This window comes from Terriglobales bacterium, from assembly GCA_035457425.1.
Lineage (GTDB): Bacteria > Acidobacteriota > Terriglobia > Terriglobales > Acidobacteriaceae > JACPNR01.
Genome location: DATIBR010000180.1, coordinates 1 through 56770 on the forward strand (window position 1 = coordinate 1; position 56770 = coordinate 56770).

General features: G+C 64.8%; 54 protein-coding genes (1 of these 54 cut by a window edge). 19 read left to right on the forward strand and 35 right to left on the reverse strand.

The genetic code is table 11. The features are described from left to right. A partial coding sequence (locus VLA96_13740; GenBank protein HSE50264.1) for a prolyl oligopeptidase family serine peptidase occupies positions 1 to 1473 on the reverse strand: 1473 nt, incomplete at its 3' end. Between the two features lie 92 nt (positions 1474 to 1565). Then, positions 1566 to 2288, reverse strand: a complete 723-nt coding sequence (gene nth, locus VLA96_13745; GenBank protein HSE50265.1) for an endonuclease III — start codon at positions 2286 to 2288, stop codon at positions 1566 to 1568. Between the two features lie 64 nt (positions 2289 to 2352). Between nth and hemQ the strand changes: the two genes are divergently transcribed. From hemQ to VLA96_13765, 4 genes are read left to right on the forward strand one after another with little or no spacing between them, the layout of a single operon-like run. Further along, a complete protein-coding gene (hemQ, locus tag VLA96_13750; protein ID HSE50266.1) occupies positions 2353 to 3201 on the forward strand; it encodes a hydrogen peroxide-dependent heme synthase in 849 nt (282 codons plus the stop codon). 53 nt (positions 3202 to 3254) lie between these two features. Then, complete coding sequence (locus VLA96_13755; GenBank protein HSE50267.1) at positions 3255 to 3482, forward strand: hypothetical protein; 228 nt, start codon at positions 3255 to 3257, stop codon at positions 3480 to 3482. A 2-nt stretch (positions 3483 to 3484) separates the two neighbouring features. Further along, on the forward strand, positions 3485 to 3754 hold the full coding sequence (locus VLA96_13760; GenBank protein HSE50268.1) for a hypothetical protein: 270 nt from the start codon (positions 3485 to 3487) through the stop codon (positions 3752 to 3754). Positions 3755 to 3789: 35 nt separating this feature from the next. Continuing rightward, entirely contained in the window at positions 3790 to 4407 is a 618-nt protein-coding gene (locus tag VLA96_13765) for a DedA family protein (GenBank protein ID HSE50269.1), read from the forward strand. On the opposite strand, the gene VLA96_13770 is transcribed toward VLA96_13765, so the two are convergent. After that, the gene (locus tag VLA96_13770; GenBank protein HSE50270.1) at positions 4408 to 5247 is read right to left on the reverse strand and encodes an SDR family oxidoreductase; all 840 of its coding nucleotides are present in this window, start codon (positions 5245 to 5247) and stop codon (positions 4408 to 4410) included. It abuts the gene before it with no gap. A gap of 125 nt (positions 5248 to 5372) precedes the next feature. Here VLA96_13770 and VLA96_13775 point away from each other — a divergent pair, with 125 nt between their 5' ends. Next, positions 5373 to 6719 carry an inositol-3-phosphate synthase gene (locus VLA96_13775; protein HSE50271.1) on the forward strand — a complete coding sequence of 449 codons (1347 nt, stop codon included), beginning with the start codon at positions 5373 to 5375 and terminating at the stop codon, positions 6717 to 6719. A gap of 37 nt (positions 6720 to 6756) precedes the next feature. Then, on the forward strand, positions 6757 to 7116 hold the full coding sequence (locus tag VLA96_13780) for a hypothetical protein (GenBank protein HSE50272.1): 360 nt from the start codon (positions 6757 to 6759) through the stop codon (positions 7114 to 7116). 1 nt (position 7117) lies between these two features. Here VLA96_13780 and VLA96_13785 read toward each other — a convergent pair whose 3' ends face one another. Continuing rightward, the gene (locus tag VLA96_13785; GenBank protein ID HSE50273.1) at positions 7118 to 8404 is read right to left on the reverse strand and encodes an aminotransferase class V-fold PLP-dependent enzyme; all 1287 of its coding nucleotides are present in this window, start codon (positions 8402 to 8404) and stop codon (positions 7118 to 7120) included. Positions 8405 to 8627: 223 nt separating this feature from the next. Between VLA96_13785 and VLA96_13790 the strand changes: the two genes are divergently transcribed. Next, a complete protein-coding gene (locus tag VLA96_13790; protein HSE50274.1) occupies positions 8628 to 9737 on the forward strand; it encodes a M48 family metallopeptidase in 1110 nt (369 codons plus the stop codon). Between the two features lie 48 nt (positions 9738 to 9785). On the opposite strand, the gene VLA96_13795 is transcribed toward VLA96_13790, so the two are convergent. Together VLA96_13795 and VLA96_13800 are read right to left on the reverse strand one after the other, a co-directional pair. After that, positions 9786 to 10007: a hypothetical protein gene (locus VLA96_13795; GenBank protein ID HSE50275.1), complete on the reverse strand. Its 222-nt coding sequence runs from the start codon at positions 10005 to 10007 to the stop codon at positions 9786 to 9788. Positions 10008 to 10081: 74 nt separating this feature from the next. Beyond that, positions 10082 to 11572, reverse strand: a complete 1491-nt coding sequence (locus VLA96_13800; GenBank protein ID HSE50276.1) for a GAF domain-containing protein — start codon at positions 11570 to 11572, stop codon at positions 10082 to 10084. 145 nt (positions 11573 to 11717) lie between these two features. Between VLA96_13800 and VLA96_13805 the strand changes: the two genes are divergently transcribed. Beyond that, positions 11718 to 12161 carry a CBS domain-containing protein gene (locus VLA96_13805; GenBank protein HSE50277.1) on the forward strand — a complete coding sequence of 148 codons (444 nt, stop codon included), beginning with the start codon at positions 11718 to 11720 and terminating at the stop codon, positions 12159 to 12161. A 29-nt stretch (positions 12162 to 12190) separates the two neighbouring features. Here VLA96_13805 and VLA96_13810 read toward each other — a convergent pair whose 3' ends face one another. From VLA96_13810 to VLA96_13820, 3 genes are all read right to left on the reverse strand, one after another. Continuing rightward, positions 12191 to 12430, reverse strand: coding sequence for a hypothetical protein (locus VLA96_13810; GenBank protein HSE50278.1), 240 nt, complete (start codon positions 12428 to 12430; stop codon positions 12191 to 12193). Positions 12431 to 12590: 160 nt separating this feature from the next. After that, positions 12591 to 12860 (reverse strand): zf-HC2 domain-containing protein, encoded by a 270-nt coding sequence (locus tag VLA96_13815; protein HSE50279.1) that lies wholly within the window; start codon positions 12858 to 12860, stop codon positions 12591 to 12593. After that, on the reverse strand, positions 12857 to 13489 hold the full coding sequence (locus tag VLA96_13820) for a sigma-70 family RNA polymerase sigma factor (GenBank protein HSE50280.1): 633 nt from the start codon (positions 13487 to 13489) through the stop codon (positions 12857 to 12859). The genes VLA96_13815 and VLA96_13820 overlap by 4 nt, the downstream gene beginning before the upstream one ends. Positions 13490 to 13576: 87 nt before the next feature. Here VLA96_13820 and VLA96_13825 point away from each other — a divergent pair, with 87 nt between their 5' ends. From VLA96_13825 to VLA96_13835, 3 genes are all read left to right on the forward strand, one after another. Beyond that, on the forward strand, positions 13577 to 13915 hold the full coding sequence (locus VLA96_13825; GenBank protein ID HSE50281.1) for a cupredoxin domain-containing protein: 339 nt from the start codon (positions 13577 to 13579) through the stop codon (positions 13913 to 13915). 76 nt (positions 13916 to 13991) lie between these two features. Beyond that, on the forward strand, positions 13992 to 15032 hold the full coding sequence (locus VLA96_13830; protein HSE50282.1) for a hypothetical protein: 1041 nt from the start codon (positions 13992 to 13994) through the stop codon (positions 15030 to 15032). Between the two features lie 5 nt (positions 15033 to 15037). Then, positions 15038 to 17317 (forward strand): transglycosylase SLT domain-containing protein, encoded by a 2280-nt coding sequence (locus VLA96_13835; GenBank protein HSE50283.1) that lies wholly within the window; start codon positions 15038 to 15040, stop codon positions 17315 to 17317. Positions 17318 to 17331: 14 nt separating this feature from the next. On the opposite strand, the gene VLA96_13840 is transcribed toward VLA96_13835, so the two are convergent. The 3 genes from VLA96_13840 to ileS all read right to left on the reverse strand — a co-directional run bounded on the left by VLA96_13840 (position 17332) and on the right by ileS (position 21220). After that, positions 17332 to 17679, reverse strand: a complete 348-nt coding sequence (locus tag VLA96_13840; GenBank protein HSE50284.1) for a hydrogenase maturation nickel metallochaperone HypA — start codon at positions 17677 to 17679, stop codon at positions 17332 to 17334. Between the two features lie 128 nt (positions 17680 to 17807). Then, positions 17808 to 18299 (reverse strand): signal peptidase II, encoded by a 492-nt coding sequence (gene lspA, locus VLA96_13845; GenBank protein HSE50285.1) that lies wholly within the window; start codon positions 18297 to 18299, stop codon positions 17808 to 17810. A gap of 20 nt (positions 18300 to 18319) precedes the next feature. Continuing rightward, positions 18320 to 21220: an isoleucine--tRNA ligase gene (gene ileS / locus VLA96_13850; GenBank protein ID HSE50286.1), complete on the reverse strand. Its 2901-nt coding sequence runs from the start codon at positions 21218 to 21220 to the stop codon at positions 18320 to 18322. A 280-nt stretch (positions 21221 to 21500) separates the two neighbouring features. Between ileS and VLA96_13855 the strand changes: the two genes are divergently transcribed. Beyond that, complete coding sequence (locus VLA96_13855) at positions 21501 to 22505, forward strand: energy transducer TonB (protein HSE50287.1); 1005 nt, start codon at positions 21501 to 21503, stop codon at positions 22503 to 22505. 70 nt (positions 22506 to 22575) lie between these two features. Here VLA96_13855 and VLA96_13860 read toward each other — a convergent pair whose 3' ends face one another. The 4 genes from VLA96_13860 to VLA96_13875 are packed head-to-tail and all read right to left on the reverse strand — an operon-like array spanning position 22576 to position 27393. Next, on the reverse strand, positions 22576 to 23781 hold the full coding sequence (locus tag VLA96_13860) for an ATP-binding cassette domain-containing protein (protein HSE50288.1): 1206 nt from the start codon (positions 23779 to 23781) through the stop codon (positions 22576 to 22578). Next, a complete protein-coding gene (locus tag VLA96_13865) occupies positions 23782 to 24879 on the reverse strand; it encodes an ABC transporter permease (GenBank protein ID HSE50289.1) in 1098 nt (365 codons plus the stop codon). Further along, the gene (locus VLA96_13870) at positions 24876 to 26138 is read right to left on the reverse strand and encodes an ABC transporter permease (GenBank protein HSE50290.1); all 1263 of its coding nucleotides are present in this window, start codon (positions 26136 to 26138) and stop codon (positions 24876 to 24878) included. Before VLA96_13870 ends, VLA96_13865 begins: the two co-directional genes overlap by 4 nt. A 4-nt stretch (positions 26139 to 26142) precedes the next feature. Then, complete coding sequence (locus VLA96_13875; protein HSE50291.1) at positions 26143 to 27393, reverse strand: Fe-S-containing protein; 1251 nt, start codon at positions 27391 to 27393, stop codon at positions 26143 to 26145. A 157-nt stretch (positions 27394 to 27550) separates the two neighbouring features. Between VLA96_13875 and VLA96_13880 the strand changes: the two genes are divergently transcribed. Further along, positions 27551 to 28504: a GNAT family N-acetyltransferase gene (locus VLA96_13880; GenBank protein ID HSE50292.1), complete on the forward strand. Its 954-nt coding sequence runs from the start codon at positions 27551 to 27553 to the stop codon at positions 28502 to 28504. Here VLA96_13880 and VLA96_13885 read toward each other — a convergent pair. From VLA96_13885 to VLA96_13955, 15 genes are all read right to left on the reverse strand, one after another. Continuing rightward, positions 28501 to 29187 carry a hypothetical protein gene (locus tag VLA96_13885; protein HSE50293.1) on the reverse strand — a complete coding sequence of 229 codons (687 nt, stop codon included), beginning with the start codon at positions 29185 to 29187 and terminating at the stop codon, positions 28501 to 28503. The two genes, VLA96_13880 and VLA96_13885, sit on opposite strands and share 4 nt — an antisense overlap. Before the next feature lie 28 nt (positions 29188 to 29215). Beyond that, on the reverse strand, positions 29216 to 29752 hold the full coding sequence (locus VLA96_13890; GenBank protein HSE50294.1) for a hypothetical protein: 537 nt from the start codon (positions 29750 to 29752) through the stop codon (positions 29216 to 29218). Further along, the gene (locus tag VLA96_13895) at positions 29749 to 30219 is read right to left on the reverse strand and encodes a hypothetical protein (protein HSE50295.1); all 471 of its coding nucleotides are present in this window, start codon (positions 30217 to 30219) and stop codon (positions 29749 to 29751) included. Before VLA96_13895 ends, VLA96_13890 begins: the two co-directional genes overlap by 4 nt. 2 nt (positions 30220 to 30221) lie before the next feature. Further along, positions 30222 to 31532, reverse strand: coding sequence for a tetratricopeptide repeat protein (locus tag VLA96_13900; GenBank protein HSE50296.1), 1311 nt, complete (start codon positions 31530 to 31532; stop codon positions 30222 to 30224). Continuing rightward, positions 31519 to 34458 (reverse strand): excinuclease ABC subunit UvrA, encoded by a 2940-nt coding sequence (gene uvrA, locus VLA96_13905; protein HSE50297.1) that lies wholly within the window; start codon positions 34456 to 34458, stop codon positions 31519 to 31521. The genes VLA96_13900 and uvrA overlap by 14 nt, the downstream gene beginning before the upstream one ends. 81 nt (positions 34459 to 34539) lie before the next feature. Further along, on the reverse strand, positions 34540 to 34755 hold the full coding sequence (locus tag VLA96_13910; GenBank protein HSE50298.1) for a hypothetical protein: 216 nt from the start codon (positions 34753 to 34755) through the stop codon (positions 34540 to 34542). Continuing rightward, positions 34752 to 35078, reverse strand: a complete 327-nt coding sequence (locus VLA96_13915; GenBank protein HSE50299.1) for a cytochrome C oxidase subunit IV family protein — start codon at positions 35076 to 35078, stop codon at positions 34752 to 34754. Before VLA96_13915 ends, VLA96_13910 begins: the two co-directional genes overlap by 4 nt. Positions 35079 to 35089: 11 nt before the next feature. Then, positions 35090 to 35878, reverse strand: a complete 789-nt coding sequence (locus VLA96_13920; GenBank protein HSE50300.1) for a hypothetical protein — start codon at positions 35876 to 35878, stop codon at positions 35090 to 35092. Positions 35879 to 35894: 16 nt separating this feature from the next. Next, positions 35895 to 36614, reverse strand: coding sequence for a cytochrome c oxidase subunit 3 (locus tag VLA96_13925; protein ID HSE50301.1), 720 nt, complete (start codon positions 36612 to 36614; stop codon positions 35895 to 35897). 12 nt (positions 36615 to 36626) lie between these two features. After that, positions 36627 to 38402 (reverse strand): cbb3-type cytochrome c oxidase subunit I, encoded by a 1776-nt coding sequence (locus tag VLA96_13930; protein HSE50302.1) that lies wholly within the window; start codon positions 38400 to 38402, stop codon positions 36627 to 36629. A gap of 34 nt (positions 38403 to 38436) precedes the next feature. Beyond that, the gene (gene coxB, locus VLA96_13935; protein HSE50303.1) at positions 38437 to 39246 is read right to left on the reverse strand and encodes a cytochrome c oxidase subunit II; all 810 of its coding nucleotides are present in this window, start codon (positions 39244 to 39246) and stop codon (positions 38437 to 38439) included. 162 nt (positions 39247 to 39408) lie between these two features. After that, positions 39409 to 39975 (reverse strand): pyridoxal 5'-phosphate synthase glutaminase subunit PdxT, encoded by a 567-nt coding sequence (gene pdxT, locus VLA96_13940; protein ID HSE50304.1) that lies wholly within the window; start codon positions 39973 to 39975, stop codon positions 39409 to 39411. Then, complete coding sequence (locus VLA96_13945) at positions 39975 to 40256, reverse strand: hypothetical protein (protein ID HSE50305.1); 282 nt, start codon at positions 40254 to 40256, stop codon at positions 39975 to 39977. Before VLA96_13945 ends, pdxT begins: the two co-directional genes overlap by 1 nt. Positions 40257 to 40264: 8 nt before the next feature. Then, entirely contained in the window at positions 40265 to 41185 is a 921-nt protein-coding gene (pdxS, locus tag VLA96_13950; protein ID HSE50306.1) for a pyridoxal 5'-phosphate synthase lyase subunit PdxS, read from the reverse strand. Positions 41186 to 41284: 99 nt separating this feature from the next. Then, the gene (locus VLA96_13955; GenBank protein ID HSE50307.1) at positions 41285 to 41770 is read right to left on the reverse strand and encodes a PaaI family thioesterase; all 486 of its coding nucleotides are present in this window, start codon (positions 41768 to 41770) and stop codon (positions 41285 to 41287) included. Positions 41771 to 41855: 85 nt separating this feature from the next. Between VLA96_13955 and VLA96_13960 the strand changes: the two genes are divergently transcribed. The 3 genes from VLA96_13960 to VLA96_13970 all read left to right on the forward strand — a co-directional run bounded on the left by VLA96_13960 (position 41856) and on the right by VLA96_13970 (position 47535). Further along, positions 41856 to 45329: a hypothetical protein gene (locus VLA96_13960; protein HSE50308.1), complete on the forward strand. Its 3474-nt coding sequence runs from the start codon at positions 41856 to 41858 to the stop codon at positions 45327 to 45329. A gap of 129 nt (positions 45330 to 45458) precedes the next feature. After that, positions 45459 to 46856: a sigma-54 dependent transcriptional regulator gene (locus VLA96_13965; GenBank protein HSE50309.1), complete on the forward strand. Its 1398-nt coding sequence runs from the start codon at positions 45459 to 45461 to the stop codon at positions 46854 to 46856. Between the two features lie 196 nt (positions 46857 to 47052). Continuing rightward, positions 47053 to 47535 (forward strand): collagen-like protein, encoded by a 483-nt coding sequence (locus VLA96_13970; protein ID HSE50310.1) that lies wholly within the window; start codon positions 47053 to 47055, stop codon positions 47533 to 47535. A 70-nt stretch (positions 47536 to 47605) separates the two neighbouring features. On the opposite strand, the gene VLA96_13975 is transcribed toward VLA96_13970, so the two are convergent. From VLA96_13975 to VLA96_13985, 3 genes are read right to left on the reverse strand one after another with little or no spacing between them, the layout of a single operon-like run. Next, positions 47606 to 49759, reverse strand: coding sequence for an HlyD family efflux transporter periplasmic adaptor subunit (locus VLA96_13975; protein ID HSE50311.1), 2154 nt, complete (start codon positions 49757 to 49759; stop codon positions 47606 to 47608). Positions 49760 to 49774: 15 nt separating this feature from the next. Beyond that, on the reverse strand, positions 49775 to 50656 hold the full coding sequence (locus VLA96_13980; protein ID HSE50312.1) for an efflux RND transporter periplasmic adaptor subunit: 882 nt from the start codon (positions 50654 to 50656) through the stop codon (positions 49775 to 49777). A gap of 38 nt (positions 50657 to 50694) precedes the next feature. Then, complete coding sequence (locus VLA96_13985; GenBank protein ID HSE50313.1) at positions 50695 to 53091, reverse strand: efflux RND transporter periplasmic adaptor subunit; 2397 nt, start codon at positions 53089 to 53091, stop codon at positions 50695 to 50697. A gap of 173 nt (positions 53092 to 53264) precedes the next feature. Between VLA96_13985 and VLA96_13990 the strand changes: the two genes are divergently transcribed. After that, positions 53265 to 53603 (forward strand): STAS domain-containing protein, encoded by a 339-nt coding sequence (locus tag VLA96_13990; protein ID HSE50314.1) that lies wholly within the window; start codon positions 53265 to 53267, stop codon positions 53601 to 53603. Between the two features lie 34 nt (positions 53604 to 53637). After that, entirely contained in the window at positions 53638 to 54354 is a 717-nt protein-coding gene (locus tag VLA96_13995; protein ID HSE50315.1) for an HAD family hydrolase, read from the forward strand. A gap of 39 nt (positions 54355 to 54393) precedes the next feature. On the opposite strand, the gene VLA96_14000 is transcribed toward VLA96_13995, so the two are convergent. Beyond that, positions 54394 to 55479: a hypothetical protein gene (locus VLA96_14000; protein ID HSE50316.1), complete on the reverse strand. Its 1086-nt coding sequence runs from the start codon at positions 55477 to 55479 to the stop codon at positions 54394 to 54396. A 106-nt stretch (positions 55480 to 55585) separates the two neighbouring features. Between VLA96_14000 and VLA96_14005 the strand changes: the two genes are divergently transcribed. Beyond that, positions 55586 to 56770 carry the 5' portion of a UbiD family decarboxylase gene (locus tag VLA96_14005; protein HSE50317.1) on the forward strand. It continues 408 nt past the right edge of the window, so only the first 1185 of its 1593 coding nucleotides appear in the window; its start codon is at positions 55586 to 55588; its stop codon lies beyond the right edge, outside the window.

The window sequence follows — 56770 nt, forward strand, 5'->3', positions numbered from 1 at the left end:
GCCCATGATGACGATCTTCTTCGGGTCGACGAGGCCAGTCTGAAGAACCCATTCGGCGGCGGCGACGTTGTCCGCGAGGTCGCCGCCGCCCATGTCGAAGCGGTTGGCGTCCTGGAACTCTTTGCCGTAGCCGGTGGAGCCGCGGTAGTTGGGCGCGATGACGAGATAGCCCTGGTTCACCAGGTACTGGATGCTGCGGTTGAAGGAGTTCATGGTCTGCGCGGTCGGGCCGCCGTGGACGTAGACGATGGCGGCGGTCTTGTCGCCGGCCTTCAGGTTGTAAGGCACGTAGACGAAGGCGGAGAGCTGCCACTTGCCGTCTTTCGATGGGTAATGCACGAGGTAGGGTTCGACCATGTCGTCGCCGCGGATGCCGGCGACGAAGCTGTTGGTGAGCTGCGTGGAGCGGCCGCTGGCCACGTCGGAGATCCAGAGGTCGACGGGGGCGGCCGCGCCGTTGTGCCGGTAGAGGAGGTGCGAGCCGTCGCGGGTGAACGGCGACTCCGCGCCACCGAGCGAGTTCACACCCTTCGGGAGCGGTAAAGCGGAAGCCTTCTTCGTCGCCAGGTCGTAGGTGAAGATCTCCTGGTTGCCGTCGATGTTCGCGGTCCAGGTGGCGAGCTTGCCGTCGGGCGAGAAGCTGGCGGAGGAGATCTCCCATTTGTCTTGCGTCAGCCACTCGAGCTTCCTGGTCGCGACCTCGAGCAGGCCGACGTTGTCGTAGCCGTTGCCGGCGTCGGAGGTGAGCAGGACCCACTTGCCGTCGGGCGACCAATCGCTGGCGACGTGCTTACGCTCGTTCTGGTGGGGCGTGAGCAGCGTGCGCTCGCCGGTCGCGACATCGAGCAGGAAGACGTTCGAGTCCTTGCCGGTGACGTGCGACTGCGAGAAGACGATGTGCTTGCTATCCCGCGACCACAGGACGCCGAAGTTGCTGAGCTCCTTCGGCGTGTTGCTGGTGAGGTGCTTCGCCTGACGAGTGGCCATGTCGAACAGGTCGATCTCGTAGTTGGGCGTTTCCTTAGGCTTCACGATGTAGGCGAGCCACTTGCCGTCGGGCGACCACGCCGGCTCTTCTTCCGAGACGAGGCGCGAGCTGGTCAGGTTGGTCACGTCGCCGTTCTCGGTGGAGACAAGGAAGATGTCCCACTGCTCGTCGCCGTCGTAGTCGGACATGAAGGCGATGTGCTTGCCGTCGGGCGAAAACACCGGCGAGGTCTGGCGCTGGTTGCTGACGGTGAGCTGCGTGGGCCAGCCGCCGGTCGCAGGGACGAGCCAGAGGTTGTTGCGGCCGCTGATGTTGGTGACGAAGGCGACCAGCTTGCCGTCGGGCGACCAGGCCGAGCCGCCGATGTTGCGCGTGAGGTAGAGCTTCTCCAGGTCGAAAGACTGGACGCGGTCTTTCCTCTGGCTGGTGATCTGTTTCGGGTCGGTAACGACGCCGGCCTGTTGGGCGAAAAGGACTGTGGACATTAGAAAGACGATAGCAAACAGCAAGAGTGCGCGCATGAGTACCTCAGGTGGATGGCGCGAGTGTACACCGCGGCGGCGAGGCACCGGCGCTTCTAGGGCTTGGCCCAGGGGTGAGTGTCGACAGTCGACCAGGTCTTGTCGGCGGCGTGGCAGATGTTCTCGAGCGGGCACTCGGCGCACTTGGGCTTGCGCGCGATGCAGAGCGCGCGGCCGTGATGGATGACCTGGTGGGAGAAGTCGATCCACCTGGACTGCGGGATGACCTGCATCAGGTCCTGCTCGATGTTCTTGGGGTCGTCCTTGTCCGAAAGCTCCAGTCGGCGCGAGATGCGGTGGACGTGGGTGTCCACGACGACGCCAACGGCCTTCTTAAACCAAGTGCCAAGAACGACGTTGGCGGTCTTGCGCGCGGCGCCGGGGACGGTGAGCAGCTCTTCCATCGTTTCGGGGACCTTGCCGCCGAAGTCTTCGACGATCTTCTTCGCCGCGCCGACGATGGACTTGGACTTGTTGCGGAAGAACCCGGTGGACCGGATGTCAGGCTCGAGCTCCTCGGGCTTGAGTGCGGCGAAGTGCTGCGGCGTCGGGTACTTCTTAAAGATGACAGGGGTGACCATGTTGACGCGGACATCGGTGCATTGCGCGGAGAGGATGGTGGCGACCAGCAGTTCCCAGGCGTTGCGGTGGGTAAGGGCACAGGTCACGCCGGGATACGTCTGGTCGAGCCGCTGCAGGATGTCGGCGACGCGCTTCGGATCGGGCGGGGTGAACTTCCCGCGCTTCTTGGCCTGTTTTTTCTTCTTCCGGGCGAGCATGGCGCCCGGTCAGAGTAACTTCCCGCGCGCTCCGATTACAATGGACGCTTCGCAAGGGGAGTGAATGGCTACCAAAACAGGAGTACGGCCGGCGGAGCTACCGGCAGCGCCGCTCACAATGGAGGGCGCGAGCGTCCTGCACCAGATGTTCCGGGTGCGCTGGGCGGAGTGGAAGCGGTTGCCGAAGGGCGAGCGTGAGGCCGCAACGAAGGAAGCCGCGGCGTGGCTGGCGCCGCTCGAGAAGGAAGGGAAGTCGGCGCTGTTCGCCATGCTGGGGCACAAGGGCGATGTGATGTTCACGCACTTCCGCGACTCGTTCGAGGGGCTGAAGGCGACCGAGCTCCAGATGGCGAACCTGAAGCTGTGGGACCTGCTGGAGCCGGCGAGCTCGTACCTGTCGGTCGTGGAGCTGGGGCTGTATGACTCGTCGCTGAAGCTCTACCGCCAGCTTGCCGAGCGCGGGGTGGAGCCGCACACGCCGGAGTGGAACAAAGAGGTCGAGGAGACGATCGCGCGGCAGAGCGAGGCGATGAAGTCGCGCTTGTGGCCGAAGATCCCCGCGAACCGTTACGTCTGCTTTTATCCCATGAACCGGTTGCGCGGCGAGGACAAGAACTTCTACACGCTGCCCATTGAGGAGCGGCAGAAGCAGATGGAAGCGCACGGGATGGTCGGGCGGCGCTACGCCGGCAAGGTGCAGCAGATCATCACCGGCTCGATCGGGTTCGATGACTGGGAGTGGGGGGTGGACCTGTTTGGCGACGACCCGCTGCAATTCAAGAAATTGATCTACGAGATGCGCTTCGACGAGGTCTCGGCGATTTACGCGCTGTTCGGGCAGTTCTTCGTGGGAGTGCGCGTGCCGGCGGAGAAGCTGGGCGAGCTGCTGGCCGGGACACTGCCGGACAAGTAGTTTGACGGCAGGGGCCCGCGCGTCTATCTTCATCGTGCTTTTCAGGGAGTGACATGTCCGTTAAATCCATCCTGCTGGGCCAGGTCTGGCGCAACGACCAGACGGGCCAGGACTACCTGGTGACCAAGATCTACAGCGAGGTCTTCACGCAGTACGCGATGCTGCGGACGGCGAACGCCGCAGCGGCCGCGACCGACACGGTGCGCGTCAAGATCCAGAAGACGGCAGACGGCGCCACGCTCCCCGGGTACACCTTCACGCAGGAATCGCAGGAGTTTTGATCATGCCCGAACCATTCAGCTGTCCGCATTGCGGGGGACACGACTACGTGATCACGCTGACGGGGTGCAACATCACGGGCGCCACCGTGCAGGAAGCGTTCGAGTGGAACGAGGAAGAGAAGGACTACGACTCGTCCGGCTCCATCATCGTAGAGAGCGAAGGGGTCGAGAACGAGGGCGGCGAGGCGATCTGCGCGAACTGCGAGAAGGACGTATCGGACGCCGTCTCCGCCTACGAAGACAAGATCGTGGGCGGCGCGGCACAGGCCTGAGCTGCATCCTACCTAAGCCTTACTGAACGACCCTCATGATCGAGAAGATCCTCGCGGCGATATTCGTCTTCATCAAGTGGGTGATCGAGGCGACCGGCTATTGGGGCATCGTCGTCCTGATGGGCATCGAGTCGGCGTGCATCCCGCTGCCGAGCGAACTGATCATGCCGTTCGCGGGCTATCTGGTGTACGAGGGGAAGTTCAACCTGTTCTGGGTGGCGACGGCGGGCGCGGTCGGGTGCAATGTGGGGTCGGTGATCGCGTACGAGGTGGGGTACTACGGCGGGCGGCCGCTGGTGGAGAAGTACGGGAAGTACATCCTGCTCTCACGCACGGAGCTCGACTGGGCCGACCGGTTCTTCGCGCGCTGGGGCCACGCCGCGGTCTTCGTCGGGCGGCTGCTGCCGGTCATCCGGACGTTCATCGCGCTGCCGGCGGGCATCGCGCGGATGCCGCGGTTGCGCTTCCACGTCTACACCTTCCTAGGGTCATGGCCGTGGTGTTTCGCGCTGGCGTACGTCGGAATGAAGCTGGGCGAGAATTGGCGTGCGATCGGGAAATACTTCCACCAGTTCGACATCGTGATCGGCGCGATGATCGCCGCGGGCGTGATCTGGTTCGTGTGGTCGCGGTGGAAGCACCGTGTGAAGTAGTCACACGTCGATGCGCGTGTGCTTCGCGACCATCTTCTCCCAACGCTTCCAGGGCAGGAGCTTCTTCATCCAGTAGGCGGCGCGGGCGTCGCGACCGATGAGATAACGCAGCTTCGGGTCCGGGTCCTGCGCGATGCGGACGATGAGGTCGGCGACCTGGCGCGCGTCGGCCTTGGAGACGTTCTTCTGGACGAAGTCGCGGAAGCGCAGGCTGCGCTCGAAATTCGGTGACTCCGGCATGGTGGCGCGCTTCGCCATCACGACGTTCTTCTCCCAGATGTCGGTCTCGAAGGCGCCCGGCTCGACCAGGACGACGCGGATGCCGAGCGACTGCGTCTCGATGCGGACGGACTCGCTCCAGCCTTCGAGCGCGTGCTTGGTGGCGCAGTAAGTGGAGATGAGTGGCTGGCCGACGAGGCCGGCCATGGACGAGACCATGATGACGTGACCGGAGCGCTGGCTGCGCATTTGAGGCAGGACGGCCTTGGTCATGGCGACGTGGCCGAAGAAATTGGTGTCGAAGTTGTGGCGAATCTCTTCGAGCGTCATGTCCTCGGCGAAGCCGGAGACCGAGAAGCCGGCGTTGTTGACGAGCACATCGAGGCGGCCGTAGTCGGCGATGAGCTGCTCGACGAAGCCGGCGAGCGAGTCGTATTCGGTGATGTCGAGCCGGCGGAGGTCTAACTGGACGCCTGCTTCCTTCGCGGCGGCGTCGAGCGCAGTACGCTTTTCCAGGTTGCGCATGGTCGCGACCACGCGGAAACCGGCGCGCGCGAGCGCGACCGCGGTCAGCTTGCCGAAGCCGCTGGAACATCCGGTGATGAGTGCAACCTTCTCCATTCAGTGCTCCTGTGCGCCCTCCAGCCCGCGATTCATGCGGTCCATGGCGTTTGCGGTTTACAAGCGTGGCGCGGTACGAGAAGATAACAGGTTTCCGGAATCATTCCGATCCTGACAGGACATTCATGGCACTCTTCCGCAAAGAAAAGACTGGTAACGGCGGCGCGATCGCGCCCGCCAAGGGCAAGCTGGGGGTGATGATCCCCGGCATGGGCGCGGTGGCGACAACGTTCGTGGCGGGCGTGGAGGCGGTGCGCAAGGGCTACGCGCAGCCCATCGGGTCGCTCACCCAGATGGGCACCATCCGGTTGGGGAAACGCACCGACGGCCGTTCGCCACTCATCAAGAAGTTCGTGCCGCTCTGCCCGCTCGACAACCTGGTGTTCACCGGTTGGGACATCTTCTCCGACGACATGTACACCGCGGCCAAGAAGGCCGGCGTGCTCGAGACCGAACTGCTCGACAAGGTGAAGCCGTTCCTTTCGACCATCAAGCCGCGGAAAGCGGTCTTCGACCAGCGCTACGTGAAGAAGCTGGACGGCACGCACGTCAAGAAGGGGAAGAACAAGCGCGACCTAGCGGAGCAGTTGCGCGCCGACATCCGTGAGTTCCGGAAGAAGAGCGGAGCCGACCGGTTGATCATGATCTGGTGCGGCTCGACCGAGATCTTCCTGAAGCCGGGGGAAGTGCACTCGTCGCTGGCGAAGTTCGAGAAGGCAATGGAGAAGAACGACGACGCCATTGCGCCCTCGATGCTCTACGCCTACGCGGCGCTCAGCGAGGGCGTGCCGTTCGCCAATGGGGCGCCGAACCTGACGGTCGACATCCCGGCGATGCATGAGCTGGCGCGGGAAAACTCGGCGCCTATCTGCGGCAAAGACTTCAAGACCGGGCAGACGATGATGAAGACGGTACTGGCGCCGGCGTTCAAGGCGCGCATGCTCGGGCTTGCGGGCTGGTACTCGACCAACATCCTCGGCAACCGCGACGGCGAGGTGCTCGACGATCCCGAGTCGTTCAAGACGAAGGAAGAATCGAAGCTGGGCGTGCTAGAGCACATCCTGCAGCCGGAGATGTACCCGGAGCTCTACGGCAACATCTTCCACAAGGTCCGGATCAACTACTATCCGCCGCGGGGCGACAACAAGGAAGGCTGGGACAACATCGACATCTTCGGGTGGCTGGGCTACCCGATGCAGATCAAGCTCGACTTCCTGTGCCGCGATTCGATCCTGGCGGCGCCCATCGTGCTCGACCTGGTGCTGTTCCTCGACCTGGCGCAGCGGACGGCCGGGCTCAGGGGCATCGGCATCCAGGAGTGGCTGAGTTTTTACTTCAAGTCGCCGATGACGGCGCCTGGGCTGTATCCCGAGCACGACCTATTCATCCAGCTGATGAAGCTGAAGAACACGCTGCGACACCTGCGCGGCGAGGAGCTCATCACCCACCTCGGGCTGGAATACTACGACTAGGCTGCGCGCTTGGCGGGCGTCCGCATCCTAGGTAGCCATGCGCCGCGTGCTGGCCACCGTGCTCGTCGCCGCCTGCCTGATGATCCCGACCTACGCCGGAAGTGTCGGCATGTTCGCCGGCCGCGTGGTGGATGCGGCGGCCGAGAACCCTCCGGGCAAGTGGATCTACGTGAAGGGACGCGGCACGACGCTGCGTCGCGTGGAGATCTCGCAGGCGCGCTACGAGTACTCCGACGCCGTGCCGCAGGCGGTGCGCGCGCCTAAGCCGGCCGATGACCTGAGAGAGGGCGCCGTGATCCAGGTGGCGGCCGAGCAGGACAGCTCGGGCGAGTGGATTGCGAAGACCATCCTGTTCCTGCGACTGTCGAAGCAGAAGCTCGTGCAGTCGGCGCGCTGACCTACAGGCCTTTCAGCTTCTTGTACTCGTCGAAGGCGGCGAGGAAGCGGTCAATCTCCGCCTTCAAGAGGTAATAGGGCGTGGAGAGGCGAAGCTTGGAAGGCTCGCCGCCGCGGATGCGTATCCGACGATTCTTCCAGAGCCAGTTCTCGAGGTCCATGCGCTGGATGGGCGGCACATTCACGGTCGCAATGGCGCACCGCAGAGCGGGGTCGGGCGAGGTCCAGGATTCGGCGCCGCGCCGGACCATCTCCGCGAGGATGTAATCCGCCATCTTGCGGTGGCGGCGCTCGATGCGCTCGATGCCAAGATTCTTCGCGTACTGGAGCGCGGCGCGCAGTCCCCAGAGTGAGGGGACGTTCGAGGAGCCGATGCGCTGGAAGCGCTCGGCCTTGAGTGTGGGATCGTCCCAGCCTTCCGTGGCGATGGTGTTCCAGAGGCGGTCCTGGACCTCATCGCGGACGTAAAGAAATCCGGAACCTTTGGGAGCCTGCAGCCACTTATGGGGGCTGGCGGCGTACATGTCGCAGCCGAGATCGCGGATGCTGAGCTTCATCATGCCGGGGACGTGGGCGCCGTCGAGGGCGGAGAGGATGCCCTTGGCGCGAGCCAGGGCGCACATCTCCTTGACCGGCAGGACGACGCCGGTAACGGTCGTGATGTGGCTGACGAACAGGACACGGGTACGCGGGGTGAGCGCGTCATTGAGGCGGTTGAGGATGTCGGCGGCGGACTTGGGCGGCTTGGGCAGATCGAACTTCTTCACCACGACGCCGTAGCGCTTGGCGCGCAGGTTCCAGGGATGCTGGCCGGAGGGATGCTCCTGGTCGGTCATCAGGACCTCATCGCCGGGCTTCATGTCTATGCCGTTGGCGATGTAGCTGTTGGCTTCGGTGGAGTTGCGCACGAGCGCGAGCTCGTCGCGGTGGCAGCCGACGAATTCGGCGAGCGGGTCGCGGAACTCGTTCCATGGCCCGTACCCCCAGATGGGGTAATCCTCGGGGTCGGCCTGGTCCATCTTCTCGGTAGCCTCATAGCCATCGAAGATCGCCTTCAGCACCGGGCGCGGCGAAGAGCCGACCGTGCCGTTGTTGAGGTAGACCTCGTCAGGCGGGATGAGGAACTGCTGGCGGACCTGGGCCCAGTAGGCTTCTTCGTCCTGCTGGTAAAGCGGCTCTGGCGGCAGAGGTGGCGGAGGCGTGGTGAGTGCCTCGAGCAGGGCGGGGGAAAGCACGGTGGCGGCAGCGCCGCCGGTAGCGGCACGAAGGAAGGAACGGCGGTCGAGCACGGCGCACCTCCGGGAAGCCAGAGGCCGAAACTATATGGGCCGCGGGCGAGTGGAGCAAGCCTGGCGGGGGTTGAAAATGTCAGAGCTGCTGGATAACGGCGGAACTGGTTTTGTGCGTCCAATGAGAGAGGAAGGGCGTCTAATCACCAGCAGTCCATCCCAACGGGCATATAATCGAGCTATTCCGACTGACATCGAGAAGGGCTTGCAAGGGAGTATCGTCATGAAGTTTCGAGCCAACATGCTGGCAGTGATCCTGCTGCTTTCGACCTTCGGCCTGACCACGGCGGTGGCGCAGGAGCCGTCGAATGCTCCGGCGTCGGAGCCGACGGCGGCGCAGCCGCAGCAGCCGGCGGCAGACCAGCCGGCGCAGTTGGACACCAAGCCTGCGGAGCAGCCAGCCGAGAAGGCCGACACCAAGAAGAAAAGCGGGGGCAAGGACGACATCGACGCCATCGGGAACCGCGGCGTCGGCAAGCGCGGCCTGGGGAACTGGTATTCGCTGGAGCGCGAGATCGCGATGGGCAAGCAATACGCCCAGATGGTCGAGAGCAGCGCGAAGCTGGTGCAGGACCCAGTCGTCAACGAGTACGTGAACCGCGTCGGGCAGAATCTGGTGCGGAACTCGGACGCGAAGGTGCCGTTCACGATCAAGGTGATCGATTCGGATGAGGTCAACGCTTTCGCGCTGCCGGGCGGATTCTTCTACGTCAACTCGGGGCTGATCCTGGCGGCGGACGAAGAAGCGGAACTGGCGGGCGTGATGGCACACGAGATCGCGCACGTGGCTGCGCGGCACGCGACGCGGCAGATGACGCGGTCGCAGTGGGCGAACTTCGCCTCGATCCCGCTCATCTTCGTGGGTGGCGGGATCGGGTACGCGGCGCGCATGGCCGCGAGCTTCGCTCTGCCGATGACGTTCATGAGGTTCTCCCGCGGCTTCGAGTCGGAGGCGGACTATCTCGGCCTGGAGTACATGTACAAGACGGGGTACGACCCGCAGGCCTACGTAAGCTTCTTCGAGAAGATCCAGGCGAAAGAGAAGAAGCGGCCGGGAGCTTTAGCCAAGGCATTCATGTCGCATCCGCCGACGCCGGACCGCATCGACAACACGCAGAAGGAGATCGCGCAAGTGCTCCCGGCGCGCGATCAGTACCTGGTCAGCACCTCGGAGTTCGATGAGGTGAAGGCGCGCCTGGCGGCGGTCGAGAACCGGCGCAAGGTCGTCGAGGAAAAGGAAAGCCGCCCGACCCTGCGCAAGACCACGGCGTCAGGACCGAAGGGCGACGCCAAGGACGACGACGAGCGTCCGACTCTGAAGAAGAGGGACTAGAAGAAGGAAAGAATCCACGAACCGGCGGCTACGGCCGCCGGTCTTGTTTTAGTGCTCGCGCTGCTCGCGCATGCGCTCGACCTTGAGCTTTGTGAGCTGCTGGCTGTCCGCGAATAATTGCCGGATGAGCGTGCGCTGCGCCTCGATGATGCGCCCCTGTTCCAGGATGAGCATGGAGAACAGCAGATAAGCGATCAGCATCACGCTGGAAAGCCAATTCCGGCGGAGCCAGCGTTGGGCAGGGACGGGAAGGACGGGCACGGTAGACATGGGCACACTCTCCCTGCTCAGATGCGCGGTCGTGGGAAGTGGAGAGCCGGAGAGGCGAAATATCGAGCGGGAGCTTAGGCTTTGGCGGCGGAGGACGCCGCCTTGGCGGTCGCGACGCGAGCCAGCAAGAGGCGGATGAGCTCGAGCTCGGTGGAGCCGTCATGGGGGTAGTGGACGGTGGCGGAAGCGGACGAGACCTGGCGCGTGGCCTGGCCGTCGCGATACTGGATGGCAGCGATGGCGGCTTCGACCTTGGCGATGACGGCGAGGGCGCGATCCTTCTCGGTCTCGGGCATCACAAGAGCGAAGCGGTCGCCGGCGTACCGGCAGAGGGTATCGATGCTTCGCACCTGCCCCTTGATGGCCTGCGCGGCCTGGCGCAGCACGTTGTCACCTTCGTCGAATCCGAGCGCGGCATTGACCTGGCGAAAGTCGCGCAGATCGAGCATCGCCAGGGCGAAGCCCTTGCCGTAGCGCTTGGCGCGCGTGACCTCCTGCGCCACCACGGTGTGGAAGTAGCGCTGGTTGAACACGCCAGTCAATGAATCGGTGGAGGTGACGCGGCGAAGCTCCTCTGCGAGTTGCACGTTCTTGATGGCGGTGGCACAGACGTCTGCCGCAGCCTGGGCGATGGCACGATCGTCGGCGGTGAAGAACTGGGCCCGCTCGTGGGTGATGAGGATGACGCCCAGGGTCTCGCCGAAGCTCACCAGGGGGATGCACAGTTCCGACTTCGCGCCGGGGATGGATACGGGCCAATCTTCTCGCGCGGGCGTCGCGGAGTGAATGACGTTGCTGCGGGCGGAGAGGGCCTGGCCGATGATGCCGCCGCGCTCGGAAGCGGAAAAGTCGAGTTCGTCGTGCTCCTGTGAGCCGGCGCGCGCGCGCAAGCCGAGCTTGCCATCGTGTTCGCGGACCAGGATGCAGACATCGGTACCCTCGAACGTGTCGTAGATCAGGTCGGACAGCGTGATGAGGAACTGATCGATCTCGTTGGCGGCGGTGGCGGAGCGCGCGATAAGGTTGATGAGCTCGATCTGCCGCATGCGGCGCCGCTCGGTGGAATAGAGGCGTGCATTTTCCAGCGCGACCGCGGCCTGACCGGCGAACAGAGCCAGCAGTCCGATCATGTCGTCGGTGAAGTAATCGAGCTTCTCGCTCTCGATGTCGAGGACCCCGATGATCTCTTCGCGGACGACGAGTGGCAGGGCGAGCTCGCTGCGGATGGCGACGTCGCCGGCGACGTAGCGCGGTTCCTTCGTCACGTCAGGCACGTAAAGCGGAATGCCGCTGTGCGCGACCCAGCCGGTCACGCCTTCCTTGCCGATGCGCAGGCGGCGCGTGGTGGAGTCGTCGGCGTCGTAACCGTTCTGGGCGCGGACGTAGAGGTGCGTGCCGCCGGGCTGCTCGACCATCAGGATGGCGCAGTTCTTGATGCCGAAGTAGTTGCGGACGATGAGGAGGATCTGGTGCAGGACGGTATCGACATCCACGCTGGACAAGATCATCTCCGTCGCTTCCTGCAGGACGGCGATCTCGCGCACGCTGGGATGGACGTCGGTCAAGGGAACCTCTGGGGAGTGGGAGTGGGCACATTATACGATTTTTGCCAGCGAGAGGAGCCGGAAGTCGGCGCGGCGCGCAGAAATATTCGGGGGTACGGGAAAGCTTTGCTACAATCTGCCGCACTCCAGGAGCTTGAGGGGACCCATGTACGTGCGAGATTACATGACGAGTAGTGTCACGACTCTGACCGACGACTCGCGTCTGATCGACGCGGCGCTGCTGATCCGACGGACCGGCAAGCGGCACGTGCCGATCGTGGATGGCGAAGGGAAGGTCGTCGGAATCATCAGCGATCGCGACGTCGCTCGCATGGCGCCCTCCATCCTGGGCCAGATGTCGCCCGAGGAATACAACAGCATCTTCGAGGCGACGCCCATCACCGTGGCCATGACGAAGAACCCGCTGACCATCGGTCCGGACGAGCCCATCCAGAATGCGGTCGCGATGCTCTACAGCAAGAAGATCGGGGCGCTGATCGTGGTGAAGGGCGGGAAGCTCGAAGGGATCCTGACGGTCAACGACATGCTAGGACTGCTGAACGAGCTGCTGGCGGACAAAGGAAATGCCGCCGGCGCAGCTCTCGACTAGCGCCCGGCGGCCTCCAGAAGATCCTTCGGTCACTTCCCGGCGTACGACTCCGCGGTGGCGGCGAGCGCCCGTTCGGTCCGGCCCTCGCCTTCCATCACTCGCATCTCCTGCCAGTCGTAGGGGAACTCCCTGCCGCAGTCGAGGCACACGACGTAGGTGCCGGTGAGCGCGGCTGCGCCCGCGCGGCGCTGACCTTTCCTGGCGGTGATGGGAAAGCTGTAATTCTTGTGCCAGCAGCCGAAAAACATGTCGACCAGACTCGCGATCATCTCAACCCCTTGGTTGGGCCGCATGGTCCCAATGGAATCTGCCTGTCGAGCAGGAGCTACTCTGCCCAGCTACTTAGATTCAGGATGGCGGAAAAAGGGTTTCCAGGGGGTGAGGGACCGGGAGGAGGGAGCTGCCGCATCGGCGGTGCAGCTCGACGGCTTACTTGCGCTTTTCGTCCGAACTGCCGGAACCGGGCTTGGTAGCGCGGCACTTGTTGGCGATGGCGGAGTGGAGGCGTGTTCGCAGTTCGTCGGGGAGCTCGTAGATCTTCTCTTCGCGGTAGATCTGGATGGTCTTCTTGGTGGTATCGCAAACCACGAAGCAGTCGTGGCACCAGACCAGGTGGTCTTCCAACTCAGCGCGAGTGCGCGCGTCCAGCGCGTCGTCCAGGTAATCGGTCAATTCTTTCAGGAACTCAGCGCACGTCACCGTTGGTTGCCATCCTTGTTCTTCGGAGTCTTGAAGTACTTCGTCAGTCTCTCCCGGAGCTGCAGACGGGCCCGCAGCAGCCGAGATTTTACCGCGGGAACGCTCAGGTCCAGCGCCTCAGCCGTTTCCTCGGTCGATAAACCTTCCACGTCGCGCAGCACGAACACGGTCCGGAAGCTCGGAGGGAGGCCCTGGATGGTCTTGCTCAGGATCTCCCGCAGCTCCTCCTGCTTGAACTGCTGCTCGGGGTTGGGGGCCCAGTCCGCGATCTCGCGCGGGATGGTGTCCTCTTCCGTCTCGATATCCTGGTCCATCGATACGGTCTTATCCGAGCGGCGGCGGCGCAGCTTCATGAGCGCCTCATTCACCGCAATGCGTACCAGCCAGGTATAGAACTTCGACTGCTCCTGGAAGCGGTCGAGGTTCTGGTACGCCTTCAGGAAGGCTTCCTGCACCACATCTTCCGCGTCTTCGGTGTTGTGCGTGATGTGGTTGGCAATGCGGAAGACGTTGCGGTCATAACGCCGCACGAGCTCCTCGAAGGCCGCGACGTCGCCCAGCTTCGCAGCACGGACGAGCGCCATTTCATCGGCGTTCGCGCCTACCTGATTGGATTGGATGAGCGCCATGCCAGCCGGATGCAACAATTGTGCCAGTCGTGAATCTAGTATTCTAGCGGGTAATCCAAAAACTGTCTGCGAGGGAATGCTGGACGCATGAAGCGCGCCGCCGCCGTACTGCTCCCCCTAGTCGTGCTCCTGGCCGCCTGTAGCAAGGAACCCGACGTGAAGATCGACGTCGTCATGAAGAAGTACACCATCACGCCGGCGGAGATCCGCGTGAAGAAGGGGCAGCGGGTGCAACTGACGGTCTCGACCGCCGACGTGCAGCACGGCTTTGCCGTGCCGGACCTGGGGATCAAGGAACCGGTCCAGAAAGGAAAGCCCGCCGTCATCGTCTTCGAGGCCCGCCGGGCGGGGACCTACCCGGTAACGTGCAGCATCATCTGCGGCGCCGGCCACGAAGACATGCAGGCAAAGATCATTGTGGAATAGCGGGGTTTGACAGCCTGCGAATCCACCATATAATCGCCCACGGACGCGGCCTCCCGGCGCGTTCCCAAACCGACAAATGGCCGGATCCAAGGAAATCCATCAGATCATCGAGAGCGCCGTCAACGAGGTGTTTGACGCGCAGGTCGCGAAGCTGCGGACGAAGGTCATCGAGAAAGTGCTATCCGACCTGGAGCCGGTGCTGAGCGGTCCGCCCACCGGAACGCCGACCGACCAATTGAACTCCGCGGTGGCGTCGCTGCACGACAGCACCGCCCAGACGGAGATCCTGGGGGCGTTGCTGGATGGCGCCGCCAAGTTCGCCGGGCGGGTCGCGCTGTTCGTGATTCGTGGCGGGGAAGCGAAGGGGTGGCAGGCGCGCGGATTCGCCGACGATGGCGCGATCAAGAGCGTGACACTGGGTACCGGCGGGGGATTGATCGGGCGGGCGAACGATGACCGCATGCCGGTCGCGGCCGCGGCGGGAGAGTTCGATACGCAGTTCAATCAGGATTTTGGCAACCCGGTCGACGGCAACGCGCTGGTGCTGCCGCTGGTCGTGCGCGACAAGGTCGCGGCGTTCATCTATGCCGATGCCGGCATGGAAGAGCATTCCAAGATCGATACTTCGGCACTCACGCTCCTGGTGCGCGACGCCGGGCTCTGGCTCGAGCTGCTCACGCTGCGGAAGAGCGGCGCCGCTCCCGCCGCGGCCCCGGAACCGGAGGCGCACGCGCCGGAGCAGGTCGAGGCTCCTCCTCCGCCGGCTCCCCCGCCGCCGGCGCAGAAGGCCAAGGCGGCCGTCGCAGCGGCGCCGGCTCCGGCGGAAGAAAAAGCACAGATCGCGCCCGGGGACGAGGAGATACACAAGAAGGCGAAGCGTTTCGCCAAGCTGCTGGTCGACGAGATCAAGCTATACAACCAGGCGAAAGTGCAGGAGGGCCGCCAGAATCGCGACCTGTACGAGCGCCTGAGAGAAGACATCGACAAGAGCCGCGCGACTTATGAGAAGCGTTATGGCTCGACGCCGGCGGCGAGCGGCGACTACTTCATGGCGGAAGTGGTCCGGATCCTGGCCGACAACGACCGAACGCTGATGGGTGAAAGTTTTCCGCAGTAGGGAACGTGCGCATTCGTCTGGTCTCCGTCTTCGTGCTCCTGCTGGTGAGCGTGGCCGCGCTCAGCCAGACCCCTTCGCACACCAAGAAGAAGTCGCGCAAGACGGCTGTCTCCCCCGGTAAAAAGAAGAGCGCGCAGAAGCCGGCGGCGCGCCGCGAACAGCGCGCCACGCGGCTGCAACAGACTTTCGTCGCCTCGAGCGACCTGAAGCCGATGGCGGCGCAGCTGCTCGACTCACATTCCCCGGCGGCGTACGCGGGGGTGGAGAGCTACGCGCGCAAGCACGATGGGGAAGACGCCGGCGCGCTGGCCTGGCTGGTGCTGGGCTATGCGTACCTCACCGACAACCAGCCGCAGAGCGCGGTCCCGGCGCTGGTGCGCGCGCAGAGGCCAGCGGGCGACCTGAGCGACTATGCCGACTTTCTGTTAGCGCAGGCGCAGCAGGCGACCGGCGACCAGGAAGCCGCCGCGCGAACGCTGCGCTCCTTCGCGCAGAAATACCCGAACTCGCTGTTGCTCACCGACGCCGCCATCGTGCAAGCGAACGCGCTGCTCGCGCTGGGGAATGGGTCGCACGCGGCCGCGGTCCTGGAGTCGCGCCGGAGTCCAGCGCAGGCGGACCTGGAGATCGCGCTGGGCAAAGCCTACCTGAAGGCGGGGAATACCGCCAAAGCGGCGGAAGCGTTCCGCGTGGTGTACTTCACAATGCCGATGAGCGAGCAAGCGGCGGAGGCGTCGGCACAGCTCGAACTGATGGCTGGGGGCCTGCCGGGCGCCGCGTACGAGCAGAAGCGACGCCGCGCAGAACTGCTCTACCAGGGGCGGCGCTATGCGGCGTCGGCCGGGGAATTCCGCGCTCTGGTCGATCGAGCGCCCTCGAGCGACCTGCGGGCGCTGCAGGTGGCCTACGGCACCGCCCTTTACAAGGCCGGCAGGTACAAGGACGCGCGGCTGGTGCTCGAGCAGATCGGCGATGCGAACGACGAGATCAACGCGCAGCGGCTGTTCTATCTCTCGGAGATGTCGAAAGAGGACAGCAGGCGGTGGCTGGCGTTGCTGAACCAACTGCGCGACACACAGCCCGCGAGCCCGTGGTTGAGCGAGCTGCTGCTGGCCGCGGGCAATCGCGCATTGCTGAAGAAGGACTACAAGACCGCGCTCTCGTTCTATAACGAGACGTGGCTGCGCAATCCCGCGGGCAAGTACGCGTCGTACACGCACTGGAAGGCGGCGTGGCTGAGCTTCCGGCTGAACAAACGGGCGGAGGCCAAGAAGCTGTTTGAAGAGCAGATCACGCAGTACTCGGATGGGACGGAGGTAGCGTCGGCCCTGTACTGGCGCGCGCGGATGGCCGAGGAAGATGGTGAGCCAGGGCGCGCGAAGGCGTACTACCAGAGGCTCGCGGAGCGTTATCGGCTTTTCTACTACGGCGCTCTCGGCACCGAGCGACTGCGGACGCTGGCCTACGACGGCCCGCCCGTCCGGGATGCGGTTCTGACGCGGGTCCAAGCGGTCAAGGTGCCGACGTTCCTGCGCACGCCGCCGGCGGACAACGTGCGCGTGCAGAAGGCGATGGTGCTGGAGAACGGCGCGCTCTACGACTTCGCCATCCGGGAGCTGCAGGCGGCGGGCAACGACCCGGTCACGACTTACTGGGCGCAAGGGCGGATCGCCCGCATCTACCAAGCGCAAGGGCGCAACTACCGGGCGCTGCAGGTGATGAAGCGCGCCGTGCCGCAGTACTACTCGTACGACCTCGCGCAGATGCCGCGGGCGTACTGGGAGGTCCTGTTCCCGCGACTTTACTGGAACGACCTGGAGAAGTACTCGACCGAGAACAATCTGGACCCGTATCTGGTGGCCGCATTGATCCGGCAGGAATCGGAGTTCAACCCCTCGGCCGTATCGCGGGCGAATGCGGTGGGCCTGATGCAGCTGCTGCCGAGCGTCGGCAAGAAAGTGGCAAAACACCTGAAACTGCGGGGCTTCAGCACCTCGCAGCTCACTGTGCCGGAGGTCAATCTGCAGCTCGGCTCCAATTTCTTCCGCCAGATGCTCGACGAGCACGATGGCCAGGTGGAATACGCGCTGGCGGCGTACAACGCAGGTGGCGACCGGGTGGAAGACTGGCGCGGAGAGACCTACCGCGACATCGCGGAGTTCGTGGAGTCCATTCCGTTCACCGAGACGCGGGAATACGTGCAGGCCATCCACCGCAATGCGGTCATCTACCGCCGGCTGTACGCGGTCACGCCGACCGAGACGGCGCGCACGAGCGCGCCGTAGTCGCGGGGCGGGCGTCAGTTCTCGTCCACTTCGATATCCAGCAGCTTGACCTCTTCGCCGCTGACCGCTTCGGTGTAGGCGTGTCCGCAATGCGGGCAGCCGAGGTCGCGGGCCGAGCCCTCGAAGCTGCGGTTGCATCCGTGGCACGTTCGCGTCACCGGCAGGAGCTTGACGAGCAGCTTGGCTCCATCGGCGACGGTGCCGCGGGCGGCATCGGCAAAGGTGTGGTCGAGCAACTCGAAATCGAAGTGGCGGCGGCCGCCGACGGCGATGCGCACGCGGCTCACGCGGTGGACGGCGTTCTGATAAGCGGCGCGGTCCACCGCTTCGAGGACATGGTTGGCGAGTTCGCGTTCGGTCATGGCGAACCTCGGAGGCAGCGCGGGGGCCGGAAGAGGAAGGGGAACGGAGTGGGAGCAGCCCCCGATGGCTGCTATGCGGCGGAGCATACCGCCGGAGCGAAGCGCAGGTCAATGTCTCTGGATGGATGTTATAGCTGAGCCACGCGCTCGCCGGGCGCCTGCTTGAAGAGGATCTCGGCCACCAGCATGCACGCGCCGACGACGATCGCGCTGTCGGCAACGTTGAAGGCAGGCCAGTGGTGTCCGTTGATGTAGAAGTCGAGGAAATCCACGACGTGGCCGAAGAGGACGCGATCCCAGAGATTGCCGACTGCGCCGCCGAGGATGAGGGCGAGCGCCATTCCGGTCATGCTGAGCGCGTGGCTATTGCGCCAGAGCAGGGCGGAGACGATCGTCAGGGCCACGAGCGAGAACAATACCAGCAGGGCGATCTTCCACTCCGAAGGCGATTCGGCAAAAAGGCCGAAAGCGGCGCCGCGGTTCTGCACGTGCGTCAGGCGAAAGAAACCTGGAATGACCGGGATGCTGTCGTGCAGCCCGATGCGTTCTTCCACTAGCCACTTGGTGATGCGATCGAGGACCAGGACGACGAGCGCAGCGGCAAAGTAGAAGCGTCGCATGGCATGTGGCCGCTTGGTCATCAGGCGCCGGCTCCCGCGGTGATCTCGTCGAGCGTCCTGGTGCAGCGCTCACAAACGGTCGGGTACTCTGGACTCTCGCCCACGCGCACCGAGTAGTTCCAGCAGCGCTCGCACTTCTGGCCGGCCGCCTTCTTCACCTGCACCTGGAGCGAGGTGGCGCCATTGCCGCGGGAGTCCTTCTCGAAGGTCACGCCGGAGGTGATGAAGATGGGGCGCAGCCAGGCCTCGTTGCGGCGCAGGACATCAAACGTGTTCTCGTCCACTGCCAGGTGCACCTCCGCCTCCAGGCTGCCGCCGATGGTCTTCGCGGCGCGCGCTGCTTCCAACGCCCGCAGGACCTCGTCGCGAACGGCGAAGAGGATCTCCCAGTCCGCGCGTAGCTCAGTGGCGCGCTTCGGGTCGAGCGCCCCGCCGACGAGCTCCGCTGCCGGGATAAAACCCGAAAGGTGGACGCTTGACTCTCGCCCAGCGACCTTCGGCAGGTACTGCCAGATCTCGTCGGCGGTGAAGCTCATGATGGGAGCGACCATGCGCACTAGCGCCTCCGCGATCCGCCACACGGCGGTCTGGGCGGAGCGTCGTGACTGGGAACGCGGCGCGAAGGTGTAGAGGCGGTCCTTGAGAACGTCGAAGTAGATGGCGCTAAGGTCGACGACGCAGAAGTCCTTCACGCCGTGATAGACCTTGTGGAAGGCAACCTCGTCGTACGAGCGGAGCACGTCGGCCGCCAAGTCGGCGGTGCGCAGCAGCATGTACTGGTCGAGCGCTTCCATCTCGGCGAGCGGCACCGCGTCGCGAGCGGGGTCGAACCCGTCGAGGTTCCCAAGTATCCAGCGGAAGGTGTTGCGGATCTTGCGGTAGTTCTCGGCGACGCGCTGCATGAGTTCTTCCGAGACGTGGGCGTCTTCCCGGAAGTCGATCGACGCAACCCACATACGGACAATCTCTGCACCCATGCGCTTAGCGATATCCACCGGGTCGACGACGTTACCGAGCGACTTGGACATCGGACGTCCCTGGGGATCGAGCGTCCAGCCAGAGGTCGCCACGTGCTTGAACGGGGGCTTGAACTCGGTGCCGACCGCGACCATCAACGAAGACTGAAACCAGCCTCGATATTGGTCTGCGCCCTCCGTATAGAAATCAGCGGGCCAACGCAGGCCGGGCTCGCGTTTCAGGACGGCCGCGTGGCTCGCGCCGGACTCGAACCAGACGTCGATGATATCCATCTCTTTGCGAAACTTTGTGCCGCCACAGGGACACGCCGTTCCTTTGGGGAGAATGGTATCGGCGTCGTGGTTGTACCAGGCGTCGGCACCCTCGCGGGCGAACAGGTCCACAACGGCCTGCTGTGCGGGCCGGGACTCGAGAAGCTTTCCGCAGCCCTCGCAGAAGAACACTGCGATGGGCGTGCCCCACACACGCTGGCGCGAGATACACCAATCGGGTCGCGACGCGATCATGTTTGAAAGCCGGGCCCCGCCCCATGGCGGGTCCCAGATGACATCCTGAATACTGAGGAGCGCCCTGGCGCGCAGTGTTCTGGCCTCTTCCTGAGACGACGAGGCAACATCAGGCACTGGTGGACCGAAGGGGCGGTCCATCGCGATGAACCACTGCTCGGTGGCGCGGAAGATGACGGGATTGTGGCAGCGCCAGCAGTGCGGGTAAGAGTGCTGGATCTTCTCCGAGGCCAGCAACACGCCGCGAGCCTTCAGCAATTCCACGATGTGAGGATTTGCTTTGAAGACCTGCTGGCCGTCGTACTCGGGCAGGCCATTGCGAAGGCGGCCGGCTTCGTCGACATTGCAGGTCTGGTCGAGCTTGTACTTCGCGCCGGTATAGAAATCGTCGGCGCCGTGGGAAGGTGCGGTGTGGACGACTCCCGTGCCCTGGTCCATCACGACGTAGTCTGCCAAGACCGCCAGGATCTTGCGCTGCTCCCACGGCAGGAACGGATGGTAGAAGTACAGGTTCTCCAGCGCACGACCGGGGAAGCGGGCGACTTCGTTTGCGCCGGCCAGGCCACACTTCTCGGCCGTCAACTTCGCGAGCTTTTCGGCGACGATGAAGATCTCGCTGCCCGATTCGAGCGCGACGTATACCTCATCCGGGTGGAACGCCACGGCCATTGAAGCCGGCAGGGTCCAGGGCGTGGTCGTCCAGATGATGGTGTGGACGGCCTTGCCCTCCCAGATGCGCTTGTCGGCGACCTTCGCGTCGAGCGTGCGAGGGTCGGATTGCATGCGGTACTTCACCCACACGCTTGGGCTCGTGTGATCCTCGTATTCGACCTCGGCCTCGGCCAGCGCGGTCTTGTCGTAGATGCACCAATAGACCGGCTTCAGGCCTTTGTAGACCAAGCCGCGATTCATGAAGTCGTAGAGCGACTCGACGATGACGGACTCGTACTCCGGCGACATCGTGGAATAGGGCGAATCCCAGCGGCCGAAAACGCCGATGCGCTTGAACTGCTCACGCTGAAGCTCCAGGTACTTTTCGGCATACGCGCGGCAGGCTTTACGCACCTCGAGGGGGGCCATTTCGAGCTTCTTGCGGCCGAGCGATTCGTCGACCTTGATCTCGATGGGCAGGCCGTGGCAGTCCCAGCCAGGAACGTAGGGCGAGTCGAAGCCGGCCATGGTACGGCACTTCACGACAAAGTCCTTCAAGCACTTGTTGAGCGCGTGGCCGAGGTGGATGGGGCCGTTGGCGTAGGGCGGGCCATCGTGCAGGACGTAAAGGGGCCTGCCCTTGCCGGCCTCGCGGAGGCGCTCGTAAAGGCGCATTTCCCCCCAGCGCGCCAGCATTGCCGGCTCGTTCTGCGGCAGGTTGGCCTTCATGGGGAAGTCGGTCTTCGGCAGGTTGATCGTCGACTTCAGGTCGCGGGGCGTTCCCATCCAAACTCCGAACGTGGTGGTGAATCCACATTATAGAGGGTTGGCGGGGAGCGTCCATCGGGCGAAGGTAACCCGGAAAACCTCGGGGGAGGGGGTCCGAATGGAGACGGACGTGCATCTAATCGTGGCAGGTACGGGAACTCACCCTGGTGGATGGCAACGTAAGTACCCACACGTTGGCATCCGGATACCAAAGGCAACTTGCTGGAGACACCGGGCGTCCCTTACCGAACAGCAGTTCTCAAGGAACTGCGGGAATCGAAGGGTACCCAACACGGTTATGGCGAACTCGGTCCTAACGCCCCGGCCTCAGAACGTCGACATCCCCCTGCCCAGCCTGCTGGTCGACAGCGTCGTCGAGCAAGGCACCTGGGAATCGCTGAAGAACAATCTGCGCGACGTCTTCTTCCCCGAAAAGCTTCCGCCGTTGAAGCTGACCTCCAAGCCCGTGAAGGTGCGGGAGATCTGGGGAACCTCGAGCAACAAAAAGAGCGCGGTCACCAGCTCCATCTTGCTGCACATCGGAGTGGTCGTAGCGGTGGTAGCGCTGACCATGGTCACCAAGACCGTGGTGCAGCAGGTGCAGAAGCAGCAGGTCACGCTGGTCGCTCCCGATATCTCGGAATACCAGATGCCGATCTCGGCCAAGAAGAACGATACGCTCTCGGGCGGCGGCGGCGGCGGCGATCGCGACAAGCTCGAGGCGTCGAAGGGCAAGCTGCCGAAGCCCTCGATGCAGCAGCTCGCGCCTCCGGCGGCGGTGATCCGCAATCCGAACCCGGCGCTCCCGGTCGAACCGACCGTGGTGATGCCGGACAACGTAAAGCTGCCCAACGTGCAGATGCCGAACTACGGAGATCCGCTGGCGAAGCTCGGCGGACCGCCGTCGAACGGCACGGGCTCGGGCGGCGGCATCGGCTCGGGTTCCGGCGGCGGCGTGGGCTCGGGTGAAGGCGGCGGCGTCGGCCCGGGCAAGGGCGGCGGCATGGGCGGCGGCATCTTCAGGGTCGGCGGCGGCGTGAGCGCCCCGCGCGCCCTGTACGCGCCCGATCCGGAGTACTCGGAAGAAGCTCGCAAGGCGAAGTACCAGGGCGTGGTCGTGCTGTGGCTGATCGTGGGCCCGGACGGCCGCCCACGGGATATCAAGCTCTCGCGCCCGCTCGGCATGGGCCTGGATCAGAAGGCCATCGAGGCGGTGCGGCAGTGGAAGTTCGAACCCGCGATGAAGGACGGCAAGCCGGTCGCAGTGCAGATCAACGTGGAAGTGAACTTCAGGCTTTACTAGAAGTGTAGCTAGCTAACACCAATGAAACGCGGAGGCTAACCGGCCTCCGCGTTTCTATCTTTCGGGGTTGTTAGTCGTCGCCGGCGCGGGCGGACTGCACCGCGCAGCACGCGCCCGCGGGGATGGGGCTGCCGTGCGGGCAGGTCCGCGGGTGTCCGAGGAAGGCGCAGATCTTGTCGGTCGCCTCGGGCGAGAGGATGTGCTCGAACTTGCAGGCCTGCTGCTCGATCTCCTCCTCGTTCTCGACGCGGAGCGCCTCGGTGAACAGGCGCTCGGCCAGGCGGTGGCGGCGGATGACGTCGGCAGCGCGCTGCCGGCCCTTCTCGGTGAACTCGACGATCAGCTCGCCATCGCCGATGGGCGCTCCGTGCGACCAGAGCTTCTCGTGGCAGCGGCTGAGGACGTCCTTATGGTCGTGCGGCTGCGGCGGATGGGCCTCGGCGGTGACGAGCCCGAGTGCCGACATCTTCTCGATGGCGATGGAGACGGGCAGGGCGCCCTCCACATCCATGCGGCCGACTTCGGCCGGCTCGCCATTCTCGTGCAGAATCCACATCTCCTCGAGGACTTCGTCGATCTGCTGGTCGTCTGCCATGGCGAAGGTCTCGCTGGTGGTGATGCGGCCGTGATGCAGCTCGACGCGGCGGTCAGCGAGGCGGGCGACGACGGGGTCGTGCGTCACCATCACGATGGTGCGACCCTGCTGATGGAAGTCGCGCAGCAGGCGGAGGACGATCTCTTCGTTGGCGGCGTCGAGGTTGCCGGTCGGCTCGTCGGCCAGGATGATCTTGGGGTCGTTAATGAGAGCGCGCGCGATGCAGACCCGCTGCTGCTCGCCACCCGAGAGATGAGCGGGCAGGTGGTTGGCGCGGTCGCGCAGGCCGACGTGCGCCAGGGCTTCGAGGGCGTCGCCCTCATCGGTCATGGAGTGGAAGTACTGCGCCAGCATCACGTTCTCGAGCGCGGTCAGGTGCGGGATGAGGTGGAACTGCTGGAAGATGAAGCCGATCTTTTCGGCGCGGAAGCGCGGCATCGCGTCGGCCGAGAGCGTGCTGACGTCCTCGCCGTCGATCAGGATGTTGCCCGAAGTGGGGCGGTCGAGACAGCCGACCAGGTTCGAGAGCGTTGACTTGCCGGAGCCGGAGGGCCCCATGACGGCCAGCCACTCGCCCGCGGCGACTTCGAGCGTCACCCGGTCGAGCGCGCGCACCTCGCCGGCGTCCTGCCCCGGCTTGGCGGGGTAGATCTTGCTGACGTCCTGGAGCACGATCGACATTTATTCACCGCGCAGCAACGTGGCGGGCTGCGCCTTTGCGAGCATCAACATGGGGAAGACCGCTGCAATCGCGGATATCACTAGTGTACCGGCAAACACGACCGGCAGGACGCTCCAGCGGGGCGTGACGGCGGCGTGGAAGTTGGCATGGCCGATCCACATGGCCAGGCCCATGCCGAGGACCAGGCCGATGACGCAGCCAATGAGCGCGAACGCAGCGGTCTCGGCAAGGAAGAGGGCGTGCAACGTGCGCGAGGTCGCGCCCAAGGCGCGCATCACCGCGAAATCTTTTCGGCGATTCAGGACCGAAGCGGTCAGCGTTGCCAGCAGGCACATGGTGGCAAGCACGATCACGACGAGCGAGGCGCCGAGCAGAGCGCCCCGGGTCTTGCCGAGCACGTTGGCTTCAGCCTCGACGAGCTGCCGAACAGGCTCCACCCGGGCGCCGGGGAGCGCCGTGCGGAGCGTGGCGGTCGCCGCCTCGACGTCTTGCGCGCTGCCGGGAACGGCAAGCTCGAGCACGTTGGGACGCATGCCGGTCCAGGCTTCGAAGTCGGCGAGCGACAGGTAGACCCGGCTCTCTTCGTCGCTGCCGGTGGTCAAGACACCGGCAGAAGTGACGCGCAGCTTCTTGCCGTCATAGTCCAATTCAAAGGCCTGATTCTGGCCGGCGAGCAGGCGCTGGGCACGGGCGCCGACGAGCGCTTCGCCAGGTTTCTGCGGCCAGGACGTGACGCCCCACCAGCCGTTGAGCGTGCGGGCGCGATTGAAGTCGGTGGCGGCGACCACGATGGGACTGCCATCCGAGCGCTTGGCGACGGCATAAAGGAAGGGCGCGGCGGTCGTGCCGGGCGGCGTGAGCTTCTCGACCTGGGCCAGGGTGCCGGCGGGAAGAGGTCCGCCGCTGGTCGCAACGATATTGGCGCCGTAGCCGCGGAACTCCTTGTGCAGCTTGTTGTCGAGGTCGGCGTAGAGGTTGAGGAGCGCGGTGGTGACCGCGGCGGCCACCACGACGGCAAACATCGCCAGCACGCTGCGCGAGCGGTCGCGGACCGCGGAGCGCATCATCATGCGCAAGAACATGCGCTCGCGGCTCACGCGTCACCCCGCAGAACGACGGCGGGGTCGAGCCGCACGGCGCGCCGGATGGCGGTGGCGCTGGCCGCGCAGGTCACGAGGACCGAGAGGGCGATAACGATGGGGAAGAGCACCGGCTGGATGGTGACGCCGGAACCGAAGATGGCCAGGCTGATGCGCTGCGCCATCAGCGTGCCACCATAGAAACCGAGCAGGCCGCCGCCGAGCGCGAGCAACCCCGCTTCGGTGTAGAAGACGGCGGCGATCATGCCGTTCGCCGCGCCGAGCGCTTTCATGAGGCCGACTTCGCGACGGCGCTCGAGGATGGCCGTGGCCATGGCCGCGGCGACGGCGAGGGCGCTCGCGATGAGGGCCGCGAGGGTGACCAGAAGCATGAGGCCGCGAATGCGTCCCAGGACGGCGCCTTCGTTCTGCGCGACCTGGCGGATCTGCTCGGCCTGCGCGCCCGGCACGACTTCGCGGATCTGGAGCGCGATGGAGTTCGCATAGGGCGAGCAGTACCAGCGGTCGTACTCGACGCGGTTCATGGTGGACGGATTCCGACGGCCAAAGGCGTCTTCCGGTTTTGTGAGCGCGCTGACCAAGACGCGGCGGACCGCATGGGGCCTGCCGGCGAGCTGCTGCGCCAGGGCGAGCGGCGCGACGATGGCGGCGTCTTCGGCGCCGGCCGCGTCGAGGATGCCCGTGACGCGCAGCGTATGGCCCGCAACGACGATGCTGGAACCCGACTCGAGCTTGAGATCCGCCGCCAGCTTTCTCCCGAGCAGCACGCCGGTGCCGTCATCGGAGGGCCAATCGCCGCGGACCTTCCACCAAGGATGCGTGGTGCGCACGCCGGTGGTGAATTCGTCCTTCGGCAGCGGGATGGTCTTGGCGAAGTACGTTCCGATGACCTCGACTTCGCGAGCGGCAGGCTGTTCGAGGCGCGCCTGGACCGGCAAGAAGGGCGAGTAACCCAGGATGTTATGGCGCCAGAAGACCTGCTTGATCTTCACCAGGTCCCGCTCGTCAAGGTAAGCGCCGGCGGTCGCGGGCTTCAGGTCAAGGCCGCCGATGCGGACGTCGAGCGTGTCCTCCATCGGATAGACGGCGATGTTGGCGCCGTAGCTGCGCAACTCGCGGTTGATCTTGTCGCCGACGTCGCTGGCGACCACCAGCATGGCAGTGGTCACCGCGGTGCCGAGAGCGATGGCAATGCCCGCCAAGAGCTTGCGCCGCCGCTGGCGCAAGAAGGATTGGTAGACCAGGCGGCTGAACATGGCGTCACTCGTGGAAGTGCGCCGCCACACGGGCCAGGTCGGCCCGGTGGATCACGATGGCGTCGGCGGTGGCGGTGGAGTCGAGCGGGATGGGGTTGCAGCCGCCGGGCTGGCCCATCGACATGGGCGCGATGGGGGCAGCGCAGTTCTTGCAGATGATGCCGGTGGCGTCCTTGTAGAAGCCGACCGAGCCGCAAATCTCGCAGGCGTCGGCGAGCGCCACGACCTTCCCGTCGGGCTTCTGGTAGAGCAGGAAGCGGATGCGCGTGCCGTCGATGGTGGCGGCGAAGCGGTGCAGATCGCCGTCGGAGACCTGGGCCAAAGGCACGGACACCTGGTCATGGACGAGCGGGACCTCGGTCGCGGGGGAGAGCGTGTCGGTCGTCCGGGCGTAGATGAATTGCGCGGTGATGAGAAAGATGAAGAGGAAGGAACTGGCGTAGACGCCAGCCATCCACATGCGCTCGCGACGCGCCTTCCACTGCTGCTTGCGCTCCTCGGCGCGCGACTCGGCTTCGGACGGCTGCGGCACCCGCCGGCGATATTCGAGCAGGACCATGAGCGCAGCGAGCGCGAGGATGGTGACGAAGAAGAAGACGTCGTTGCGGACGATGGGGCCGATGAGCGCCATCTCCCGCTTGCTCGAGGGTAGCACCCCGTTCTCCGAGAGCTCGTGCAGGCCGGAGACGAGGAGCTGGAAGGCGACGAAGAAGAGAATGACGGTCGTGACCTTGAAAAACTTCTGCAGGTTGATGCGGACGCTGCCTTTCACGAAGACGACGCCGAAAATGACGGCCAGCGCCACACCGAGCAGGGTCCCCAGGAAGCCCATCAGTTCGCTCGAGTTCAAAGAGACGGCGGAGAGGATGAGCACGGTTTCCACGCCCTCGCGCAGGACCATCAGGAAGACGAACAGGAACAGGCCGATGGGGGAGCCGCGGTCGGCGAGGGAACCGACCTTGCCTTCGATCTCGCCCTTGAGGCGGCGGGCGGTGCGCATCATGAAGACGATCATGGTGACGACGAAGAAGGCGGCCGCCAGCATGATCCAGCCTTCGAAGACTTCCTGGTTGGCCTCGAGGCGCGCCAGCAGGACGGCGCCGGCGATGGAGGCGACGAAGGCGGCCCCGAGCGCCCCGTAGACGCTGCGGCGCAGGTCCGGGCGGCCGATCTTCTGGAGGTAGGCGAGCGTGATGCCTACGATGAGGGCGGCTTCGACGCCCTCCCGGAGGGTGATGATGAGTGCCTGGAGCAAAGGGGGCCTCTGCAAGAGGAGAGCTAATTGAAAATGAAATTCAATTTCAACTAGCATGATACCCCTCGCGCCCAGGCGGGGTCAACGAAATGAAAAGGCGTGGGGTCAGAGCTGCGGCACATCCGCGCGCGGGAGACCGGCGTCTAACGCTTTCAGAATGCGTCGCTTACGCACTGCCACCTGCGCCCGTGAACTGGAGGCTCTGCGCCCGCTGTGGCAGTCGCTCGAGCGGAGTCCGGGCGCGACGGTCTTCCAGAGCTACCTATGGAACCTGGCGGCAGCGCGCCACCTGAGGGGCCGGGAGCGGCCGCACGTGATCGCGCTCGAGACGGATTGCGGCGCCGCCATCGTTCCGGCTGCGTTCTGCGGCGGGGGCGGGGTCACATTCCTCGGTGAGATGCTGTTCGATTACCGCGACGTTCTGACGGCGGGCGATCCGAGAGTGCTCGACCTGGCTCTGGCGGAGCTAGGCAAGGCGGGCCGCCAACTTTGGTTGCCGGCGGTCCGCGAAGACGCCACGCTCGCGCTCGGCAGGCGCGAGCCCTGGGTGGGGGCGCCGGTCTTGCGGCGCGCGCGAACGACGCCGGAGAGATTCCGCCAGGACCATTATCGCGGGCGCAAGCAGAGGAAGCGCCTGGAGAGAGCGGGAGCCACCTTCGAGCGGTATCAGGGGGACGCTGCGACACTGCTGGACTGGGTCTATCGGCGGAAGGCGTCGCAATTCGCCGGATCCGGGCTTGACGTCCTCTCCGATGCGGCGCGCCGCGCGTGCATGCTGGAGATCTGCTCCCGCTCCGGCCCGCGCTGCGAGGTCTTCACCATCGAACTCGGCAGCTCGGTCGTTGCCGCGCTCGTGACCTTCCGCGAGCCGGAGGTGCGTCGCTTGTACACGGTATGGCACGATCCCGCGCGCGAGGATCTGTCGCCCGGGATCGTGCTGTTTCTCCACGTGGCCCAGCTCTCGCTGGAGGAGGGTCTCGACGTGGACTTCCTAACGGGCGAGCAACCGTACAAGGCACGCCTGACCAACGACCGCGTCCAGCTCTACCGCTTGCGCGCGACCGCCGCAGAGCTGTTAGGCGCAGAGCGCGCGCTGCCTCTGGCGGCCTAGAGCTGCTTCAAATACTGCTTGGCTTTCTCGAGGTCGGGGAAGAGTCTTTCTTCTTCCTGAAAGGCCGCCGGGTGCACGCAGCGCCGCGTGCCGCGGAGCTTGACCGGATGCTTGAGGTGGAGCATCTCGTGGTAGACGAGGTACTCGATGGCGAAGCGGGGGACCTGCGGCCGGTCGAAGATGCGGCTGACGACGATGGTGTTATGCGCCGGATCGTAGTGACCGAGGCTGTTGCGCGCGCGCTCGCGGCTCCAGGTCATCAGGGGTCTTCCGAGCAGGCCGTGAAAGAAGCGGCGGTTGAGGGAGTCGAAGACCTCATGCAGGTCGTAGACGGAGCCGCGCGCGCCGTTCAGGCGCTTGCGTCCTCGCATGGTGCGGATGAGGTGAGCCTTGGCGGTGACGTCGTGGCTGGAGACGTACTTGCGATAGCGCGCGGCGTGCGCCGGCCCGATGGGCTTGCGGTAGAGCTTGGCAAGCAGGATGTGGGCGATGGCTTCGACCACGCCGTCAGGCGCGCCCTCCAGCAGGTCCGACACACGCGCGTAGACGCGACCGTCGCGCAGGCGGATGGTGTTGTTGACGTTGGCGAAGCGGAAGAACGAGGCGTGGATCTCCGGCACGGCGGTGCGTGGCCGCAGGTCGCGGTGCGCTTGCTGGAAGATGCTGAGGAGCCGGGGATCCAATCTGGCTAGAAAATAACACGAAGCCGGGTCATTGAGGCTTGACGAGCTTCTTGTCCTTGGCGAGCTGGTTCTGTTCTTCGAGCGTGGCGCGCGCGTTGTCGCCGTTCGAGTCCACGGCATCGACAGCGTCTTCGAGGACGTAGCGCCAATCCTTAGCCTCGGAGGCGCTTTCCGGTTGCGCAGCGGCGTCCTTGAGCGCGCGGAGCTGGAGCTCAAACTGGGCGTTCGCTTCGACGACTTCCTTGAGGGGTTTGCGGATGTCCTGGTGCTGGCCGGCGTACTGGTCGATGTTGCGGTCGAGCTCGACGACGATCGCAGCGAAATCCTCGAGCAGGTCGTGAACACGCTGGCCGCGCCCTTCGGCGAATTTCGGGTCGCTGCGCAGCTCCTGGATAGCGAGCATGCGCGCCTTGGCGAAGGTCAACAGCAGCTTGAGGCGCTTGGAACCGTCCTGCGCCATCTCCCGCATCTGGTCGACCTCGGCCTCGGTCAGGGGATCGCGGCGGCCGGCGAAGGCGGGCGCGCAGAGAGGGAGCAGCAGGACCAAAGCGAGCCAGCGTCTCATTGCCGGCTTTCCTCCGGCGGCCTTTCGTCAGCCTTCGGTTCTTTCTTCCCGAACATGATGACGAGGAGCTCGCGGCGCGTCTTCTCGATGGCGTCGACGGCGCTTTTCACCTTGGGCTGGTCGTCGAAGTTGAGCGAGCGACGGACCTCTTCCAGACGGCGGCTGGCCCTGTAGAGGGTGAGTTCGGTGCTCTTGAGTTTGCGCTCTTTGCCGGTCTGCGCGGCTTCCAGGCACTTTTCAGTGAAGGAGACGATCTCGTTGATGGTGGCTTCGGCTTTCGCGACGTCGCCGGCGGTGTAAAGATCGTTGGCGACCTCCACCTGGCGGCGGACCACTTCGGCATACAGACGAGGGTGGTCGGCGCGCTGCGCCTCGGCCTTGAGGGCGTCGAGCGGCTTGTCGTCCGCGACCGCGAGCGAGAGCGCGCACAGCAGCAGGGCCGCGAGTTGGGTTGCCTTGACTCGCATGGTCAGCGAGAGCCCGGGTCGATAGCCTTCAGGCGGTGGCGGGCCTTCCATTCCTCGTCAGGGAACTGCCCGGCCGAGGCCTGCAGGAACCTCTTATAGTACTCAGATGCTTCTTTGAACAGGTGTAAATGGTCGTAGGAGGTGGCGCGCAGAAAAAAAGTCCCGGGCGAGTCGGGGAGGTAGCGAGTCCGGGCGTCCAGTGCCTGGATGGCGAGCTGGTAGTTCTTGCCCTCGGAAGCCGCGACGGCGAGGTCGCCATAGGCGTCGGCGAGGCCGGGGTCGAGCTTGAGGGCGGTGATCAGTTCCTGCTGCGCCCTGAGATAGTCCTTCTGCTTGAGCAGGGCGAAGCCGTAAACGCGATGCAGCTCGGGGTCGTTGGGCTGGAGCTTGACCAGCCCTTCATACAGGGGCAGGGCCTTGGTCCACTGGCTGGTGGCCGAATAGACAGCGGCCAGTTCGCGCGCCAGGAGGGGATCCTGGGGCGAGCCGGACAAGCCTGCCTCCAGCTCCGTGACGGCTTCCGGATATTTTTTCTGCGCCGCGAGAACCCGGCCGAGCTGCGCCCGCGCCGCTGGATTCTTCTCATCAGCCTCCAGATAGCGGCGGAGAAGGGTCTCGGCTTCGGCGAACTTCTTCTCCTCGGTCGCCACGTTCACCAGCCCGATCAAGGCGTCAGTCGACTTGGGGTCGAGAGCCGCGGCACGCTGGAAGGCTGCCTCGGCTTCGGCAAAGCGCTTCTGGCGGTCGAGAATGGCGCCGGCGGCAAGGTGCGGCTCCGGGTCTTTGGGGAGCAGCTTGGCGGCCTCGGCATAGGCGGCGAGAGCGCCGTCCGGATTGGCCTCTTCCACCACGCGTCCGAGAGCCATCCAGGCGTTGGCGCGGCCGGTATCGGGATTGTCGGAGGGCTTCAGCGCGGTCGCAGCGCGGAGGTACTTCTCGGCGTCGGGATCGTTCTGCTTCGCCAGGAGCAGCCCCAGGTTGAGGTTCGACTCGAATAGGTCAGGCTTGAGTTCGAGCGAACGGCGGTAAGCCGCAGCAGCCTCAGCGGGCTTGGCGAGACGACTCTCCGCGTAACCGAGGTAGTACCAGGCATGGTAGTCCTTGGGATCGGCGGTGGTGGCGGCCTTCAGTTTGGCCTCGGCGGTGGCGTAGTCCTGCCTCTCGATGGCGGTGACGGCTTCGCGGACCATGGACGAAGTCGACTCTGCGGGGACCCGGCGTTTGCGCACGGTGGCTCCGCTGCTCTGCGCCGCGATGGTGCCGGCCAGCAGGCAGAGCGCAAGCCCCGCGCCGATGAACCTACTTGCTTCCATTGGAACGAGAGTTCCCGTTACTGGATAAGATGCGCCCGAGCCACTTTCCCGTGTGGGATTTTTGTGCCTTGGCGATGACTTCCGGAGCGCCTACCGCAACGACCTCGCCGCCGCGGTCGCCGCCTTCGGGGCCGAGATCGATGACCCAATCCGCCATCTTGATGACGTCGAGGTTGTGCTCGATCACCAGGATCGAGCCACCCGCCTCGATGAGCCGGCGGAAAGCTGCCAGCAGCTTGGAGACGTCGTCGAAGTGCAGGCCCGTCGTGGGCTCGTCGAAGATGTAGAGCATGCCCTTGCGCGGTGGACGCTTCCCATTCCCGCCGCCGCGCGGCTCCGGATCGGCTTCTTCGCGATGCGCGCGCGGCTGGAGGTGCGCGGCCAGCTTCATGCGCTGGGCTTCTCCGCCGGAAAGGGTGGTGGCGGATTGCCCAAGCCGCAGATAACCCAGGCCAACCTCCTCGAGGATGCGCAGCTTGTCGGTGACCTTGGGGACGCCGGAGAAGAACTGCAAGGCTTCGCGCACTGTGAGGTTCAGCACCTCGTGGATGTTGCGGCCGTGGTAGCGCACGTCTAGGATGCCCGGCTTGTAGCGCGTGCCTTTGCACTCTTCGCAGATGAGCTCTACGTCGGCGAGGAACTGCATCTCGACCGTGACAGTGCCGTCGCCTTCGCAGACGTCGCAACGGCCACCGGGGATGTTGAAGGAGAAGTGCCCGGCGGCGTACCCGCGCTTCTGCGCTTCGGGCAAGGAGGCAAAGACTTCGCGGATGCAGTCGAAAGCCTTGATGTAGGTCACTGGATTCGAGCGCGGCGTGCGGCCGATGGGCGACTGGTCAACGAGGACGACCTCGCTGATGTACTGCGCGCCTTCGAGCTTCTCGTAGTGGCCGGCGCCGGAGCCGGGAGCGAGCTGCCCGGTCGCGGCCGCCAACGCGTTGTAGAGGACGTCGTGCACGAGCGTGGACTTGCCTGAACCGGAGACCCCGGTGACGGCCACGATCATCCCCAGCGGGAACGTGAGGTCGATGCCTTTCAGGTTGTGGGCGCGCGCGCCGAACAATTTGAGCTGCCGCGGTCCGGGCTGGCGACGCTGCTGCGGCGGCTGGATGCGCAGCTCGCCGGCGAGGTATCGGCCGGTGAGGGACTGCGGGAGTTTCTGGATGCCGTCGAAGGTCGCGCTGGCGATGACCTTGCCGCCCGTCTCGCCCGCGCCGGGACCGAGATCGAGGATACGGTCGCTGGCTCGCATGATCTCGGGATCATGCTCGACCACCAGGATGGTGTTCCCGAGGTTGCGGAGGTCGTGCAGGATCTTGACCAGGCGAGTGGTATCGCGGCTGTGGAGGCCGATGGAGGGCTCGTCGAGCACGTAGAGGGCTCCGACCAGGCGCGAGCCGAGCGAGGTCGCGAGCTGGATGCGCTGCGCCTCGCCGCCGGAGAGCGTAGACGAGAGCCGGTCGAGAGTGAGGTACTCCAGGCCGACGTCGAGCAGGAACTTCAGGCGCTCGCGGACTTCTTCCAGCACCTTGCCGGCGATCTCTTCTTCCTGCTTCGTCAGTTTCAGCGAGCTGAAGAACTTCGACGCGCCCTCGACCGTGAGCGAGCAGGCCTCACAGATGTTCTTGCCGTTGACCTTCACCTGGCGCGCCTCGAGGCGCAGGCGCGAGCCGTTGCAGGTGGAGCAGGTCGCGTAACCACGATAGCGGCTCAAGAAGACGCGGACGTGCAGCTTGTACTTCTTGCGCTCGAGATAAGCGAAGAAGCCGGTGACGCCCTCGAAGGTGCGGTCGCCGGCGATGACCATCTGCTGCTGGTCGTGTGGCAGGTCCTCCCAGGGCACGTCCATCGGGACGCCCTTGGCGCGCGCGAAGCGTTTCAGCTCGGCGAACAGCGGGCGGTATTTCGGCTTGGTCCAAGGCTCGACGGCGCCCTCGGCGAGCGTCTTGGTCTTGTCGGGGATGACGAGGTCGAGGTCGAAATCGATGGTGTTGCCGAAGCCCTGGCACTTGGGGCAGGCGCCATAGGGATTGTTGAAGGAGAACAGGCGCGGCTCCGGCTCTTCGTAGCGGATGTGGCACTTCTTGCACTCGAAGCGCTGCGCGAAACGCAGCCGTTGCGGCTGATCGCCCTCGCGCGGCGCGGTCTCGAGGACGACCTCGCCGGTCTCGCGGTAGGCGATCTCGACGGCGTCCACCAGCCGCGCGCGAATCTCGGGCGAGACCGCGATGCGGTCCACCAGGATGAAGACCGGTTCGCGGAAGTTAACGTCGAGCAGCGATTCCGGCGTGGAGAACTCGAAGACCTGGCCGTTCTGGTAAAGGCGATTGAAGCCGCGCTTGCGGAGATCGAACAGGCGGTCGCGCAGCAGGTCGTCGTCGGGGCGTGCTTCCGGCTTGGCCGCTTTCTTCGCGCCACGCTTCCTGGGCTCTGCCTGCTGCTTCTGCGCGTGGATGTGGAGAGGGAAGAGGATGTTGAGCCGCGTGCCCGCACCCAGGGCGAGAACGGCCTCGGCGATCTCGTCGACCGTGTCCTTCTTGACCTCGTCGCCGCAGTTGTAGCAGTAGGTGCGGCCGACGCGCGCGAACAGCAGGCGCAAATAGTCGTAGATCTCGGTGGCGGTGGCGACGGTGGAGCGCGGGTTGCGCGTGGTGTTCTTCTGGCGGATGGCGATGGCCGGGGCGATGCCCTCGATGACGTCGGCGTCCGGCTTCTCAATGCGCTCCAGGAACTGGCGCGCGTAGGCGGAGAGCGACTCGACGTAGCGGCGCTGGCCCTCGGCATAGATGGTGTCGAAGGCGAGCGAAGACTTGCCGGAGCCCGAGACGCCCGTGACCACCGTCATGGTGTTGTGGGGGATCTCGAAGTCGATATTCTTCAGGTTGTGAACGCGCGCGCCGCGAACGACGATGCTTTCCGTGGACATGCCCTCAGGACCGAAACACCCCTCCCCAGAGCGCTCCGGAGAGAAATGTGAATCTTCTTATTATACGAGAGCGGCGGAAGGTCAGCCGTCGCGGCGGTAGAAGAACGCCAGGCCGACGAGGCCGGCCATCAGTCCGAGCGGCGGGATGAGCAGAACGAAGACGCCGTGCATGAGCGACTTCTGCGTGCGCGCGCTGGCTCCCGCGGCATTGCTGGCGCACATCGAGCACTGCGCGAGCGCGGGCGCCGCCGGAAGAAGGGCGAGCGCCAGCGTCGCGATGGCAATCAGCCGCCTCATTTGCCGGTCCCGAGCTTGATGATGCGCTCGGCATCCACGAAGAAGATGAACATGAGGATGAGGCAAAGGGTGAGCGAGCCCATGAGGGTCCACTTCATCACGTTGGTCTCGCCCTTAAGGTGCATGAACCAGCCGATGATGAGCACCGATTTCACGATCGAGAGCGACAGGAGCACGATGAGCATGTGGAGCGGGTCGAAGACCTGCTTGTAGGCGAGGACGATCTCGACCACGGTCAGCACGAGCAGCGCGCCCCAGACGTAGAAGTAGGTCGCCTTGCCTTCGGCGTGCGAATCAGCGTGTTGATGATGCGTCATTTCCATTCTGCGCGCTCCTAGATCTTGGTGGACATCAGGTACACGAGCGGGAAGATGAACATCCAGACCAGGTCGACGAAGTGCCAGTAGAGACCGCCGACCTCGATATCGTGCGCGTCATACGCCTTCGGCTTGAGCCACAAGATGATGCCGCACACGACCAGCGCCAGGACGAGCGGGTACGTGAGCCAGTGGAAGGTGCTCCACGACGGAATGAAGAAGGCGCCGACGGCGAAGATCGCCAGTGCCGGGAGCCACTTGCGGCCGAAGGCGAGCACGCCCAGGTAGATGACGCCGATGGTCACGTGCAGCATGTGCATGCCGGTGAGGGCGAAAAAGGTTCCGGCGAACTGCGGGACGGTGCTGGCTTGCTTGCCGAGCTCGGTGGCTTCCGCGCCCGGGATCTCGGGAAAGATGGAGAGCGTCATGCCTTCATGGCGCAGGCCGTTCCACTCCCAGGCGTGCAGGACGATGAAGGCGGTGCCGAAGAGCATGGTGGCGATGAGCCAGTTGCGCGTCCAGGCGCGATCGCGGCGCCCCGCGGCGAGCACGGCCAGCACCATGGTGAGCGAACTGGAGAGCAGGCAAGCGGTCATCACGCTGGCGTTGGCGATGGAGTGGGCATTGAAGGGCGTGGGCCAGTGCGGGGTCGCGATGCGCCCGTAGCTGTAGGCGAACAGCAGCGCGCCGAAGGTCAGGGAGTCGGAGAGCAGGAACAGCCACATCCCGATCTTCTTGGAGTACGCGCCCAGGAACGGCGGCTCGTATTCGCCGGCTTGTGGATGATGCACGACTGCATCCGCCATCGTCAGTGTTCTCCTCTTATTTCACGAACTGGAACAACCCAAAGATGTAGAGCCACAGCAATGCCATGAAGTGCCAGTAGATGCCGGTGACGTCGACCACGAGCAGCCGCTGCGCGATGGAGCGGTGGAACCAGGCCGTGGCCTGGGCATAGCCGAGCGCGATCATCCCGCCCAGCAAGTGAACGCCGTGGAGCGCCGTCAGCAGGTAGAAGAACGAACTCGACGGGTTGGTCGGCAGGTAGACGCCGCGACGGCGGAGCTCGCTCCAGACGAAGAGCTGTCCCGCCAGGAACCCCGCGCCAAGCAGGACCGAGATCGCGAGCCAGGGAGCGGGAGCCTGGGCTTCGGAGTCGCCGACGGCTTCCGCGACCGCGTATTGGCGTTTGAGTGAGCGGCGTGCCATCTCCAGCGCCACGCTGGAAGCCATCAGCAGCAGAGTGTTGAGCACGAGTGCCGACGTGGGCAAGGTGATGGGCAGCCAGTCCACCGTCTCGATCCCGGTATTCGGGTCGCGTGTCGTCGTCCCCTGGCGGACGATGAAGGCGCTTGTCAGGCTGACGAACACCATGATGACACCGATGAGGCCGATGGCCATGCCGAGGCGATAGCGGTTCAGGCGCTCGCGGAAGTCGGGGGCATCGTCGCCGCGGGCGCCGCCGCCGTCGCCTCCCCGGGGCGGGGGGACACGTCCGCCGCCACCACCACCGTGCTTCTCGAGTTCGAGGCTCGCCGGCATCGTGGACATCGGTTATTCCGCCGCTAGCGGTTTGTCCTCCGACGGTACGTGGCCGCCGTGCGGAGTCGGGTCGGTCTGCATGACGAAGTCGTTGGGCGCGCCCGGCACCGAGTACTCGTAGGGCCCGTGGTAGACGGTCGGCGTGACGCCGGCGAAGTTGTCGTGCGGCGGCGGAGTGGCCGTGGTCCACTCCAACGTAGTCGCGTTCCACGGGTTGTCGGTCGCCTTCTTACCCTTGAACATTGACCAGAACAAGTTGAAGACGAAAATGAACTGCGCCGCGATGGTGATGAAGGCCGCGTAGGTGACGAACTTCTCGACGCCGGTCAACTGCTGCAGCCATCCGACCTCGGTGAGCTGCGAGTAGCGACGCGGGCGCGCGGCCATGCCCTCGTAGTGCATCGGCATGAAGATGGCGTACGTGCCGATGAGCGTGAGCCAGAAGTGCGCCTGCGCGAGGGCCTCGTTCATCATGCGGCCGAACATCTTGGGGAACCAGTAGTAGGTTCCGGCGAAGATGCCGAAGATGGCCGCCACGCCCATGATGAGGTGGAAGTGGGCGACGACGAAGAAAGTGTCGTGCAGGTAGATGTCGAGCAGGGGCTGCGCCAGGAACGGGCCGCTCAGGCCGCCGGAGACGAACAGCGACACGAAGCCGACGGCGAACAGCATCGGGGAATCGAAGTGCACGCGGCCGCGCCAGATAGTGCCGAGCCAGTTGAAGGTCTTGATGGCCGAGGGCACGCCGATGGCCATGGTCATGAGCGAGAAGGCGAAGGCGGAGTACGGGCTCATGCCGCTCATGAACATGTGATGGCCCCACACCACGAAGCCCAAGCCGCCAATGGCCATGATGGCATAGACCATCGCCTTGTAGCCGAAGATGGGCTTGCGCGAGAAGGTGGAGAGCAGTTGCGACGCCACGCCCATGCCCGGAAGGATGGCGATGTAGACCTCGGGGTGCCCGAAGAACCAGAAGAGGTGTTGCCACAGGAGCGGCGACCCTCCCTTGTGATTCAGCAGCGTGCCGTTGACGACGGTGCCGCCCGGAATAAAGAAGCTGGTGCCAAGATTGCGATCGAGCAGCAGCAGGATGCCGGCGGAGAGGAGCACACCGAAGGCGAGCAGGCCGAGGATGGCAGTGATGAACCATGCCCACACGGTGAGCGGCATGCGCATCATCGACATGCCTTTGCAGCGCAGGTCGAGCACGGTGGTGATGAAGTTGAGCGCGCCCATCAACGACGCGACGCAGAAGATGGCGATGGAGAGCACCCAGAGGTCGGCGCCGAGAGCCTCACCCGGACCGGCACTGGGCACGGCGCTGAGCGGCGGGTATCCGGTCCAGCCGTGTAGGGGAGCGCCGCCCTCGACGAAGAAGGCCGCGATGGCGACCAGGAATGCCAGAAACGTGGTCCAGAACGAGAGCATGTTCAGGACGGGGAACGCCATATCGGGCGCGCCGATCTGGATGGGCAGGAAGTAATTGCCGAATCCCGACTGCGGCGCCGTGGTGAGCACGAAGAACACCATGAAGGTGCCGTGCATGGTCAGCAGCGAGAGGTAGGTCTCGGGCTTGATCTCGCCGATCAGGGGAAGGCTCACGCCCGGCCAGACGAGGTGGATGCGCATCAGCAGCGACAGGAACATTCCGATGAACACCGAGGCCAGCGCCAGGAAGTAGTACTGGATGCCGATGACCTTGTGGTCGAGGCTGAAAACGTACTTGCGGATGAAACCCGTCGGCGCAGCGTGGGCGTGCGCCGCGTGTTCGATGTGTTCCGCCATAGTCTCTCTGGTCTCTCCTGTGGTGAGTCCTGCGCTACTCTGCGTTCTTCTCCGCGATGCGTTCCGCCAGCCACTTGTCGTACTCCTCCTGGCTGACGACCTTCAGCATGCCGTGCATCTTGTAGTGTCCGAGGCCGCACAACTCGGCGCACGCGAACTCGTAGTCGCCGACGGCGGTCGGGCGGAAGTGCATGGGGATGATGAGCCCGGGAACGGCGTCTTGCTTGAAGCGCATCGCGGGCACGTAGAAGCTGTGGATGACGTCCTGGGCGCGCAGCATGACCTGTACGTCGCGGTTCACCGGCACGACCATGGTGCCGACGACGATGTCGTCCTTGGCGGCGGGGTCGGTGGTGTCCACACCGACCCCGCCCATGTTACCGGCGGAGGCGTCGATGTCGGCGGGGTTCACCTTCGCGAACTTGTTGTCGGGACCGGGATAGCGGAAGTACCAGGCGAACTGCACGCCGGTGACTTCCACGGTGATGGCGTTGGCGGGCGCGGGCTGGAAGCGCTGCTCGCTCCAGGCCTTGGCGCCGGCGAGGTTCAAGCCGATAAAGAGGATGGCGGTCAGCACCGTCCAGGTCATCTCCAGGCCCGTGTCGCCGTGGCTGTAGTGGGCCTTCATGCGCTCCTTGTCACGGTACTTCCAAACGAAAAGGCCCAGCGCGAGCTGGGCGGCGAGGAAGACGATCCCCATGAGCGCATAGGTGATGGCGAATTGGCGGTCGATCCCGGCCGCGGCCGCTGAAGCGCCTGCGGGCATCCACCAAGTTTTAGAGAAAAAGAACCACGAACTGGCCAGGGTGATCAGCCAGATGACGAACAGAAGAGCCAGCCCCATCCTCGGTCCTCGTCGATAGATTTAGGGACGACCGCAGCTTGCCGCTTCGCGACCCCGAGACGCGAGCAAGCGCGCCAGTCTAACAATCCTGTCAATGACGCGCAACACGCATCGCTGTGACGGCGCACGTGATTGTGGAGTTGGAAGTCAGGAATGGCCGGATCACTTCGAGCCGTTGCGCGCCATCTGGAGGAATTCTTCGTGCACGCGCGTGCCGGCGGAGAGCTCAGGATGAAAGGTCGCAGCCAAGATCTTGCCCTGGCGGACCAGCACCGGGTCGTTCTTTTCCACGGCGAGCACCTCGACGCCCTGCCCGACGCGCGTGATCTTGGGCGCGCGGATGAAAACGGACTCCATCGGGCCGAGCTTCGTCTGGAGTTCGGCGATGAAACTCTCATTCTGGCGACCGTAGGCGTTGCGGCGAATGTCGATGTCGAGCGCCCCCAGGGATTGCTGTGGTGGGTTCTCGACGTCTTTGGCGAGCAGGATGGCGCCCGCGCAGGTGCCGAATGTGGGCTTCGCGCGAACAAAGTCGCGCAGTTTTTCGAGGAATCCATGCTCGGCAAGGAAGTTCAGGAAGGTGGTGGACTCGCCGCCGGGGATGATGAGCGCATCGACTTCAGCGAGCTGCTCGGGTTTGCGGACGAAGCGAACCTGGGCGCCGAGCTTCTCGAGCACCCGGCCGTGCGCTTCGTAATCACCCTGGATGGCGAGGACACCGACGGTCATTAGGGTCTATTCCGTTCCGCCTGTTGCTTCTCGAGTAGGTGCAATAGATCGCCAACCGTAGCGTTTGCAATCCCTTCCTCTTCGAAGGCCATCAAAAACTCAACCGCATCAAGGCTATCTTCGAAGAGGGCTCCGCCAGTGGCGGCTGAAATCTCGCGCCAGCGACCCTCTATGAGATCAGTCTCGCTGAATTCGCCCCGTAGAATCCCGCTGCGCAGCTGCACGATGAGCTCTGAGCGATCCGCCAGAATCGCTCGTCGCAATGAGCGGCGCAGCCCCATTTGGCGACCTACCAGCCGCGCTTCTGCAGCAGGTCCGCTTCCGCGATGGCGGCGACCGCTAGGCCCTTCATGGCGCCCGCGAGATCGTTCGAGACCTCGAGCAGCACCTTGGGGTCGTCGAAGTGCGTGGTGGCGCGGACGATGGCCTTGGCGCGGCGCTCGGCTTCCGCGGGCTCGCAGAAGTTGACGGAATCCTTCATGAAGATGCCGGAGCCGACGAAGACGGCCTCGGCGCCGAGCTGGCGGACGAGCGCGGCGTCAGCCGGCGTGGCGATGCCACCCGCGGAGAAGTTCGGGACGGGCAGCTTGCCTTCCTTCGCGACCATCTTCACCAGCTCGTACGGCGCCTGATGCTCCTTGGCGGCCGCGTACAGCTCCTGCTCGCTCAGCACGGTAAGGCGCTTCATCTCGCTCACGATCTGGCGCATGTGCTTGACGGCGTGGATGACGTCGCCGGTGCCGGCTTCGCCCTTGGTGCGGATCATAGCCGCGCCCTCGGCGATGCGCCGCAGCGCCTCGCCCAGGTTGCGTGCGCCGCATACGAACGGCGTGGTGAAGGCGTGCTTGTCGACGTGGTGAGCTTCGTCGGCGGGCGTGAGGACTTCGGATTCGTCGATGTAATCCACGCCCAGCTCCTGCAGGATCTGCGCCTCGGCAAAGTGCCCGATGCGGCACTTGGCCATCACGGGGATGGAGACGGTGTCCATGATCTCGCGGATCTTCTTGGGCGAGGCCATGCGGGCCACGCCGCCCTCGGCGCGGATCTGCGCGGGCACGCGCTCGAGCGCCATCACGGCGGACGCGCCGGCTTTCTCGGCGATCTCGGCCTGGCGGGCGTCGGTGACGTCCATGATCACGCCACCCTTGAGCATCTCGGCGAGGCCGGTCTTGAGCCGCAGGGAAGTCTGGTTGCCGTTCTTCTCGGACATACGTCTCCTTACGCTCACATCCGCTCAGCAGGTATGTGGCTGGGAAGCTCCATTTTACCTCTTTAGGGATTCGCGCCGCCGCCAAACGACGCAGGAAGCCTAGCGCTCGCGCATCCCCTTGATGTGCCGGGCGAACATCTTGTGCGGGTCGATGGCAATGAACAAGCCGGTCGAGCGCGCCAGGAGCTCACCTTGAGCATTGCGTATCTCGGCTACGTTGGTGTGCTTGCGGCCGTGGACCCGCAGCTCGTAGCCCTCGACCGTGATGGGCTTGCCGAGCGGCACCGGCTTCAGGTACTCGACCTCCATGCTGCGGGTCATCGCAACGACGTGGCGCAGCTTGTTCACCTTGCCCATGGCTTCGTCGAGGATGGTGGCGATGACGCCGCCGTGGGCGTGGCCGGGTGGTCCGACATAACGTTTTGGCAGGCGGAAGCGTCCGATGCAGCGCTGGCGCTTCTCGTCGAGGAAGAACTTGAGGCGCATGCCCTCGGGGTTGTCGCGGCCGCATCCGAAGCAGCGGTTACGAACCCCCTTGGGGATCTTGAGGTGCTTGGTGCCGTGGCCATGCAGGGTGCGTTTCATCACGGGAGAGCGTGATTCTAGCACTGCGGTTTTCGGGCTCTAGGTGTATAACCGTCAGTTCCATTCCAGCTCAGGAGAACCAGCCGTGAAGCGAATCCTCGCCCTTTTCTCTCTGTTTCTCGCCTTCACTCTCACGCAGGCGCAGACCGCGCCGGCGCCGCAGGTCACCGGACCGACCGTCGCGAAGACGCCCGAGTCGGCCACCGAGCCCGATTCCGACACCGCGCAAAAGGAGAAGGAGAAGGAAAAGCCCGGCGCCGCGGCCGACAAGAAGAAGAGCGCGGCGAAAGACGAGCAGGGCAGAGCCGGCGACAAGAAGGAAGAGAAGAAGGACGAGAAAAAGAAAGACCCATTCGCGAGCGGGACGTTCAGCGGCATGAAGCTGCGGAATATCGGGCCGTCGTTCCCGTCGGGTCGCGTCGAGGACGTCGCCGTCAATCCGAACAACAAGGCGGAGATCTACATCGCGGTCGCGTCGGGCGGGGTGTGGAAGACGACGGACGCCGGGTATTCCTGGACGCCGGTATTCGACGGCGAAGGCTCGTATTCCATCGGCGTGGTGCAGCTCGACCCGAAGAATCCATGCGTGGTGTGGGTCGGCACCGGAGAAGACAACTCGCAGCGCTCGGTGGGCTACGGCGACGGCGTGTACAAGTCGGTGGACTGCGGCAAGAGCTGGACGAACGTGGGCCTGAAGCACTCTGAGCACATCGGCGAGATCCTGATCGACCCGCGGGACTCGAACACCATCTACGTGGCAGCGCAGGGGCCGCTCTGGGGACCGGGCGGCGACCGCGGCGTCTATCTCTCGAGGGACGGCGGCAAGACGTGGAAGAAGTCGCTCTACATCTCCGAGAACACCGGCGCGAACGACCTGGCGCAGGACCCGGAAGATCCCGACACGATCTACGCGACGACCTACCAGCGGCGGCGGCACGTTTTCACGCTGATCGACGGCGGGCCGGAAAGCGCGATTTACAAGACGACCGACGGCGGCAAGACGTGGAACACGATCAACAGCGGCCTGCCGAGCGTGGACCTGGGCCGCATCGGCATCGCAGTCTCGCCGGCGGACCGCAACGTGGTCTATGCCGTGGTCGAGGCCGCCGACGGCAAGAGCGGCGTCTTCCGTTCGACCGACCGCGGGGCCAACTGGGAAAAGCGCGCGGACTTCTCGAACGGCGCGATGTACTACGGGCACATCTTCGCCGATCCGAAGAACGTCGACCGGATCTACCTGTCCGACACGTTCACGCGCATCTCGGAAGACGGCGGCAAGACCATCCGCCGGCTGGGAGACAAGCAGAAGCACGTCGACTCGCACGTGGTGTGGATCGACCCCGACGACACCAAGCACCTGATCGTGGGCTGCGACGGTGGCCTGTACGTGAGCTACGACCGCGGCGCGAGCTGGGGATTCATCCAGAACCTGCCGGTAGTGCAGTTCTATGACGTGGCGGTGGACAACTCGTCGCCGTTCTACTACGTCTGCGGCGGCACGCAGGACAACAACTCGATGTGCGGGCCGGCACGGACGCGCAGCGCCAGCGGCATCATCAATGCCGATTGGTTCATCACCAACGGCGGCGACGGCTTCCGCTCGGCCATCGATCCGGAAGACCCCAACACCATCTACGCGGAGTCGCAGTACGGCGGGCTGGTGCGCTTCGACCGCAAGACGGGGGAGATCCTGGGCATCCAGCCGCAGGAGGCGCGCAACGCCGACCCGCACCGCTGGAACTGGGATTCGCCGTTCATCATCAGCCCGCACTCGCATACGCGGCTGTATTTCGCGGCGCAGAAGTTGTACCGCTCGGATGACCGCGGCAACACCTGGCGCGCGATCTCCGGCGACCTGACGCGGCAGATCGACCGCAACAAGCTGCCGGTGATGGGGAAGGTGTGGGGCATCGACGCGGTGGCGAAGAACCAGTCGACCGACTTTTATGGCAATTCGTCCGCGCTGGCGGAGTCGCCGGTGAAGGAAGGCCTGATCTACCTGGGCAGCGACGACGGCCTTATCCAGATCACCGAGGACGGGGGGCAGAACTGGCGCAAGGTCGAGACATTTCCCGGCGTGCCGGCGCTGACCTACGTCAGCCGGATCGCGGCCTCGAACCACGACGCCCACACTGTCTACGCCGCGTTCGAGAACCACAAGAACAACGACTTCAAGCCGTACCTGCTTAAGTCGACCGACGCAGGGAAGACGTGGACATCGATCGCCGGGAACCTGCCGGAGAACCATCCGGTGCTGGCGATCGCCGAAGACCCGGTCAACCCCAAGCTGCTGTTCGCCGGGACGGAGTTCGGCCTGTTCTTCACCTCGGACGGCGGCGCGAAGTGGGTGCAACTGAAGGGCGGGCTGCCGACCGTCGCGATCCGCGACGCGGTCATCCAGAAGAAGGCGAACGACCTGGTGCTGGCCAGCTTCGGCCGCGGCTTCTGGGTGCTCGACGACATCACGCCGCTGCGGCAGGTGACGCCGGCCATGCTCGACCAGAACGCGGCGTTGTTCCCGGCGCGCGACGCGCTGATGTACATCCAGTCGCTGCCATTCGGCGGCTTCGGCGCGGCTTCGCAGGGGACCAACTTCTACTTCGCGAAGAATCCGCCATACGGCGCGACTTTCACGTACTACCTGAAGGAGAAGCTCAAGACGAAGAAGGAACTGCGCCAGGAGCGGGAGAAGGAGGCGGAGAAGAACAAGCAGCAGGCCCCGTTCCCGACCAATGACGAACTGCGCGCGGAATCCGAGGCGGAGGCGCCGCAGGTCTTCCTCGTCGTGTTCGACGACAGCAACACGCCGATCCGGCGCATCCCGGCGTCGAACAGCGCGGGCCTCAGCCGCGTGACGTGGGACCTGCGCTATCCGCCGGCCGAGCTGCCGGAGGGTGGCGGCGGGTTCTACGACGACCCCGAGCTGGCGGCCTTCTTCGGTCCCCAGGGCCCGCTGGTCATGCCGGGCAAGTACACGGCGGCGCTCTACCAGAAACAGGACGGCCAGTTCACCCAGCTCGCCGGTCCGCAGCCGGTGAACGTGACGGTGGAAGGCGTCTCGGAGATGAAGCCGGAGGACCGCAAGGCGCTCTCCGACTTCCAGCACAAGGTGGTGCGGCTGAACCGCGCGGTCTCCGGCGCCGTGAACCTGGCGAACGAGGTGCGTGACCGGCTGAAGAAGATCAAGGAAGCGCTTAACGAGACGCCTGGAAAGTACCAGGAACTCGTGAAGCGCGCCGACCAACTCGAGAAGCGCAATACCGACCTGCTGCGGGAGCTGCGCGGCGACGTGGCGCTGCGGCGGCGTGACATCCCGACGCTGCCTTCGATCAACGACCGGGCGAACCTGATCATGGACGACGAGCGCATGTCGACCTCGCCGCCGACCGAGACGCACAAGGCCAACTTCGCCCTCGCCGCCGAGGACTTCTCGAAGGCTCTGGCGAGCCTGAAGCAGCTGGTCGAGGGCGACCTGGCGACACTCGAGCGCGACATGGAAGCGGCAGGCGCTCCGTGGACGCCGGGACGGGTCCCGTCCTGGAGTCCCGACAGCAAGTAGGGTGATCCTCCGCACGGGGCGGGCCTTTGGCTCGCCCCGCACTTTTTTGTGCTCGCGACAAGTTTTTGTTATGCGGGCGGCGAATTTTTGTCATAGACTTTCCGGGCCCCTTGACCCCTTGGAGGGCCCATGCGCACGACCGCCGCCGCCAAGGCGCCCGAAACCTACCGCGTCGCCATCGTCACTCCTGACGAAGGCGTGCTGCCGGAGGTCGAGGAATTCCTCGCCAAGTATTTTGCCGTGAACTTCCTGCGCTCGGTGCCTGAGCTCCAGCCGCTGCTGGAGGAGGTCGACGCCATCTTGCTCGACATCGACGCGGTCGGCGAGAAGGCGGAAGATGGGATCGGGACCTTGCAGGAGCTGCGAGGGATCAACCAGGACTTCATTCTGATCGCGCTGACGCGCTCGCGCAACCGTGCCATCCGGCTGAAGGCGGGGCAGGTGGCGGACGAGTTCTTCGTTGCGCCGGTCGACTTCCAGGAGCTGCAGATCGTGCTTTCGCGCGCGCTCGAAAAGCGCGAGATGGAGCTGGAAAGCCGCCGCCTGCGCGAGGAGATCGCGAGCAAGTACTCGCTGGGCGAGATTGTGGGCGGCTCTGAGCAGATGCGCCGCGTCTACGACGCCATCACCCGCATCGCCGAGAGCCCCAGCACGGTGATGATCCGCGGCGAGAGTGGCACGGGCAAAGAATTGGTAGCGCGCGCCTTGGTCCGGTTCTCCATGCGCAGCGAGAAACCGTTCGTGAGCGTGAACTGCGCCGCGCTGCCGGAGAACCTGATCGAGGCCGAGCTGTTCGGGCACGAGAAGGGAGCGTTCACCGGCGCCCACGCGGCGCGTGCGGGACATATCGAGCTGGCGCACGGCGGGACGCTGTTCCTCGACGAGATCGGCGCCCTTGACCTAGCGCTGCAGAGCAAGCTGCTGCGGGTCCTGGAAGAACGCACCGTGCAGCGCCTCGGCGGCAAGACTCCCAAGAAAGTGGACTTCCGGCTTCTCACGGCCACTAACGACGACGTGGAAGAGATGGTGCGGACCGGCCGCTTCCGGGAGGACCTCTATTACCGCATCCACGTGGTGCCGATCCATCTGCCTCCGCTGCGGGAGCGGGAGGGCGACATCCCACTCCTGGTCGAGCACTTCCTGCGGGTGTATTGCGCGGCCAATAAGCTGCCGCTGAAGAAGGTGGAGCCGGACGTGATGGATGTGCTCGAGGACTACTCATGGCCGGGGAACGTCCGCGAGCTGGAGAACGTGGTGCAGCGCCTGGTGCTGATGGTGGAGGGAAGCGCTATCACGGTGAAGCACCTGCCGCAGCAATTGCTGGCGTCGTCGGCCGCCAAGCAGGAGGCCCTGCTCATCCCGGAGGAAGGCATCGACTTCGACGAGGAGATGCAGCGCATCGAGACCGCGTACCTGCAAGCGGCGATGCGGCGAGCGGGGGGAAAGAAGGCGGCGGCGGCGCAGATCCTGCGCATCGACTCGCGGCGCATGGCCTATCTCTGCGCCAAGTACCGCATCGAAGGCTGATTCGACAAAAAATTGTTGATACGACGACGAAAAATTTGTCGCCTGAACAGCCACTCACCCGGCGGGTGCCCGTAAGTCGTTGATTCCACGTTGTACCCATTCCCACAGCGGTTTGGCCCAACCCTTGCAACATCAACGGGCGTACGGGTCAAGGGCAGAGCGAGATCAGAGTTCGAAACACTAGAGAGGAAAAGACATGGCGATCCAGAAGAAGTCATTGATCAACAGCCGGGCGGCCCTGAAAAAGGCCATCATCGCCCGTGAGAAGACCAACTTGAGCGGTTCCAAGGGTTTGAGCGGCGCGAAGGGCTTGTCGGGCGCGAAGGGTCTGTCGGGCGCGAAGGGTCTGTCGGGCGCGAAGGGTCTGTCGGGCGCGAAGGGCCTGTCGGGCGCGAAGGGCCTGTCGGGCGCCAAGGGCCTGTCGGGCGCGAAGGGCCTGTCGGGCGCGAAGGGCCTGTCGGGCGCGAAGGGCCTGTCGGGCGCGAAGGGCCTGTCGGGCGCGAAGGGCCTGTCGGGCGCGAAGGGTCTGTCGGGCGCGAAGGGTCTGTCGGGCGCGAAGGGTCTGTCGGGCGCAAAGGGTCTGTCGGGCGCGAAGGGTCTGTCGGGCGCGAAGGGTCTGTCGGGCGCAAAGGGTCTGTCGGGCGCCAAGGGCCTCTCGGGCAGCAAGATGGTCGAGTAAGTCCGACCTCAGGTGTTGTACAAGGGGGAGGGAGGTTGCGAATTCGTTCGCAGCCTCCTTTTTATTTTGGCTACCAGATCTTCCGGCGCACAGTGTTCCAGACGGGCTCCCAGAGCATCGCAACCAGGCTGCGCCAGCCGTGGTAAACCTTCGCGGTGCCGGGCATGCCGAGCAGCAGGGAGCCGTCAGGGTTCGGGATCACGATGGTGACGACGTAGTACTTCGGCGGACGGATGCCCTTGTATTCGGCATGCGGCGTCAGTCCCGCCTGGATGTCTTCGGAAGCAGGCAACACGGAATCCACGGTCCCCGTAAGGGGAAGGAGACGGCCTTCCGGCAGGAGACTGGCCTTCGCGCCGACGGTAACCTTGCGGAGGTCGAATTCCGGCACATAGAGGCGGGCCTTCAAAGTGGACGTGTCCGCCACCTCGAGCAGCTCGACGCCTTCCTTGACGTAGCTATTGGCGAGGTCCTCAGGCCGCGGGCTGGCCACCACGCCGTCGCGCGGGCTCCGGACGACCAGCCGATCCATGCGGTCCCTGGTCCCTTCCGCATCGGTACGCGACTGGTTGCGCGCGTTCTGTGCCTTGGCGAAATCCAGCGAGCGAAGTTGCGCCTCGTTCAGCTCCGCTTTGGCGTAGACGAGCTGTGCGTTCGCCTTCCCAGCGGCCGACTCCACGTCAAAATTCCGCACCCGCATCAACACGTCGCCTGCTTTCACGCGCTGGCCTTCCGAGACGTTGACCAGCTCGACCCGGCCGGGAACGGCGGCGCGCAACACGGAGGTAGCGTTGGGTTCAAGAACGTAGCGACCTTCCACCGAGTCGCGCCAGATGGGGGCGAAGAGGAGTACCGCCGCGGCGACTGCGGCCGCGACCCGGCGCCGGGGCGTGAACCACGCCCGCACGCGCTCTTTCTTGTCGAGATAAACCGTCTTCATAAAGGCCACCAAGGTCTTGATCCGGGAGCGGAAGATGAGGAGCCCGGCCAGCGTCGCTGGAATGAACGCCCAGTCGCCGCTGAAGCCGCGCGTGATGTTCCCCGCGAAGCGCGCAACGAAATACAGGATGGTGTAGCTGTAGAGGCCCGAGGTGAGGGCGTAGAAGACGTAACCGAAACGCCGCTTCTTGGGGACATAGGGGATCTCGATGGGCAGGCGCCAGAAGTACTTCTTCACCAAGGCCGAGGTATAGGCGGTCGAATCCTCTTTCAGGTTGGGGATGGAGATGATCTCGGTGAGGAGGTAGTAGCCGTCGAGCTTGATGAGCGGGTTCCAGTTGAAGAAGATGACACCGAGACCGGTGATCAGGATCATCTTGTAGGCGAAGTCGTGGACCCAGCTGCCGTAGGGAGTGACGTACCAGAGCGGCGTGGCGATGGCGCAGATCATCATCTCCGACCACGCGCCTGAGACGATGGTCACCACGCGCTGCCACTTGCCGGCATAGACCCAGGCTTCGGTGACGTCGGTGAAGAACGCGGGCGTCAGGTACACGAGGTGGAAGCCCATGCGATGGACGTGCCCGCCGTAGTGCTTGCACGAGATGCCGTGGGCGGTCTCGTGAATGAACAGGACGAAGCAGGCGAGCAGCCAGAACTCGGCGATCTCCCAGCCGCTCTTCGCGGTCATGTTGTAGAACTGCAGCGTGTCGACGCCGATCTCTTCCCACTTGATGAAGAAGATGTATCCCATCAGCAGGAAGGACGCGACGGTGAGCAGCGTGAACCACGGTGTGTACATGAAGCTGAGCGCGCGGTTCACCACCTCCAGGTAGTTGTCGGGGTCCCAGGCGTTGAACTCGATGTGGGAGACGTCGCCGAAGCGCGATTGTTTCTTGGCCTGCAGGGCGCGCCCTTCGGCCAGCTTCTGCCGGAGCGCGATGTTCTTCTCCAGCGGAGTCTTGAACCAGAAGTCGACGGCGTCGAGCTCCTCGGCATACGTGCGGATCTCTTCCGGGCTATAGCGCACGCCGCTCTGCTGGGCATAGAGCTCCGCGATCTCCTCGTAGGAGCGCTTGCCGTCAAAGAGATTGACGATGGCCCATTGCTCGGGCGTGAAGGTGAACAGCTCGGGACGCTTGGAGATGACCGCGCTGACGACGCGCTCGTCGCCTTCCATGTGCTCTCGGCCGACCAGCGACGGGTGCAGGCGGAAGTATCCCTGGCGTTGCGCGTGGATGGGGATCTCAGGGAGCGCGACGTTCAGAGTCTCGGTAAGATTCATGGCAAGGCGCGAGTTCTATTTCGGGTGTTCGAAGCTGATGTTCGCCGACATGCCGGGCCGCAGGTCCTTGCCGGGCGAGACGACTTCGGCGGCGACCTCGATCGTGCCGCTGGCGGGATCGACGACCGGGCTCACTAGGACGATCTTGGCGGCGTGCTTCATCTCGGGTGCGTCCGCGACGGTGAGCTCCAGCATGTCCCCTTTTTGCACCCTGCCGATGTATTTTTCAGGAAGCGTGAAGCGGACGCGGAGCGGGGAAGTCGCGGTCACCCAGAATAAGCGCTCGCCGGCCGTGACCTTATCGCCGGCACGGACGTAGCGGCGTCCGACGACGCCGGCGAATGGAGCGACGATGCGGATCTTCGCCAGCTCGACTTCGGCGCCCTTGAGCTGCTCGCGCGCGCTTTCCAGGCTTGCGCGGATGCGTTCGGTCTCGAAGCGGGCGCCCTGCGTCTTGTAGCGCGCCTTGTCGAGTTCCTGCGCGGTGACCAGGCCGGACTCCGCTAGCTTCTCCATCCTGGCCAGCTCGGCCTCCTGGGCCTTCACTTCGTATTCCCAGCCCTTCACATCGAATTCCAGGCTGCGGACGCGGGCGGCGGCGCCGTTGCGCTCGGCCAGGGCCTGCCGGCTGTCCAACTCAGCCAACAACTGCCCCTGTTTCACCTGCGATCCGATGTCGGCGACGACGCGGCTCATCATGCCATCGCGCTGGGCTTCGACCTCGACCTGGTTCTCGACGATGAGCGGGCCGCTGGCGATGACGCCGTCGTCGGGGCCGGTGGTGGTGGCCGCAGTTGCTTTTGTGACAGCGGGATTGGGCGCGGTCTCCGTCTTCGCCGCCGACGCATTCGAGCCGCTGCAGCCGGCCAGGAACATCGCCAGCGGGAGCGCTGCCATCCACAGACCCTGTTTCACGTCGAGCCTCCTCATCGTCCTCACCACGGCAACCAGGACCAGGCCTTCGACCAGGCCCACATCCCAAGCTTGCGGAACATCACGTATCCGACCGAATGGTAGCCCGGTACGGAGACCTTCCCCCGTCCCTGCATTCCGGAACGAACCAGGCCCTCGGGGTTGTCGATGGTCACGCGCGCGAAGTACACGCGATGTTCGCCTTCGGGCGTGCTCATCGGGCTGACCACGTCCACGGTCCCGTCATAAGTCTTGGTCGGCAGCGCCTCAAGCTTGACCCAGCCTTTCACGCCCTGGCGCAGCAAGCCGGCGTCGCCTTCGGGGATGGCAACGTCCACGACGGCGTGGGAGGTATCGATGACCTCGGCGAATGGGTCGCCGGGCTCGAGGTGGCGGCCCGTGAAGGTCTCAATGTGCGGGGTGGCCACGACGCCGGCGATGGGGGCGCGCAGCTTGGTGCGGTCGAGCCGCTCCTGCGCCCGGCGGACCTCGGCGGTCCAGTAATCGGCGTTGGCGCGGGTGGCGCCGGCGGTGGCGCCGTCGCCAGTGGCGAGCGCCCGACTCATGTCGGCCATGGCGTCGGCGCGCTTGGCTTCGGCGGCAGCCAGGGCCGACTTGGCGTCCCAGTCTTCCATCTCGGCGATGACCGTACCGGGGGCGACGCGTTCGCCTTCCTTGACGAGCACGCGGCGCACCACGCCTTCCACTTCGGGCTGAACCTGCGCGCGCAGGGCAGGCGCGACGGTGGCGTCGCCGTCCAGCCGCATCGGCATCGGCGTGACCGCGAGCAGCACCAGGCCGACGACGGTGGCAGTGATGTAAGTCTGGCGGCGGCGCTTTCCCAGCCGCATGAAACGGTCTCTCTTCTGGAGGAGCGGCTCGAGAATGCCGATGAAGGGGACTTCCTTGTACATCTCGGCATTGCGGATGGCAACCGTCGCCTGGCCCGCGAGCACCTTGATCATCTCGAAGTGCGCTTCGTTGAGGAAGTCGGGATCGCTGCTCTCGAAGGTGATGATGCCGACGCGGCCCTGCTCGTCGCTGAGGGGCAGGGCAAAGAAGCCGCGCGCTCCGCTTTCGGCGAAGTAAGCGCGGAACTTTTCCTCGCTCGATTCTGGAGACGCCTTGATGGTCTCCTCGCGCTGGGTGGCGTAGACCTCCTGCTGCACGCCGGCGACCCAGTGCACGAGGTCGTCGAGCCGGCGGATGTTGGGGTCGGTGTTGTCGACGCGGGCTTCGCCGGTCACCGCCTTCATCACCATCTTGCCGTGCTGGTCGAGCGATAGGGTGGCGCGCTCGTACGGGATGACCTCCTGCGGGCCATCGACTACGGCCTGTAGTACGCGCTCCAAGTGAAGCGTGGAAGTGATCTCCTTGCTGACCTTGACCAGCGTTTCGAGGATCTCGACCTTGCGCTCGGCCTGCAACAAACTCGCGTTATGCAGCGCGCTCGCGGCAGTCTCGCAGATGGTGGTGAGCAGGAAGAGGTCGTCTTCGTCAAAGTTGCTACCGTCGAAACGATTCATGACTTCGACGACACCGACCTCTTTTCCTTTCTCCAGAACGGGCGCGAGCATGGCGCAATAGGCGCCCTCAGTCTGCCGTCGTTGCAGCCGCTCGTCGTCTGCGCTCTCGATCAGGATCGCTTCGCCCTTGTCGGACACCTCGGCCGCGAGCCCTTCGCCTGCCTTCTGGATGGCGCCGAGTTCGTAGCGGGGATCGTCTCCGGCCTGTCCGGTCAGGACAAGTTCATCACCGTCGACGAGCCAGAGGTTCACGATGGGGGCGTTGAGGATCTCCTGGAATTTGGAGCAGATGATCGGCACGAGCGAGTCGAGCTCGAGCGTGCTGTTGAAGACCTTCTCGAGGTCGTACATCTGCGTGACGCGGGTGATGGACTCGAGCTGCTGGTTACGCTCGTTCTCGTAAATGATGGCGGAGCCCAGCCCGGTCGCCGCCACCGAGGCACACTCGATCGCGGGAGCGATGGCGGCTTCGGTCAGCGACTTGCCGAAGCCGATGAGCTCGATGCCGCCGATGAGCGTTTCCTCATCGATCAACAACGGGATGTAAGCGAGCGAGCCCACGGTCCGGCGCACGTTGAGGTGCGAGTAGTCTTCGCGGGCGAGGTCGGCGACCTCGTAGAGCAAAGGCTCGCGCCGCTCGGCGAGTTCGCCCAGAGTGCCGGCATGGAACTCGACGGTGGCATCCTGGAGGGCGATCTCGCCCTGGACGGCGGCGGCGGACCACTCGGGCGCGTTCTGATCGTGCACGACGTAGAGGATGACCGCGGTGTCGGGGAGCATCCCGGCGATGAAGTTCGCGACGATGCGGGCGCGTGGCCCGACCTCTCGCTCCGCGAGCAGCGATGCAGCCAGCTCCGCCAGCGGAACGGAGAAGCCCGGACTCTGAGTCGCCATGCAGCGGCTCCTTCTGTCGAGAAGTCTGAGGAATGCGGCTTGCAACCGCCAGGAGACTATTGCGCTTGCAAAATCCGGCAGGTTCTCTTAATTTGAGCGCGCACTGTAGCAAACAGGTATTGAGGTGTCAATCAACACCTTAGCTGTAGAGCGCCCGTCCCCGGAGGCCGTGCTTGGAGATCGACGTACGAAAGAAAGAAGAAGTCCAGGTCATCCATCTCCACGGCGATTTGAAGATCGGCGACCCCGTCGACTCCTTCCGCCAGACCGTTGAAGAGCTTTTCGGCCAGGGCGACAGCCGCATCGTGGTCGATGTCGGCGACGTCCCCATGATCGACTCCAGCGGCATCGGAGCGCTGGTGCGGCTTCTGACGATCGCTAAGCAGCGCGGCGGCGCACTCAAGCTCGTCAATCCCTCGAAACTTGCCGTCCAGACCCTGAAGATCGTTGGCCTGCTGAACCTGTTCGAGATCTACGAAGATGAAGGCCAAGCGGTCTCGTCGTTCAACTAGGAGATCCAGGAGTCGGGGTCCTGCGAAGCGGGCGGTGCCGCGCCCGCGCATCTCCACGGTCATCTTCGACCTCGACGACACACTCTACGACTGCTTTCGCCAGCGCGTGCAGTCGGCTCATCGCCACGCCGCTGGGGTGATGGCCGAGCATGGCGTCAACGGGACGCCGGAGCAGATATTCCGGGAGCGAATGAAGGCGTTCCAGACGGATCCGCAGCTCCATCACATCGATATCGCCGTGATTCGAAAACTGGGCGTGAAGGAATGGGCGAATCCTGCGTTGATCGAGATGCGCTCGCGCGCGGCGTACTTCTCCACCCCGGTCGGGAAGCTCACGCTGTTTCCCGCCAGCCTGCGCGTCTTGCGAACGTTCGCCAAGCGAGGCGTGCGCAACTTCATCGTCAGCTTCGGAGATCCCGAAACGCAGCACGCGAAGGTGCGCTCGCTGGGGCTGGACACTGAAGCTTCGGTGAGGAAGGTCTTCTACGCCGACACCGGCAAGCTTCTGACCAAGGAAGCCATCTTCAGGGTCATCCAGCAGCACGAGGAGCCGGACCCAAGCAAGATCCTGGTCGTGGGCGATCGGCCGTCGAGTGAGATCAAGGCAGGGAAGGCGCTTGGCTTCCACACGGTGCGGCTGCGCCACGGAGAGTTCTCGTCGCTCGACCCGGCCGGACCGGAAGAGGAGTCGGACCGGACGATCCATTCGATCGGCGACGTATTGCGCCTGCCGTACCGCTTCGGCAAATGAAAAAGGGCGGGCCGAAGCCCGCCCTGCCGCAAGTACTGACTACCAGACTCCTTTATCGCTCCCCGTCACCCGGTAGGCCACCGCGGCAGCCGTGGCCAGCGGCGGTAACAGCGACAAGCGGAAGGTCCCCTCAACGTCGCCGCGCAGCGCTGTCTTGGTGATCTGCGTGGTGTAGAGGTGGGCGCCATGCGGCATGATGGGCACACGCAGGAATTTGGCGCGGACGTTCACCTCGTTGCCGTTCACGCGCGCGGCCTCCAGCACCTCGGCGGGAAGATTCAGCGGCGTGCCGGTGAACTGCGCGACCTTGTCGGACACGATCTTGAGGTAGCTAGCCACACCGGCCCAGATGCCGGCTTGCTCGCTCGCCTGCCGGAGCTCGCGGTAATCGATGCGCCCGGCGGCGACGTCGTTGGCGGTGTTCACGATGTCGCACACGCGGAAGTAGAAGTGGCGGTACATCCGTTGCAGAGTCGCCACGATAAGTGCCTCTTCCGGCGCGGGCGCCTGGTAGATGAGACCCATCAGCGTCTTGGGCTGCCGGCGGGAGACGAAGCGCTCTGCCAGATGCGTGTGTTCGCCGGTTTGTCCCAGGCGCTGCGCGTGGACTTCGACCGCCTCCGGCAGGTCGGGCACGGCGAAGTTCCACTTGTTGGCCAGGCGGTCACCCCAGCTCCGCGCCTCGATGTGCGCGTTGAATCTCGAGACCATCACGCGGATGACCTTGCGCTCGCTCGCCGTGGTGTAGAGATCGAGGTCGTTGCCCAAGTCAGGCCAGTGCTCGAGCGACTTCATGACGACGGTCGCGCAGCCCGCGGCTTCCAGGGCCTCGACGATGCCATGCAGCCTGGTAAGCGCGTTCTCGATGCGGGCGCGCTCCTTCTCGATGGCGGCGGCAGCCCAGCGCTCCACGGCGGTGTCGCCTTCCGCCAGCGCGATGGCGCGAAGCGGCTCGAGCGCACGAATGATGACGTGATGCGAGTCCGCCAGGGCGACGAACTCGTCGCGCTCGGCGTCCTTCAGTGAGGAGACAAGCCGGTAGGCGTCTTGTGCCTGGGTCGGGTTCAGCGTGAGGGTCAGGAGTGCGTGGACGTATTCCTTCTCGCGAGCCAGCGGAGCAGCCATGGGTTCTATGAGGTCCTTCGGAGCAGATGAGCCCGGGAGGGCGCGTACATCGGAGTTGGATGAGAGCGGCTGCTGCTGAGTTTGCCGGTGCGCTCCGGCCCGTATAATGGCGCGTTCTGCACAGGAGAGCCGATTGGCCTACCAGGACCTGAGAGACTGGATCGCCGAGCTCGACCGCACCGGCGAACTGAAACGCGTCACGGCGGAGGTCGACCCCATCCTTGAGATGACCGAGGTGACCGACCGCGTCTCGAAGCAGAAGGCGGCCGGCGGGCGGCCCGCGGGTGGCCCGGCGCTGTTGTTCGAGAAGGTGAAAGGACACCCTGGCGCCAAGGTGCTGATCAACCAGTTCGGCTCGGAGCGGCGGATGCGGATGGCGCTCAGGGTCGACTTGCTCGACGAGATCGCCCAGCGCATCCACCAGTTCCTCGACGTCAAGTCGCCTGAAGGTCTGCTCGACAAGATCAAGATGTTGCCGATGCTGGCGGACGTCGGAAAATTCTTTCCCAAGACGGTCGCGACCGGTCCATGTAAGGAAGTCGTCAAGAAGGCGGACGCCTCGCTGCTGGATCTTCCGGTGCTGCAGTGCTGGCCCAAGGATGCCGGGCGGTTCATCACGCTACCGTTGGTCATCACGCGCGACCCCAAGAGTGGGAAGCGCAACGTCGGCTGCTACCGGATGCAGGTGTACGACGCCAAGACCGCGGGCATGCACTGGCAGCGGCAGAAGGTCGGCGCGGAGCACTACCGCGAGGCGATGCGGCGGGCAGCCGCAGGCGCCGAGGGCGGCAACGCCGCTGCCGTCGATGTGATGGCACGCTCCGGCGGTGGAGCTATCGCCGCGCAAGGGGATCGGCCCGCGGGCAGGCTCGAGGTAGCGGTCGCGATCGGCACCGACCCGGCGCTCACTTTTTCGGCTATCGTTCCGGCGCCGCCGGACGTGGAGGAGTTCATGATCGCCGGCTTCCTGCGGCAGAAGCCGGTCGAACTGGTGAAGTGCGAGACGGTGGACCTGGAGGTGCCTGCTTCGGCGGAGATCGTCCTCGAAGGCTACGTGAACCTCGACGAGCTCCGCACCGAAGGGCCGTTCGGCGACCACACCGGTTTCTACTCGCTGGCCGACGAGTACCCAGTCTTCCACGTCACCTGCATCACACACCGCAAGGACCCGATCTACTCCACGACCATCGTCGGGAAACCGCCGATGGAGGACGCCTGGATGGGCAAGGCGGTCGAGCGCATCTTCCTGCCGCTGATGCGGGTCACGCTGCCGGAGATCGTCGACGTGAAC

Excerpts from the sequence above, each read along its gene's own strand:
- VLA96_13805 (HSE50277.1), top strand. The coding sequence starts at position 11,718 with ATGTACGTGCGAGATTACATGACGAGTAGTGTCACGACTCTGACCGAC.
- VLA96_13840 (HSE50284.1), bottom strand. The coding sequence starts at position 17,679 with ATGACCGAACGCGAACTCGCCAACCATGTCCTCGAAGCGGTGGACCGC.
- VLA96_13765 (HSE50269.1), top strand. The coding sequence starts at position 3,790 with ATGATCGAGAAGATCCTCGCGGCGATATTCGTCTTCATCAAGTGGGTG.
- VLA96_13975 (HSE50311.1), bottom strand. The coding sequence starts at position 49,759 with ATGAATCTTACCGAGACTCTGAACGTCGCGCTCCCTGAGATCCCCATC.
- pdxT (HSE50304.1), bottom strand. The coding sequence starts at position 39,975 with ATGACCGTCGGTGTCCTCGCCATCCAGGGTGATTACGAAGCGCACGGC.
- VLA96_13855 (HSE50287.1), top strand. The coding sequence starts at position 21,501 with ATGGCGAACTCGGTCCTAACGCCCCGGCCTCAGAACGTCGACATCCCC.
- VLA96_13910 (HSE50298.1), bottom strand. The coding sequence starts at position 34,755 with ATGAGGCGGCTGATTGCCATCGCGACGCTGGCGCTCGCCCTTCTTCCG.
- ileS (HSE50286.1), bottom strand. The coding sequence starts at position 21,220 with ATGGGAACGCCCCGCGACCTGAAGTCGACGATCAACCTGCCGAAGACC.
- VLA96_13915 (HSE50299.1), bottom strand. The coding sequence starts at position 35,078 with ATGGAAATGACGCATCATCAACACGCTGATTCGCACGCCGAAGGCAAG.
- VLA96_13900 (HSE50296.1), bottom strand. The coding sequence starts at position 31,532 with ATGGAAGCAAGTAGGTTCATCGGCGCGGGGCTTGCGCTCTGCCTGCTG.
- VLA96_13790 (HSE50274.1), top strand. The coding sequence starts at position 8,628 with ATGAAGTTTCGAGCCAACATGCTGGCAGTGATCCTGCTGCTTTCGACC.
- VLA96_13760 (HSE50268.1), top strand. The coding sequence starts at position 3,485 with ATGCCCGAACCATTCAGCTGTCCGCATTGCGGGGGACACGACTACGTG.
- VLA96_13970 (HSE50310.1), top strand. The coding sequence starts at position 47,053 with ATGGCGATCCAGAAGAAGTCATTGATCAACAGCCGGGCGGCCCTGAAA.
- VLA96_13985 (HSE50313.1), bottom strand. The coding sequence starts at position 53,091 with ATGGCGACTCAGAGTCCGGGCTTCTCCGTTCCGCTGGCGGAGCTGGCT.
- hemQ (HSE50266.1), top strand. The coding sequence starts at position 2,353 with ATGGCTACCAAAACAGGAGTACGGCCGGCGGAGCTACCGGCAGCGCCG.
- VLA96_13830 (HSE50282.1), top strand. The coding sequence starts at position 13,992 with ATGGCCGGATCCAAGGAAATCCATCAGATCATCGAGAGCGCCGTCAAC.
- VLA96_13890 (HSE50294.1), bottom strand. The coding sequence starts at position 29,752 with ATGAGACGCTGGCTCGCTTTGGTCCTGCTGCTCCCTCTCTGCGCGCCC.
- VLA96_13980 (HSE50312.1), bottom strand. The coding sequence starts at position 50,656 with ATGGCAGCGCTCCCGCTGGCGATGTTCCTGGCCGGCTGCAGCGGCTCG.
- VLA96_14000 (HSE50316.1), bottom strand. The coding sequence starts at position 55,479 with ATGGCTGCTCCGCTGGCTCGCGAGAAGGAATACGTCCACGCACTCCTG.
- VLA96_13820 (HSE50280.1), bottom strand. The coding sequence starts at position 13,489 with ATGGCGCTCATCCAATCCAATCAGGTAGGCGCGAACGCCGATGAAATG.
- VLA96_13870 (HSE50290.1), bottom strand. The coding sequence starts at position 26,138 with ATGTTCAGCCGCCTGGTCTACCAATCCTTCTTGCGCCAGCGGCGGCGC.
- pdxS (HSE50306.1), bottom strand. The coding sequence starts at position 41,185 with ATGTCCGAGAAGAACGGCAACCAGACTTCCCTGCGGCTCAAGACCGGC.
- VLA96_13895 (HSE50295.1), bottom strand. The coding sequence starts at position 30,219 with ATGCGAGTCAAGGCAACCCAACTCGCGGCCCTGCTGCTGTGCGCGCTC.
- VLA96_13965 (HSE50309.1), top strand. The coding sequence starts at position 45,459 with ATGCGCACGACCGCCGCCGCCAAGGCGCCCGAAACCTACCGCGTCGCC.
- VLA96_13780 (HSE50272.1), top strand. The coding sequence starts at position 6,757 with ATGCGCCGCGTGCTGGCCACCGTGCTCGTCGCCGCCTGCCTGATGATC.
- VLA96_13930 (HSE50302.1), bottom strand. The coding sequence starts at position 38,402 with ATGGCGGAACACATCGAACACGCGGCGCACGCCCACGCTGCGCCGACG.
- VLA96_13825 (HSE50281.1), top strand. The coding sequence starts at position 13,577 with ATGAAGCGCGCCGCCGCCGTACTGCTCCCCCTAGTCGTGCTCCTGGCC.
- VLA96_13755 (HSE50267.1), top strand. The coding sequence starts at position 3,255 with ATGTCCGTTAAATCCATCCTGCTGGGCCAGGTCTGGCGCAACGACCAG.
- VLA96_13810 (HSE50278.1), bottom strand. The coding sequence starts at position 12,430 with ATGATCGCGAGTCTGGTCGACATGTTTTTCGGCTGCTGGCACAAGAAT.
- uvrA (HSE50297.1), bottom strand. The coding sequence starts at position 34,458 with ATGTCCACGGAAAGCATCGTCGTTCGCGGCGCGCGCGTTCACAACCTG.
- VLA96_13925 (HSE50301.1), bottom strand. The coding sequence starts at position 36,614 with ATGCCGGCGAGCCTCGAACTCGAGAAGCACGGTGGTGGTGGCGGCGGA.
- VLA96_13775 (HSE50271.1), top strand. The coding sequence starts at position 5,373 with ATGGCACTCTTCCGCAAAGAAAAGACTGGTAACGGCGGCGCGATCGCG.
- VLA96_13880 (HSE50292.1), top strand. The coding sequence starts at position 27,551 with ATGCGTCGCTTACGCACTGCCACCTGCGCCCGTGAACTGGAGGCTCTG.
- VLA96_13860 (HSE50288.1), bottom strand. The coding sequence starts at position 23,781 with ATGTCGATCGTGCTCCAGGACGTCAGCAAGATCTACCCCGCCAAGCCG.
- lspA (HSE50285.1), bottom strand. The coding sequence starts at position 18,299 with ATGCGACGCTTCTACTTTGCCGCTGCGCTCGTCGTCCTGGTCCTCGAT.
- VLA96_13920 (HSE50300.1), bottom strand. The coding sequence starts at position 35,878 with ATGGCGGATGCAGTCGTGCATCATCCACAAGCCGGCGAATACGAGCCG.
- VLA96_13795 (HSE50275.1), bottom strand. The coding sequence starts at position 10,007 with ATGTCTACCGTGCCCGTCCTTCCCGTCCCTGCCCAACGCTGGCTCCGC.
- nth (HSE50265.1), bottom strand. The coding sequence starts at position 2,288 with ATGCTCGCCCGGAAGAAGAAAAAACAGGCCAAGAAGCGCGGGAAGTTC.
- VLA96_13770 (HSE50270.1), bottom strand. The coding sequence starts at position 5,247 with ATGGAGAAGGTTGCACTCATCACCGGATGTTCCAGCGGCTTCGGCAAG.
- VLA96_13945 (HSE50305.1), bottom strand. The coding sequence starts at position 40,256 with ATGGGGCTGCGCCGCTCATTGCGACGAGCGATTCTGGCGGATCGCTCA.
- coxB (HSE50303.1), bottom strand. The coding sequence starts at position 39,246 with ATGGGGCTGGCTCTTCTGTTCGTCATCTGGCTGATCACCCTGGCCAGT.
- VLA96_13955 (HSE50307.1), bottom strand. The coding sequence starts at position 41,770 with ATGAAACGCACCCTGCATGGCCACGGCACCAAGCACCTCAAGATCCCC.